We start from the raw sequence: 57,671 nt of genomic DNA, 5'->3' as shown, positions 1-57,671 counted from the left end.
TGGTGGACCTCCGGCGGCGAAGCGCAGGCGGTCGAAGTGCTCAAATCGGAGTGGATCGCCAAAGGCAACCAGTGGAATGACTTCGCGGTACAGGGCGGTGGCGGCAAGAGCGCCATGACGGTGCTGAAAAGCCGGGCGCTGGCCGCCAACCCGCCGGAGGCGGCCCATCTCAAGGGGTATGAGCTCAAGGAGTGGGCCGGGCTCGGTTTTTTGCGCGACCTCACCCCCATGGCGGAGCACCTCGGCTGGTACAGCCAGATGCCGCCTATGGTGCGGGCCACCCTCAGCCAGAACGGCGCCCTGATGGCGGTGCCTACCGGTATCCACCGGGTCAACTGGTTATGGCTCAACCGCAAGGTGTTCGAGCAACAGAAACTCACCCCTCCCACCGACTGGGCCCAGTTCGTGACGGTCGCCGACCAGCTTAAAAAACGAGGCATTACTCCGCTCGCCATCGGCAACGAGCCCTGGCAGCTGGCCGTCCTGTTTGAAACGGTGGCACTCGGTGAAGGGGGCAAGCAGTTCTATCGCAAAGCCTTTGTGGAACAGGACAGCGCCACCCTGACCGGCCCCGACATGGTGCGGGTTCTTACCCGCTTCCAGCAGCTGCGCGCCTACGTGCCACAAAAGTACGCCGGACTGAAATGGCATCAGGCCACCAATCTGCTGGAGAGCGGCGGCGCCGCCATGCAGGTGATGGGTGACTGGGTGAAGGGGGAGCTGCTCGCCGGCAACTACCGGCCGGGCGAAGATATCGAATGCCTGCCAAGCCCCGGCAGCACCGGGCTGTTCAGCTACAACCTCGACTCCATCGCCATGTTCAAACAGCGGGATCCGGCCCAGCTGCAGGCGCAGGGGGAGCTGGCCCAGCTGCTGATGACGCCGAAGTTTCAGGAGGAGTTCAACCGGGTGAAGGGGTCGATCCCGGCGCTGACCAAACCCAACATGAGCAAGTTTGATCGCTGCGCCATCCGCTCCTATCAGGATTTCCTCCACGCCGAGCAGCAGGACAATCTGCTGCCCAGCATGGCAGAGGGGATGGCCACTCCCACCAATATGCGTCAGGCAATTCTGGATGTGCTGAGCAACTTCTTCAACGACCCCAAAGCCAATCCACAGCAGACGGCGCTGCATCTGGAGCGGGCGATGCGCTCGACCCGCTGATCCGGGCTACTGGCCAATCGACAGAAATGACAAAGGCGGATTGCTCCGCCTTTGTTGTTGAATCGTCATCAAGTCAGGATTGATCGTTTTCGTCCTCATCCTCGTCATAGTAATCGCTGAGCTCGATCCAGAGCCCCAGCCCGACCATCACCATGGAACCGAACCAGGTACCGGTATTCCCGATCGGGCTGCCCATCACTATCATTGCGAAGGACAAGAACCCCATGCCTGCATAGGCCTGCAATCTGCCGTAGGAGACCTGCATATTCACCTCCTTGTTGAATATGGTTCAATTTTTATATTACTCGTCCGGCAGGCGCTGGATAGTCCGCAATAACATTTTGGTTACATATGCTGTTAGACAGGCCAATGGTTTGCTTATTTTTTAGCCCTGAGTATCATTGGCAGCCGAATAGGTTGAAGGTTGATGATAGATGAGTGATTTATTCTGCGATGCAACTCACGAGTTGGACGCAATCGGGCTTCGTTGCCCGGAGCCTGTGATGATGGTGCGTAAAAAAGTGCGGCTGATGGCTGACGGGGAGACCCTGCTGGTCAGTGCCGACGACCCCTCAACCACCCGCGACATCCCCAGTTTCTGCCGCTTTATGGATCACACTCTGGTCGCCAGCGAGACAGAGCAGGCCCCCTACCGTTATCTGATCCGCAAGGGTCAATAATTCCCCGTTTCCGGAGCACGCCATGACAACCATTACCCGAATCGGCACCACCCAGCGTTGGTCTGACGTCGTCATTCACAACGGCACCCTCTATGTGGTGGAAGTCCCCGTCAGCGAAGAGGCCGACATCCACCAGCAGACCCGCGAAGTGCTGACCAGCCTGCAACGCCTGCTGGAAGCCAACGGCTCCGGCGTCGACAAAATCCTGATGGCCAACATTTATCTGAAAGATATTGGCGATATCGCCGCTTTCAACGAGCAGTGGGATGCCTGGATCCCTGCCGGCACCGCACCGGTACGCGCCTGTGTACAGGCCCGTCTGGCCCACGAAGGCTACAAGGTGGAAGTGCAGCTGACTGCGGCTGTCTAAGAGGCGGTTCTTCCCCTCATCCCCGGCCCTTCTCCCACAAGGGGAACAGGGAGCAAAGAACAAGGAGCCATTGCTCGCAACGGCTCCAATAGAAAGGCCCCGCCATCACTGGCGGGGCCTTTTCGTTACCGAAACCTGAACGACTTAGGCAGTCGGGGTCAGGGTAATGGTGACGCGGCGGTTCTGGGCTTTGCCGGCTGCAGTACTGTTGGTGGCAATCGGCTGATCCGGGCCAACACCTGTGGTAGCGATACGGCTGCCTGCAACGCCCTGACCGATCAGCTGGGCGGCAACGGCGTCGGCGCGCTCGCGGGAGAGCTTCATGTTCAGATCGCGGGAACCAGTGCTGTCGGTGTGACCGACTACGTTCAGGCGAGTCTTGTCGAACTCGGCAACCACCATGGCCACGCCGGACAGGGTGTTGGCGCCGGCCGCTTTCAGCTGGGAGCTGGAGCTGTCGAAGGTGACGTTGTTCGGCATGTTGAGGATCAGATCGTTGCCATTACGGGTAACGCTGACGCCAGTGCCCTGCAGCTTCTCGCGCAGCTTGGCTTCCTGCACATCCATGTAGTAACCGATACCGCCACCCAGCGCGGCACCGGCGGCCACACCAGTCAGGATACCCTTCTTGCGGTCACCCTTGCTGGAGGAGAGCGCGCCTACTGCGGCACCGGCAGCGGCACCGGCCAGCGCGCCCCAGGCGCCCTTGGAGGTCTGGGATTCACCAGTGTAGGGATTGGTGGTACAGCCGCTCAGGGCAACGGCGAGTGCAACAGCGGGAACCAGAGTCTTGAAATGCATGAAAAAACCTCAAAGAAACAACTCGATAAACTGAAGGGCGGCATTCTACCCCAGAGGTGTGCCAAGGTGTGACGTCAGCAGAAAGAGAGTGACACCGGGCAGAAAAGGGCAGTATCGGTCATTGAACTTGCTCTTCCCTGAACCAGAGGGGAAAACCTGACGAAGAGAGTGGATATGTGATTAAAGGCAGGCCGTTGGGTGGCTCCATTGACTACTATTGAAGGTACTGTCAATAGGGCATCCGAGGGTTCCATGTCTTCACTGCTTCGCAATATATCGATCCGGCGCCTGCTGCTGGGAGCAAGCCTCATCATCTTGCTGACCATGATTTTGAGCAACATCTGGCGCAGCACATTGACCAGCCAGCTCGGCCTGCTACCGGGCGAAGTGATCAAGATCACCAACGTCCAGATAGCGCTGCAGGAGCTGCGTTACCACACCACCCAGGTACAACAATTCCTCACCGATGCCGCCGTATCGGGGGAGCAGGACTCTATCGGCGAGGCAGAGCAGCATGCTCAGGCGGCTCGTCAGCTACTCGACACCCTGCCCCGGTTGCAGAGTGCTCTGACCCCCCTGCTGACCCGTCAGCTGGATGTGGGCAAGCGGATGGTCGATGCCTATCTCAAAGAGGGACGTGAGGCGGGCAACCGCCTGATGAAGGAGCCGGATCAGGGCTTCGATGCGCTGACCGATAGCATCGCCAGTGCCGTCGAACAGGCGCTCGAACAGCAGCGGCAGCAACTGCAGCAGCAGGAGCGGGCCATTGAAAATCAGAACCAGACCCTGCAGAGCCAGGATATGATCCTGCTATTCGTCAGCCTGGCCGTTATCATGCTGATGCTGCTGCTGATCCACCTCAAGACCGTGCAGCCCCTGCAGCAACTGATGGCCCAGCTGGTCGAGCTGGCCAATCGCAGCCACAATCTCACCTTCCGGCTGCGCATTCAGGGGCAGGACGAATTCGCCTATCTGGCCAAGGTGTTCAACCGCTTCCTCGACAATATCGACAGCCTGATCGGCTCGGTGCAGCAGGTTTCCCACAAAACCCATGACAAGATGGCACTGCTGATGAACCACTCCGGCAGCACCTTCAACAGCATGCAGCAGGCTCAGCAAAACACCGACATGCTGGCGGCCGCCATCAACGAGATGACTGCCACCGTCCACAACATCGAGCACAACACCGAGCAGGCCAGTCAGGATACCCTGCTCACCCAGCAGCAGGCCCACGATGGCCAGCAGCAGGTAAGCCAGACCATAGCCCTGATCCGTCAGGTCGCCGACCATATCGAGCAATCCGCCGGGGAAGTGACCCAGCTGGATCAGGAGAGCACCCAGATCGGCAACATCTTGCAGGTGATCCGCACCATCTCGGAACAGACCAACCTGCTGGCCCTCAACGCCGCCATCGAGGCGGCCCGGGCCGGCGAACAGGGGCGCGGCTTTGCGGTGGTGGCCGACGAGGTGCGCCAGCTGGCTATTCGTACCCAGGCGGCTACCGTCGATATCCAGCAGCGGATCGAGGCGCTGCAGAACAACACCCGCCATGCGGTCAACACCATGCACACCACCCGCAATGTCAGCGAGCAGGCGGTCAATCAGGCGGCCGGCACCGGCGAAACTCTAAACTCTATCGTCGAGGCGATCACCCGGGTTGCCGACATGAACGGCCAGATCGCCACCGCCGCTGAGCAGCAGGCCAAGGTGACCGAAGAGACCAACCGCAACGTCATGCTGGTCGCCAACATCGCCCGCGAATGTCTGGACCTTTCGCGCGAGAGCCGCACCCATACCCGGGATCTCAATCAGGCCAATGAGGAGATCCGTCTGGTCAGCGATCAGTTCGAGGTCAACTCAAACCCCCACAATGGTAACGAGCAAGACCTGCTGCACTGGAACGAATCCTTTATGGTCAACGTGCCGAGCGTGGACCGCCAGCATCAGGGGTTGTTCGAGGCGATGAACCGCTTCTACCACGCAGTCCGTGACAACAGCTCGCCCCAGCAGCGCAAACAGCGGCTGGACGAGCTGCTCAAGCTGGCGACCCAGCACTTTGCCGATGAAGAGAAGAGCATGGAGCAGGCCTGCTACCCCGACCTGCAACGCCACAAGCAGGAGCACGTCAAGCTGCTGGCCGAACTGGGCGCCCTGATCCGCCGCGAAGGGGGCGACGAGCAGGAGCGCAATATGGAGATGATCATCTTCCTCAAGAATTGGCTGCTCAACCACATCTTCCGGGTGGACAAGCAGTACAGCGACTGCATGATCAAGGCGGGGGTGAAGTAGCCACCTCCCTCACCTTGCCAAAAACAACAATGCCAGTCAGTCATGACTGGCGTTTTTGTTTGCGGGGCTACTTCGGCAGGGCTATGTACGGGCGGGGCGGGCTGCCTGCTGGCATTCGGCATGGCAGGGGCAGCTGACCAGATGATCGTTCACCATCCCCACCGCCTGCATAAAGGCGTAGCAAATAGTGCTGCCGACGAAGGTAAAACCGCGTTTCTTGAGCGCTTTCGACATGGCATCCGACTCCGGCGAGGTCGCCGGAATATCGCCGTTGCCCTGGCGCTGGTGGACGATGGGGGCGCCGCCGACAAAGCTCCACAGATAATCGACAAAGTCGATGCCTTCGGCCTCCAGCGCCAGATAGGCGCGGGCGTTTTTGATGATCGACTGCACCTTGAGCCGGTTGCGGATAATGCCGCTGTCCTGCATCAGCCGCTCCACATCCTGCTCGTCGAACTGCACGATACGCTGCGGATCAAAGTCGGCATAGGCGCGGTAATAGCTCTCGGTGCGCTTGAGGATGGTGATCCACGACAGTCCCGCCTGCTGGCCGTCGAGGCAGAGCTTGGCAAACAGCTCGCGGGCGTCATAGACCGGCCTGCCCCACTGTTTGTCATGGTATTCAATGTATTCCGGGTCTTTGGTCACCCAGGCGCAGCGCAGTTCCATTTCCTCTCCCTCGTTATTTCAGCGGTTTCCCCGACCCTGCCCACTCCGCAGGCGGCACTGCTCACATCATATACCGGACAGCCCGCCCGACCAGCCAGAGCGCAGCACCATCCCGCGAATCCGCTGCAATTTCGCCTATTATCCGACCATGCCAGACGGTATACTCCCTCGGTTCACATTCAGCAAATCTTGCTCTGATTTTCATTTCGCGCGAAAAAAATTATGCAAAAATTCGATGTCAAAACCTTTCAGGGCCTGATCCTGCAGCTGCAGGACTATTGGTCCCGCCAGGGCTGTACCATCATTCAGCCGCTGGATATGGAAGTGGGTGCCGGTACTTCCCACCCCATGACCTGTCTGCGTGCCCTGGGCCCGGAGCCCATCGCCTGCGCTTACGTGCAACCGTCCCGCCGTCCGACTGACGGCCGCTACGGTGAAAACCCGAACCGCCTGCAGCACTACTACCAGTTCCAGGTGATCATCAAGCCTTCCCCCGACAACATTCAGGAACTCTATCTGGGCTCCCTGAAAGAGCTGGGCATGGATCCCGAGATCCACGACATCCGCTTCGTGGAAGACAACTGGGAAAACCCTACTCTGGGTGCCTGGGGTCTGGGTTGGGAAGTGTGGCTGAACGGCATGGAAGTGACCCAGTTCACCTACTTCCAGCAAGTTGGCGGCCTCGAATGCAAGCCGGTCACCGGCGAGATCACCTACGGTCTCGAGCGTCTGGCCATGTACATTCAGGGCGTGGACAGCGTCTACGATCTGGTCTGGTCTGACGGCCCGCTGGGCAAGACCACCTACGGCGACGTGTTCCACCAGAACGAAGTGGAGCAATCCACCTACAACTTCGAACACGCCGATGTGGATTTCCTGTTCCACTGCTTCGAGCAGTACGAGAAGGAAGCCCAGAACCTGCTGGCACTGGAAAAACCACTGCCGCTGCCTGCCTACGAGCGCATCCTCAAAGCCGCTCACTCCTTCAACCTGCTGGATGCCCGCAAGGCCATCTCGGTCACCGAGCGTCAGCGCTACATCCTGCGCATTCGCACCCTGACCAAGGCCGTGGCAGAGGCATACTACGCCTCCCGCGAAGCGCTGGGCTTCCCTATGTGTCAGCGCAGTGAGAACAAGCAAGGTTAAGGAACGGACATGGCACAACATACATTTCTGGTAGAGATCGGTACTGCTGAGCTGCCGCCCAAAGCCCTGCGCTCCCTGGCCGAAGCCTTTGCCGACAACTTCAAAGCCGAACTGACCAAGGCCGATCTGGCCTTCGGCGACGTCGAGTGGTTTGCCTCACCGCGCCGTCTGGCGCTGAAGGTGAGCGAGCTGGCTGGCGAACAGCCGAGCAAGAGCGTCGAGAAGCGCGGCCCGGCCGTGGCTCAGGCGTTCGATGCCGAAGGCAAGCCGACCAAGGCTGCCGAAGGCTGGGCTCGTGGCAACGGCATCACCGTTGAACAGGCCGAGCGTCTGGTCACCGACAAGGGCGAGTGGCTGGTTCACACCGCCAAGGTCGAAGGCCGTCCGGCCGTCGATCTGCTGGGCGAGCTGGTTGCTTCTGCATTGGCCAAGCTGCCGATCCCGAAAATGATGCGCTGGGGCGACAAGACCATCCAGTTCGTGCGTCCGGTCTTCACCGTGACCCTGCTGCTGGATGGCGAGCTGGTTCCCGCCCACATTCTGGGTATCGACTCTGCCCGCACCCTTCGCGGCCACCGCTTTATGGGCGAAAGCGAGTTCACCATCGACAACGCCAGCCAGTATCCGCAGATCCTGCAGGAGCGCGGCATGGTGATTGCCGACTTTATGGCGCGCAAGGCCAAGATCAAGGCTGACGTCGAAGCGGCCGCTGCCGCCTTCGGTGGCGTAGCCGATCTGGACGACGCCCTGCTGGAAGAAGTGACCGCACTGGTCGAATGGCCGGTGGTGCTGACCGCCAACTTCGAAGAGAAGTTCCTGGCCGTTCCGGCTGAAGCGCTGGTTCACACCATGAAGGGTGACCAGAAGTACTTCCCGGTCTACGACAAGAACGGCAAGCTGCTGCCGAAGTTCATCTTCGTCACCAACATCGAGTCCAAAGACCCGAGCCAGATCATCAGCGGCAACGAGAAGGTGGTTCGCCCCCGCCTCTCCGACGCCGAGTTCTTCTTCAAGACCGACCTCAAACAGACCCTGGCCTCCCGCCTGCCGCGCCTTGAAACCGTGCTGTTCCAGCAACAGCTGGGCACCGTCAAGGCCAAGGTCGAGCGCATCGAGACCGTTGCCGGCTTTATCGCCGAGCGTATCGGTGCCGACGTGGCTCAGGCCAAGCGTGCCGGTCTGCTCTCCAAGTGTGATCTGATGACCAACATGGTCGGCGAGTTCACCGACACCCAGGGTGTCATGGGGATGCACTACGCCCGTCACGATGGCGAAGACGAAGCGGTGGCCGTGGCCCTCAACGAGCAGTACATGCCGCGCTTTGCCGGTGATGCCCTGCCGTCCGGTCTGGTTGCCTGCGCCGTCGCGCTGGCCGACAAGTTCGACACCCTGGCCGGTATCTTCGGCATCGGCATGCTGCCGAAGGGTGACAAGGACCCGTTCGCCCTGCGTCGCGCCGCCATCGGTGCCCTGCGCATCATGACCGAGAAGCAGCTGGATCTGGATCTGGTTGAACTGGTTGAAGAAGCGGTACGCGTCTACGGCGACAAGCTGACCAACAAAACCGTCGTTACCGACGTGGTCGACTTTATGCTGGGCCGCTTCCGCGCCGCCTATCAGGACGAAGGCATCGGTGCCGACGTGGTGCTGGCCGTACTGGCCCGCCGCCCGACCCGTCCGCTCGACTTCGATCGTCGCGTCAAGGCCGTCAGCCACTTCCGCACCCTGGATGCCGCACTGGCACTGGCTGCCGCCAACAAGCGCGTGAGCAACATTCTGGCCAAGGTCGAAGGCGAACTGCCGACTGCCGTCAAACCGGAACTGCTGGTCGATGCCGCCGAGAAGGCGCTGGCCACCCAGGTTGCCGAACTGCAAGCCGAACTGGCCCCGCTGTTCGCCGCCGGTGACTATCAGGCTGCCCTCACCCGTCTGGCCGCCCTGCGCGAGCCGGTCGATACCTTCTTCAACGAAGTCATGGTGATGGCCGACGACGAGGCCCTCAAGGCCAACCGTCTGGCGCTGCTGAACAACCTGCGCAACCTGTTCCTGCAAGTCGCGGATATCTCCCTGCTGCAGTGATGTTGGTTGGGTTGAGTGATATTAAAAACGGCGCCGTAAGGCGCCGTTTTATTTATCAGCGGAAAATTTATTTTGAAATTAAACGTGCATCAAAAATCACTATATTTGGTTGCCTTACCTCTACTAAGAGATATTGGATATTTAATTTCGTTTTTATCAATTTTATCCATAGCGACAGAAACTATATCCACACCTAACTTATTTGACAGCATCATTAGGTATAAAAATACATCAGCAATTTCTTCTTTAACTTCCACAAACTTTTTTTCGTCATGCTTTAAATATGACTCCTGTTCTGACAGCCATTGAAAATGAGATATCAACTCTCCAACTTCGCCAGAAAGAGCCATTGCTAGATTCTTGGGTGAGTGAAATTTATCCCAATCTCTCTCAGCTACAAAATTTTTTATTCTTTCATTTAAAAAATCAAGATTTGAATTTTGCATTGTTATAAATTCCTTTTAACTCATCAACAGTTAACCATTGTTTTTTACGATGAATCATTCTATGACAGTTAGCACAGAGGATAATAAGATCTTCTAACTTGGTTTCTTCCTCACCGTCACGAAATGCAAGAGGATTTACATGATGACATTCAGCAAATCCTTTACCATGCTCACCATAAATAGCGTGGAAATCAGCATCACAAACTTCACACTCGAGTTTATTTTTTTCTTCTAACACTGAGCGCTTTTTCTCTTCTACTATTTTTGAGCTTCGCTCATATGTTTTATGTAAACGATATATTTCCTGTCCTTCGACAACAGAATATTTTGCTGAATCTTCAAAAACAAACGGTTTTTCTATTTCCTCAATGGACTTATATTCCATTACAACTTTAGAGACTGCACCTTGATGACAAGCAGAATATCGAACGGCCTCAACAATACTTGCATCATAAAATTCAGTACCAAAAAAAACGTTGTCTTTATGTTCCTGAATAACTTCAAAATTAAATCTATTCGGATAGGATGCATCAGGCCAAATAGTTTCTTCAGACTCATAAAATGAGTTTGTTACCCGACCAAATACAATTCGCTTCACTAACCCTTTAAAGTCAGAAGTTTTTTTCACCCGAGAAAAACCATCCGGCATAGGTCCATTCGCTTTTAACCAAGAAATGGCATGCACAAACATTACCATTTCATCTTTTTTCACATTTTGAATTGTACTCTTTTTACTATCATGTACGCCCCATACTCCCGCCTTCATCCCAATTTCAAAATTTCTTTTTGAATCCGGCTTGTTAGAAACGTATACAACCCACATATGGAAAACACCCCTAATATTTTTTAGATGAACCAATATATTTTTATATTCTCATATGAGCAATAAAAACCATTATTATCCCGTAGGCTCGATTAGCAGCAGGCGTAATCGGACATGCATGTAAATAGATTCTCCCACCATCACGGCCAGCCGAATTCTCCCCTTCGACTGGCCGCCTCTGTTGCACCGCAACAACCAAAGCCTCTCGTTCGTCCGATTACGCTGCGCTAATCGAACCTACAGGACATTGGCTGGCGCTCTATGCCGGTTGATCAAGATCGGCCATTGCCCCTTGCGGGCAGTGAGCGGGCCAAACTGCGGCATCAGAGCAAGCTGCAAGCTTGCATAAGTAAAAATTGGGTCATTATCCGAAAACCCATAAATTCTGTTTATACCAACTACCTTGGCGGAGTTGGCGGCCACCAGCGGCGATAACGGGTGCCTGCGGGGCATCGCCCGATCTCTGGCAAACAAGCGAGGCCATCCGCGCCCGCCCTTGCCGCATATCTTGCAGAAAACGGGGTAACGTTTGGTGCCTCAAGGGGAGTGGCTGCGTATTACCGGGAAATTACCGTGCTGGTGGAGCCGAGCTGTTATCATTTGAGACAGTCCCCAGCGCCGCCACGCCACGAGAGGAGAGTCATGGATATACCTGCCGCCCCGTCCCCCGCCATCTGCCAGCTGTGTCAGGAGAAAGCAGATCTCGACTTCGACTTCACCATGGCCTTTCAGCCCATCGTCGATTGCAGCAAGCGCACCATCTTCGGCTACGAGGCGCTGGTGCGGGGGCTCAACAACGAGCCGGCGCAGAGCGTGATTGCCCGGGTCAACGATGGCAATCGCTACCGCTTCGATCAGTTGTGCCGGATCAAGGCCATCGCACTGGCCGCCCGGCTCGATATGCGGGGCATGCTGAGCATCAACTTTCTGCCCAATGCGGTCTACCGCCCGGAGCGCTGCATCCGCACCACCCTGCAGGCGGCCCGCGAGCATCTCTTTCCCATCGAGCAGATCATGTTCGAGTTCACCGAGGTGGAGCAGGTGCTGGATAACCGCCATATTCGCGGCATCGTCGATCACTATCAGGCGCTCGGCTTCAAGACGGCGATCGATGACTTTGGTGCCGGTTACTCGGGCCTCAGCCTGCTGGCCGATTTTCGCCCCGACATCGTCAAGCTCGACATGCACCTGCTGCGCGGCATCGACCATGACCCGACCCGGCAAGCCATAGTGCGCCACTCTCTGGCCCTGCTTGCCGAGTTGCAGATTACCCCGCTGGCGGAGGGGGTCGAGACCCGCGAAGAGATGGCCTGCCTGCGGGAGATGGGCGTCAGCCTGATGCAGGGCTATCTGTTTGCCCGCCCCGGCTTTGAAACCCTGCCCGAGGTAGATTTCGCCAGCCTGTAAGCGGCTGCCGCTATTCCTGCTTTGCTATCAATGAATCGAGGCGCCATGGGCGCCTCGATTCGTTTGGTTGCGTTGGGCCAGCGGCGGGATCAGTGGATCCCGGCGGCGTTGAGCTCGGTGACGTACTGCTTGTCGACCCGGAAGATATGATCGATCAGCCAGCTCTTGAGGAACATGACGATATTGAGGTCGGCATCGGGTTCGCCGCGGGCAAAGCTGCCGAGGTGGCGCTCCAGATCCTGCAGCAGTTTGACATGAACCCCCTTGTGGGGAGTGAGCTGGCTGTAACCGGCCCGCTCCATCAGCTTCTCTTCGTCCAGCAAGTGCTGCTTGGCCAGCCCCACCAGCCGGTCGAGCCGCTGTTTTACCTGATCGCTGCCGCTGCCATCCTGAATGGCGCGGTAGAGCTGGTTCATGGCATCGAACAGGCCGATATGCTGGCGATCTATCTCGGCCACCTGCACGCTGAAGGCCTCGCTCCAGTGGACGATATCCTCGTTATTGGCGTGCTCGGTGCGGTGGCTGACCTGGAACTGGCTGCCGAGCAGGCGGATCTCTTCGCTGCCAAAGCCCACCTCCTTGGTGCTGCGGGAACTTTGCAGGGTGAGCGCCAACGTCTGGTGGGCGATATCGGCAACCTGTACCACGCTGCGGTTGGTCTCTTCGGCCACCTGTGACTGCTGCTCGGCGGCAGTGGCAATCTGGGTGTTGAGCCCGGTGATGCGCTCGACCGCCGAGACGATGGCGTGCAGGGTCTGCCCCGCTTCGCCCGCCTGCACCACCGCCTGTTCGCTCTGACGGGTGGTCTCGTGCATGGTGCTGACCGCTTCACTGGTGCGCCGCTGCAGCTGCTCAATCTTCTGCTGGATCTCGACGGTGGCGTTTTGGGTACGGCTCGCCAGGGTGCGCACCTCGTCGGCCACCACCGCAAAGCCGCGCCCCTGTTCGCCCGCGCGGGCCGCTTCGATGGCGGCGTTGAGGGCCAACAGGTTGGTCTGCTCGGAGATGGCACGGATGGCGTTGACGATCTCGCCGATCTGGTTGCTCTCCTGCTCCAGCCGGTTGATGGTGCCAGCCGCCTGCTCCATGCCGCTGGCGACCTTGTGGATCATCTCCATCGCCTCTTCGACCCGGCCCTGCCCGGTCAGCGCCTCGCGCTGGGTCTGCTCGGTCTCCAGCCGCGCCTCTTCGGTGTTGCGGGCGATCTCCTGCACCGTGCTGGCCATCTCGTTGATGGCGGTGGCCAGCATATCGGTATTGGTCTGCACCTGAACCATCCCCTGTCGGGTGCGATCGGTCTGCTCTTTCAGGCCACCAATCTTGCGGTTGTTCTGCTCCGCCACCCCTTGCACCGTAGCGATGATGTGGTCCACATCGCCGATAAAGTGGTTGAACGTTACCGCCAGCTTGGCAAATTCATCCCGCCCGATCACCGGCAGACGAAAGGTGAGGTTCTTGCTGCCGTGAGCCAGGTTCTCGAGGTTGCGATCCAGCTGCTTGAGCGGCACCAGTACCTTGAGCAGCAGAACGCCCAGAATGGCGAGCACCAGCAGGCAGGTGAGCAGACGCAGTGCCACCATCTGGGTCTCGAAACTATCTTGCAGCGCGAGGTTGGAGGCACGGTCGGCTGCCAGCTCCTGCCCGTGGCGCTGCAACGCCCCGCCAACCTGATCGGCAATGGCAGCGGAGATCACGTCAAACCCGCTCCCCTCTGCTTTCATCACCCGGTTGCCCGCCTCGGCCCCCTGCTGCTGATAGGCGGTGACCATCTGCTGGCCCACCGCCATCTGCTGTTGTAGCAGTTGCTGCAGGTCCAGCTTCTCTTCCGCCAGACCGGGCAACAGAGCCTGCGCAGCGTCAGAGTGGCTGCGTGCCTCGGACATTGAGCCGGCATCGCCGGTCAGGGAGGCATCGGTCAGAAACTGCTGGATCTGGGTGGTGTGGTAGCGCAGCTCCTGCAACAGATTCTGGGTGCTATTGAGGTGGGCGGTCTCTTCATCCATGGCGGCCAACTGTCGGCTCAAGCGCTGATCCAGCACGCTGGTCGCAAACAGGGTGAGCACTATCAGGGCAACGCACCACAGGGTGAAGGTTCGAAGGGAGTAGAGGGCAAGCCAGCGATACAGCATACAACGTCCTCGTCAGATTGAGTCCATATTCGGTGTCAGTCTTAAGTTTAGAGGGTGAATGTCCCATTTTTCCTCTTCACCTCATCTTAGCGGCCAAACGACCTCTTTGCGGATCGACCTGTATCAGGAGCACGGCCCTGATCACATCTCCGTTTGCCTCCATGGGATAGCTGGCCGCATAAAGATCGCGCCCCGTTGGCCATAAACGACCACACTTGGTGATGCTACCGGGTCATAACGCTGCATCTGGTAAGCTGCCGGCGTAAAACCGCAGACTTTGTTGATTAAAGAGTTAATAAACAGGGAGTTGAGAGATGAAGAGATCCATAATGGCTGCCTTGCTGACTCTGGCCATGGCAACCGGTGCTCAGGCGGCCGACAAGGTGACGACCGTGCCGGTGCAGTTCGCCAAGGGAGCCCACAGTGCCGAGGTCAAGGGCACCTTCGCAGGCTATGACACCATCAACTACACGCTGGTCGCCAAAGCGGGCCAGACCATGACGGTCGGTATCTCCGGCAGCAGCAATGCCAACTTCAACGTCTTTGCCCCCGGCGCGGTGCCCGGTCAGGCCGAAGCGCTCAGCTCGGGCGCAGTCGGCGAACAGTGGCAGGGCAAGCTGCCTGCCTCCGGCAAGTATCTGATCCAGGTCTATCAGATGCGCGCCACAGCCCGCCGTGGCGAGAAGGTGCCCCATACCCTGTCGGTCTCCATCCAGTAATTCTTTCCGGCCCACTGCCAGCCTGACGCCAAAACAAAACGGACACCCGAGGGTGTCCGTTGGCATAAGTTCTCGCGCAATCAGGCTGCCAGCACGAAGAGCGCGTCTACCGGCTGCTGACTGGGTGATCCCGCAATAAAACAGAGCTGACACGCCCTTGCCTTGCTGGCTCGTAAAAACAGAAACCCCCTCGCGATGGAGGGGGTTTCTCGTTGCAAACAGGCCAGGATCAGCGCAGTGGCTTGACCGAGCGACGGACGATCAGCTCCGGCTGTACCGTCATCGACTCCACTTCCAGCTCCTTGTTGCGGATCCGGCTGACCAGATGCTTCACCGCCAGCTGGCCCAGTTCGGCCTTCGGGTGGCGGATGGTGGTCAGCGGCGGGCTGGAGAAGCGCGCCATCTCCACATCGTCGTAACCGATGATGGAGATATCGTCCGGCACCTTGATCCCGGCTTCCCAGGCAGCGCAGATGGCACCGATCGCCATGGGATCGTCGAAGGCAAACACCGCAGTCGGGCGAGGCTGCAGGGTCAGGATGCACTGCATGGCATCGAAACCGCTCTGGCTCTCATAATCCCCTTCAAAGATCTGCTCCTCTTTCAGGGTCAGACCGTGTTCGCCCAGCGCATCGCGCACCCCGTCCAGTCGCTGCTGGGTGGTCGGCTTGGAGAGCTGGCCCGTGATGCAGACGATGTCGCGGTGGCCCTGTTCCATCAGATAGCGCATGGCCATGCGCGCACCGGTGCGGGCGTTGTCATTGATAACGTTGGCGAAATCGCACTCGGTTCCCCAGTCCAGCACCACTTGAGGCACGTTCTTGTGGATGCGCAGCATGTCGCGCAGCTGAGCATCGATATCGGTACCAAGCACCAGCAGGCCGTCCACCCGCTTCTCCATCAGCATGCGCAGATAGTGCTGCTGACGGGGCGGCTGGTTTTCGGTGTTGCAGAGGATCAGGCTGTAGCCCTGCTCGAAGCAGTAGGCTTCCACCCCTTGCACCACTTCCGCAAAGAAGGGGTTCACGCTGGTGGTGACCAGCATGCCGATGGTTTTGGTCGAATTTATTTTAAGACTGCGCGCTACCGAGTTGGGCGCGTAGTTGAGTTCTGCCACCGCCTCAATCACTTTCTGGGTCGCGTCTTCGCTGACCCGGCGAGTGTGGTTGAGCACATGTGAGACGGTGGAGATGGATACGCCTGCACGGGAGGCGACATCCTTGATTGTTGCCATCTCTGTCTCCTGACTTTCAAAGGCGGAACATTAGCAGATTTCCCGAATAAAGGCTTGGTTTTAACGAGCTCTGCCACGGAATTGTCAATGCTGGCTAATTTAGGCGCTCATTTTTGTTTGCGCAAACGGATTGTGGTCAAAATGGGAGCAGCATCAGGGTAAAATATCGTCAGATTAATCCTCTGGCGTTTATCCAGACCGCCTCTGGTTATCGAGATGTTAACACCAACTTTCAAAATTAAACTCTAAATGCCATTTTAAAACAGGTCATTTGTTTCAAAATACCCGCTCGCAACCCCCTCTGGTTAGTATCTTTAACATCTTGTTATTGCCCCGCGAGGAATGATAGAACCTTATCTACTGCCGGACATGCAGGACCTGGATCCGGAAAGGCACACGGGAATGAAACAATCCACTGATTAAAGGATGAATCAATGAATAATTTTGGAAGAATGGCAGTAAAGGCAGCGGTTTCTTTGGCTCTGTTTGGATCAGTTTCCATGGCCCATGCCGCCGATACCATCAAGATCGGCATCGCCGGTCCGGTCACCGGTCCGGTCGCCCAGTACGGTGACATGCAGTTCACCGGCGGCAAGATGGCGGTCGAGCAGATCAACAAGGCAGGCGGCATCAAGGGCAAGCAGATCGAAGCGATCGTCTATGACGATGCCTGCGATCCCAAACAAGCAGTGGCAGTAGCCAACAAGGTAGTGAACGACGGCGTCAAATTCGTGGTCGGCCACCTCTGCTCCGACAACACCCTGCCCGCCTCCGACATCTATGAAGACGAGGGGATCCTGATGATCACCCCCGCCTCCACCAACCCCAAGATCACCGAGCGCGGCTACCAGCTGACCCTGCGCACCATAGGTCTGGATAGCGATCAGGGCCCGACTGCCGCCAAATACATCATCGAGCAGGTCAAACCCAAGCGCGTTGCCGTTATCCACGACAAGAAGCAGTATGGCGAAGGCATCGCCTCCAGCGTGAAAGCGGCACTGGACAAGGCTGGCGTCAAGGTCGTCGCGTTTGAAGGCATCACTGCCGGTGACAAGGACTTCTCCGCCCTGATCGCCAAGCTGCAGAAAGAGAACGTCGATTTCGTCTACTACGGCGGCTATCACCCGGAGCTGGGTCTGATCCTGCGTCAGGCTGGCGAGAAGGGTCTGAAGGCCAAGTTCATGGGCCCGGAAGGGGTGGGCAACAAGGACATCTCCGCCATCGGTGGCCCGGCTTCCGAAGGCCTGCTGGTAACCCTGCCGAACAAGTATGATCTGGTGCCGGCCAACGCCCCGCTGGTTGCGGCATTCAAGACCAAGGGTCAGGACTCCTCCGGCCCGTTCGTCTGGACTACCTATGCCGCGGTGCAAACCCTGGCGGCCGGTATCGCCAAGGCGGGTGACGAGGATCCGGCTGCCGTTGCTGCCGCCATCAAGGCTGCGCCGGTCGATACTGTGATGGGCCAGCTCAACTGGGCACCGAACGGCGACCTGAAAGGCTTCGAATTCGGTGTGTTCCAGTGGCACGCTGACGGTACCTCTACCCAACTCAAATAATCTGCCGATCGGGGGCGAGCCGACTCGCCCCCTCCTCTCTTTGCGGGCAAGTACAGGGAACGCAGTATGTCCGAACACCTCCTTTATCTCGTTCAGCAGTTGCTGAACGGGTTAACCATAGGCAGCACCTATGCGTTGATCGCCATCGGCTACACCATGGTCTATGGCATCATCGGCATGATCAACTTCGCCCACGGCGAGGTTTACATGATCGGCTCCTATGTCGCTTTCATGGTGATGGCGGGGCTCATGATGATGGGCATCGACAGCACCGTTTTGCTGCTGGGCGGCGCTTTTCTGGTCAGCATTGTCATCACCGGCACCTATGGCTGAACCATAGAGCGGGTCGCCTACCGGCCGCTACGCGGTGGCAACCGGCTGATCCCCCTCATCTCCGCCATCGGCATGTCGATCTTCCTGCAGAACATGATGCGAATGGCGCAGGGCTCGCGGGATATCGCCATGCCCAGCCTCATCTCCGGCGGCTGGACTCTGGGCGAGGCTGACGGCTTTCAGGCCAGCCTCTCCTATATGCAGCTCATCATCTTCGTCATCACCTTCGTCACCATGCTGGCGCTGACCCAGTTCATCGGCCGCTCCCGCATGGGCCGCGCCTGCCGCGCCTGCTCGGAAGATATCAAGATGGCCAACCTGTTAGGGATAGACACCCACGTGGTCATCTCCATCACCTTCGTGCTGGGGGCCGCACTGGCCGCCGTTGCCGGGGTGCTGCTCGGCATGTACTACGGCGTCATCAACCCCTATCTCGGCTTTATGGCCGGGCTGAAAGCCTTTACTGCCGCGGTACTGGGCGGCATCGGCAGCATTCCCGGCGCCGTGCTGGGCGGCCTGCTGCTCGGCGTGGTGGAGGCGCTCACTGCCGGCTACCTCAGCACCGAATACAAGGATGTGATGGCGTTCGCCCTGCTCATCTTTGTGCTGCTCTTTATGCCGACCGGCATTCTGGGCCGCCCGGAAGTGGAGAAAGTATGATGAAACGCCAATTCATCCACGCCTGCATCGCCAGCCTGGTGCTGCTGGTGCTCTCCTTCTGGCTGCTCGGCTTCAAGCTGGAGACCGATGGCTCCCGTCTGCTGGTGGTGAGTCGCCTCGATGTGTCGCTGGCCTGGCTGCTGGGCGGCGCCACCCTGGTGTTCTGGTTCCAGCTGCTGCGCGGCCAGATTGCCAAGCTGTTCCAGGCCTCCATCAGTGGCTTCTCGGTCGGCTTCGGCAAGCTGGTGCTGCCGAGCCAGGAAGAGGCGCCACGCCTCTACAACACCACCGCCATTCTGGTGTTGCTGTTTGCGGTGAGCTGGCCCTTCATGGCATCGCGCGGAGCCATCGATCTGGCCACTCTCACCCTGATTTACATCATGTTGGGGCTGGGTCTGAACGTGGTGGTCGGCCTCGCCGGCCTGCTCGATCTCGGCTATGTCGGCTTCTATGCGGTCGGCGCCTACAGCTACGCCCTGCTCAACAACTACTTCGGGCTGAGTTTCTGGGAGTGTCTGCCCATCGCCGGTGGTCTGGCGGCCCTGTTCGGCTTCCTGCTCGGCTTCCCGGTGCTGCGGCTGCGGGGGGACTATCTGGCAATCGTCACCCTCGGCTTTGGCGAGATCATCCGCATTCTGCTCAACAACATGACCAGCCTGACCGGCGGCCCCAACGGTATCTCCGGCATTCCCAAACCGACCCTGGGCGGTCTGGAGTTCAACCGCACCGTCAAAGATGGCGGCTTCGAGACCTTCCACGAGTTCTTCGGCATCGCCTACAACGCCAACCACAAGGTGATCTTCCTCTACCTGATGGCGCTGGTGCTGGTGATCGCCACCCTGTTCGTCATCAACCGCCTGCTGCGCATGCCACTGGGCCGCGCCTGGGAAGCGCTGCGGGAAGACGAGATCGCCTGCAAATCGCTGGGGCTCAACCCCACCATCATCAAGCTGACCGCCTTCACCATAGGCGCCACCTTTGCCGGTTTTGCAGGCAGCTTTTTCGCCTCACGGCAGGGCTTTATCAGCCCGGAATCCTTCGTCTTTATTGAGTCGGCCATCGTGCTCGCCATTGTGGTGCTGGGGGGCATGGGCTCACAGATCGGGGTGGTGCTGGCCGCCATCGTGATGACTGTGCTGCCGGAGCTAGCCCGCGAGTTCAACGAGTATCGCATGCTGATGTTCGGCCTCTTGATGGTGTTCATGATGATCTGGCGGCCACAAGGATTGCTGCCGATGACCCGTCCGCATCTGGAGTTGAAGAAATGAGTACTCATCAGAAGTTAATGGAAGTCTCTGATCTGTCGATGCGCTTCGGAGGGTTGCTGGCAGTCAACGGGGTCAAGCTGGATATCGACAAGGGCGAGGTGATCTCCATCATCGGCCCCAACGGCGCAGGCAAGACCACCATCTTCAACTGCCTGACCGGCTTCTACCGCCCGAGCGGCGGCACCATCCGCTACAAGGGTGAGGAGATTCAGGGGCTACCCGGTCACCTCATCGCCCGCAAGGGCATAGTGCGCACCTTCCAGCACGTCCGGCTGTTCAAGGAGATGACGGCAGTGGAGAACTTGCTGGTTGCCCAGCACAGGCATCTCAACACCGGCTTTCTGGCCGGACTGTTCAAGACCCCCTCGTTCCGCCGTGCCGAAGAAGAGGGGCTGGAGCAGGCCGCCTTCTGGCTGGATAAAGTGGGCCTCAAGGATCTCGCCAACCGCGCCGCCGGCAATCTGGCCTACGGGCAGCAGCGCCGCCTCGAGATCGCCCGCTGCATGGCGACCCGTCCCGAGCTGCTGATGCTGGATGAACCGGCCGCCGGTCTCAACCCGAAGGAGACCGACGAACTGGACGAACTGATCATGAGCCTGCGGGACGAATTCGGGGTCTCGGTGCTGCTTATCGAGCACGATATGAAGCTGGTGATGGGCATATCCAACCGCATCTTCGTGGTCAGCCAGGGCACGCCGCTGGCCCACGGCAAGCCGGATGAGATCCGTAACAATCCGGCAGTGATCAAGGCCTATCTGGGCGAATCGTAGGACCCAAGGAGTCACGATGTTAGAACTTCGCAACGTATCGACCCACTACGGCAAAATTCAGGCACTGCACGATGTCAGCGTCGAGGTGAAAGAGGGAGAGATCGTCACCCTGATCGGTGCCAACGGCGCGGGCAAGACTACCCTGCTGATGACCCTCTGCGGTGAACCCAAGCCCAGCAGCGGATCCATCTGGTTTGAGGGGGAACAGATCAGCTCCCTCTCCACCGCCCGTATCATGCGCAAGGATATCGCCGTGGTGCCGGAGGGACGCCGCATCTTCGCCCGCCTGACGGTGGAGGAGAACCTGCTGATGGGGGCCTTCTTCGTCGACAAGGCCGAACAGCACGGCCTGCTGGATCAGGTGTTTACCCTGTTCCCGCGGCTGCATGAACGGCTGGAACAGCGGGCGGGCACCATGTCCGGCGGCGAGCAGCAGATGCTGGCCATTGGCCGTGCCCTGATGAGCAAACCGCGCCTGCTGCTGCTGGATGAGCCCTCGCTGGGGCTGGCTCCCATCGTCATCCAGCAGATCTTCGACACCATAGAGCAGCTGCGCCAGAAGGGAATGACCATCTTCCTGGTGGAGCAGAACGCCAACCAGGCGCTCAAACTGGCCGACCGCGGCTATGTGCTGGAGAATGGCCACGTGGTGCTGCAAGACACAGGGGCCGCCCTGCTGGCCAACCCGGCGGTGCGGCAGGCCTATCTTGGTGGTTAAGCCATTGACCAGAATGCCATATCGACAAGGGAGCCACAGGCTCCCTTATCTTTTGTGGGGTTAGTTTGCGCCCCTGCTTGCGGTACACTGGCCCGTAATCAACCTATTCGCAGGACATCCCGATGGACCAGTTTGCCCATATCAGTGCCCATGATGCCCACCAGAAACTGAACGCGGGTGAAGCCCGTCTGGTGGATATTCGCGACCCGCAATCATTTGCAGCGGCCCACGCGGTCGGTGCCTTCCACCTCACCAACGGCACCTTGGTGCGCTTTATGAACGAAGTGGATTTCGATACCCCGGTCATCGTGATGTGCTATCACGGCAACAGCAGTCAGGGGGCGGCCCAATACCTGCTGCAACAGGGTTATGACGAGGTCTACAGTCTGGATGGCGGCTTCGAGGCGTGGCGCCGGGAGTTTCCCATCGAGGCAAGCGAAGCATGATCCAGCTGCTGGTGCTCGACAACGCCCGCATGGCGCAGGCGCTGGTGGACTATCTGGCGACGCTGGGCATCTCCTGCGAGCTGACCCAATCCGAGCTGGGAGTCACCATCTGGCTGGCTGACGAGCCGCGCCTCGCTCAGGCCCAGCTGGAGGTGAAGCGCTTCCTCGCCGAGCCGAACCACCCTCGCTATATGGAGGCCTCCTGGCAGTCCGGCCGGGCCGATGCCCGCATCGACTACAGCAAGGGGATGACGGATCCCGTCACCGATTTCCTCCATCAAGCGGGGCCACTGACGCTGGTGGTCATCATCGCCTGTCTCGCCATCTACGGCATCGATGCCATCGGCCTGCCCATCTACGACGAACTGGCCTTCCACCCGACACTGGCCCAGTTCACCGACTGGCAGGCATGGCGCTACTTTACCCCGGCCTTCATCCACTTCTCGGTGCTCCATCTGGTGTTCAACTTGCTCTGGTGGTGGTATCTCGGTGGTCAGATCGAGCAGCGTCTTGGCAGCGGCAAGCTGCTGATCCTGCTGCTGGTGGGTGCCGCCCTCCCCAACATCGCCGAGTTCTTCGCCAGCGGCCCGCTGTTTGGCGGCCTCTCCGGCGTGGTTTATGCCCTGCTAGGCTACTGCTGGCTGCGAGCCAAACTGCAACCGGCCTGCGGCCTCACCCTGCCACCGGCGCTGATGGGCTTTATGCTGTTCTGGATGGTGCTCGGCTTCTTCGACATGCTCGGCACCAGCACCGCCAATATCGCCCACCTGACCGGTCTGCTGGTCGGCCTGCTGCAAGGCTGGCTGGATCGCAACCACCAGCCGGGCTGATTTTCAGCTATCGCAGAAACAACAACGCCGCCCCGAAGGGCGGCATTTTTTTATGGTCTGCGCAATTACTGCTTGAGCAGGGTATTGTCGGTCACCTGCACAGCCGCGCCACCGCTCATAAAGAAGCTGGCAAACTCGGTCTGCATCTCGCTGGTCACCAGCGCGTTGCTGTCATTGCCATCAGGCGCCAACAGCGAGCTGTGACCACCGGCCACAAAGCGGGCTGCATGGTGGCTGGCAGGGATCACACCCGGCCCGCCTTGCAACGCCTGCAAACCCAACACCTTGAACAGCGGCTCGGTGCCACCAAGCGGTGCAGAGGCAATGCGGTTCGGGATCACCTGATCCGGCAGATTGAGTGCACCATTGCCCACGATTTCGGTAGCAAACAGCGGGAAGTTGCTCTTGATGCCGCGACCCAGGTTGATCGGGTCGGCAGAGTCGAGCACTGTCTGGGCAGCAAAGCTGTAGCTCTGCAGCGTCGTGGCTGCGGCCGCCTGAGTGGTCGCATTCAGACTGGGCAGGAATTCGTTGACGAAGCAGGTTGCCTTGACTGTCTTGCAGTTGGGCTCATAGGCCGCAAAGCCCGCTTTCAACTCGGGGCTGCCTGCTGTCAGCACGCTCATCTTGATGGTCGGCCCGAAGCTGGGGGAGTCGAGCAGCAGCGGGGCGATACCGCCGCCCGGCATCGCCAGACCACCGGTATCAAACTTGAACAGAGCATCAGCCAGGACACTGCCTGTGGTCTGGTTGGCAACCGCCAGCAAATTGGCCCCGGTAATGGCGCCAAGGGAATGACCGAGGAAGTGCACCTTGATATTGCCGGCACTGCCGATCACGTTGCCGCTGTTGGCCAGGCCCACCGCCAGACGCAGACCCAGCAGGTCGGCCACGCTCTGTTTCAGGTTGTCCCGTGCCACCGTCAGATAACCCAGATTCAGGTAGGGAGTCGGGTTTGCCGAGGTGGTCACCGTCGCCATACTGCCGCTAAGAGCGAAGCCACGTTCACCATGCAGCGGATGATCGATCACCACTACAGCTACCTTTTTACCAGCCCCCATACCTGCGCCAATTTGGCTCAGCGCCAGCGCATAGGCGTTCTCCTTGATGGAGGTAACCCCGTGCTGATAGATGATCACATCGGTGATGGTATTAAGAGCATCTTTGGCAAAGATTCGCATCGGCACGGATTGTACTTCGGTCAATGCCGGCAGGGGATTGAAGCGGCCGATATTGCGCTCGGCATCCAGCGGCTTGCCACCGGAGGTGAGGGTCACCCCGATCAGTTTGCTCGCCTCGGTCAGCAGATCGCTCTGGCGGGTCGGGTCAGCGATCAGTGTTGCCAGCAGAGTCGGATCCACTCCGGCACTAACCAGTCCGCCAATCACTTCACTATCACCCGCCTTCAGAGCATTGGCGATGGCATAGAGGCTGGGGATGGCACCATGCCAAGACTGGGTCTTGGCCTTGTCCCATGACCCGGCTACTGACGGTGTAGAGAGGAAATAAGGGAGCTTGACGGTTCCGGTATATACCGTTGTCAGATTGGCAATGTTTGTGAGCTGTGTGCTGTTGGCAATGGTGGTAGCCAGTAGATTTTTCTGATCCGACGGCAGGAACTGCTCATTAGCCATCTGGGTCAGGAAAGCACCGCTACCTGTCACTGCCATGGTATAAGTGCCCGGCAGGCTGGTATTGCCCTTGGCATCCTGTTTCCATACCTTGGCGGCGTCCAGACCGTTCTGCGCCACCTTGGCTGCAGCCCCTTTCACCGCCAGCAGCACATCGGCGCCGGACTGGGTGGCAAACCAGTCGGAGAAGATAACCCGATCACTGGTAATGCCGGTGGCAGATTTGAACAGCCCCTCTTGTAGCGCAACCAGATTGCTGATGCTCTGCTCCTGAGCCGTGGTGCCACTGTTTGCCTTGTAGGTGCTGTAATCACTGCCAGCCTTGAGCGGTGTTCCGCGACTGTCTTTGAGCGAATCGGTGGCGACAATCATGTAATAGGAGGAGGGATTCAGCGGCTTGAGCGGTACCAGATTGAGAGTGCTACCGGCAGCACGAACAACAAAATCCGTACCATAGACCAGCGGCTGGTTATTCTTCACGCCATTTGGCTGCAGAGTCGTCGGATCCAGTGTCAGCTCCAGCAGATAGATGGGTGCGACAGAGGCGGCAAAGTCTGCGTCAGCAGGAGCAGGAACCGACACGCCACTCACGGTGGCCGGGTTCAGCTGAATGGGTTGGGTAGTAGACCAGCCATCCAGCGTGGAGAGAGCGGATACCGGGTTGGAGAGATCCTGAGTCTCGGTCGAAAATTTCAGGGTGCCATCGCTGGCACGGGGCGCCAGTACGCTGGGGCGCGCACCACTCATCCCACTCAGGGCGTAATCGAGGGTACTGGTGGTATCCCCCATCTTGTCATTCTCACCACCACATCCGGCCAGCAAGGCACTGATGACGGCTGCATAAATTAGCTTCTTCTTCATTTTTTGTTCTCTTTATCAGGTTGTTATCCATCACAAACCAACGAAGCGCTGATCACTTCGACCGCACAAACTTAACATGAAAACAACAACACTCAGACTCACACTGGTCATATTCCAATCAGGTTTGTGCTCTGCATCATGGTTTCAGGTCAACAAGGGGGCGCAAGGGTAGCAGCAGTTGGCACATCACCAGACCCGACCAGCAATAACGGGCAGCGCGGTGTAAAAAGCTGCCGCGATCTCGGCAAAATGAGGGAATTGTCGGTAGAATGTCCACCAACGCTTAAGGAGGACATCATGATCGACCCGAAGAAACTGGAAGAGATCGCCAAACAGGTACACAACTCCCTGCCGCCCGGCATCCGCAGCATGGGCGAAGAGGCCGAGAAGAAGATCCGTCAGGTGTTGCAGGCACAGCTCAACAAGCTGGATCTGGTAAGCCGTGAAGAGTTCGACGTGCAGACCAAGGTTCTGCTGCGTACCCGGGAAAAACTGGCCGCCCTCGAAAGCAAGCTGGCTCAACTCGAAGAGCAGCTCGGCGCCAAAGGCGAATAACGGAAACCCCAGCATGGCTGGGGTTTCTGCTTTACGGGGTTCGGGTTGTCATCACACCCGCAGCAAGTGCCAGGCCCGTTTGCCACGCGCCTTCGCCTCGTACATGGCCTGATCGGCCACCTCCAGCGCCTGCCGAAACGACAGCGATGCCCCCTCCCACAAAGCGATGCCGATACTGAGCCCGACCCGTTGCGAACAACCGGGTCTGGGCACATAGCTTTGCATCCGGCCAATCAGGGCATCGGCCAGCTCGGCCAGGGTATGGCTCGAAACCCCCCGGCTGAGGTGCACCACAAATTCGTCGCCACCGTAGCGACCGCACAGGGCCGAGCCCGGCATGATGAGACGCAGCCATTCCGCCATCTGCTGCAAAACCTGATCGCCACAGGCATGACCAAGCTGGTCATTGATCCCCTTGAAATCGTCCAGATCGATAAAGAGCAGCGCTCCTGCTCCGTCATGTTGCTGCTGAGCAAACGCCTTGCCAAAGCCCTGCCGGTTGAGCAGGCCGGTCAGGGCATCACTGTTGGCCTTCTCAGCCAGCCTCTGCTCATAAGCTTTGCGCTGGGTGATATCGATATGGGAACCCATGATCCGCAGTGGCTTGCCATCGGCGTCGCGATCGACCACCCGACCCCGATCCCAGAGCCAGGTGACCTCGCCTTGCGGGTTGATAGTGCGGTATTCAACTTCGTAGAAGGGGGTTTTCCCCTCGAGATGATCGAAATAGCTGCCCATGGCGTGGGCGCGATCGTCGGGGTGGAGCTTGGCGCTCCATTGGTCGAAGTGGGGGGCCATGTCACCGGCCTGAAAGTTCTGCAGGTTGAATACCCGCAGTTCTCCAGTCGGAATAATCCCCTGCCAGAGGCAGATGCCGGTACCATCGAGGGCGGCATTGAGCTTCTCCTGCAGCAGGCTGTTTTCATGCTTCAGGGCGGCAATTTCTGCCTGCAGCCGGGCCAGTTCACCAATACGGGAGGAGGAGATCAGGGTCGCCGCCGGCTCCGCGGAGCCCTGCTCTCCCCTTGCATCTTCTGTCGATGATCTTCCCTCTTCGCTCAACACAGCGCCTCCTCGCCCCATCCCGGGATATCCTTATCCTGCCGCCGACAATCACGCACAAAGATGCCACCAGCTGCAGGGAATTAGTAGCCATTCATACCTGAAATTGCGAAAAAAACTGGACTTGAATGACGAACTCCACAATATCCCGATCTGGTCGCGCCACCATAGCAAAACCCCCGGCTTGACCGGGGGTTTTGGCAGCACAAAAGGCTTGTCAGATGAACTCGTAGGCGTCGCCGAAGATGCGTTCCGGCTCGGCGCCGAGGATCTTGAACTCCTCGCGAGCCGCCCCCGCCATCTCGAAGCGACCGGCGACATAGATGTCGTACTCATGGAGGCTGACGAAGTCATCCATGATCGCCTTGTGCACCAGACCGGTACGGCCACTCCAGTCGCTCTCCGGCTCCTGTACCACCGGGATGAAGGTGAGCGGCGCGTAGTCGCGCTCCCACTGCTGCATCTGCTCCAGCTCGTAGAGCCAGTGCGCCTGACGCACCCCCCAGTAGAAGAAGACCGGACGCTTGCTGCCGCTGTCGATCAGGTACTCCAGAATCGATTTGGCATAGGAGAAACCGGTGCCGCCGGCCATCAGGATCAGCGGGCGGGGGGATTCGTTGCGCAGGAACGCCTTGCCGGCGGGCAGCTCGACCTCGATCTCCCCCTGTTCGCGCATGCGGGCCAGCACCTGACCGGCATAGGCGTTCTCGGGAGTCGCACCAATCTGCAGCTCCAGCACGCCCGGGCGGGTCGGCGAGTTGGCGATGGAGAAGGGACGCTTGTCCGAATCGCTCATCACCACCAGCAGATACTGGCCCGGCTTGAAGCTGATCTCTTGCTGCGGCGTCAGGGCCACATGCCAGATGGTGTCGACATATTCGCGCAGTTCCTCTACGCGGCATTTGATACGTTGCATTCTTGTCCTTGTGGCGGGTTCGCTCGACCCGCTTCGCTCATTGTTTCACTGTCAGGTGATGACCAGCACTGCTGGCCCCATTCGTCGAGGATACCCAAATCGCTGCGGATCTCATCCATTTTTGCAGCAAACGGGCCATTTTCGCCTCAACCGAGGATATTCAACTCATCCCAGATGGCATCGATCTTCTGCTTCACCGTCTCATCCTGCACGATGGGCTGACCCCACTCGCGGTTGGTCTCCCCCGGCCACTTGTTGGTGGCATCCAGCCCCATCTTGGAGCCCAGGCCCGAGATGGGCGAGGCGAAGTCCAGATAGTCGATCGGGGTGTGTTCGATCAGGGTGGTATCACGGGCCGGGTGCATCCGGGTGGTAATGGCCCAGATCACATCCTTCCAGTCGCGGGCATTGACGTCGTCATCACACACCACCACGAACTTGGTATACATGAACTGGCGCAGGAAAGACCAGACCCCCAGCATCACCCGCTTGGCGTGGCCCGGATAACGCTTCTTGATGGTGACCACCGCCATCCGGTAGGAGCACCCCTCCGGCGGCAGATAGAAGTCGACGATCTCGGGGAACTGCTTCTGCAGCAGCGGCACGAACACCTCGTTCAGCGCCAGCCCCAGCACCGCCGGCTCATCGGGCGGACGGCCGGTGTAGGTGCTGTGATAGATGGCATCCTTGCGCATCGTCATGTGGGTGATGGTAAAGACCGGGAACTCGTCCACCTCGTTGTAGTAGCCGGTGTGGTCGCCATAAGGGCCTTCCGGCGCCATCTCGCCCGGCTCCAGATAGCCTTCCAGCACAATCTCTGCGCTGGCCGGTACCTCCAGGTCACAGCTGATGGCTTTTACTACCTCGGTACGGCTACCACGTAGCAGACCGGCAAAGGCGTATTCGGAGAGGGTATCCGGCACCGGCGTAACAGCACCGAGAATGGTCGCCGGATCGGCACCAAGCGCCACCACCACCGGGAAGCGCTCGCCCGGATGGGCCTCCTGCCACTCGCGAAAATCGATGGCTCCGCCGCGATGATCCAGCCAGCGCATGATCAGCTTGTTCTTGGCGATCTTCTGCTGGCGGTAGATACCGAGGTTCTGCCGCTTCTTGTAGGGGCCGCGGGTGATGGTAAGACCCCAGGTAACTAGCGGCGCCACATCACCCGGCCAGCAGTGCTGGATCGGGATCTGGTCGAGATCGACCGCATCCCCCTCCTGCACCACCTGCTGGCAAGGGGCGGAAGAGAGGCGCTTGGTCGGCATATTGAGTACCTGCTTGAAGATCGGCAGCTTCTCCATCAGCTCCTTGAAGCCACGAGGCGGTTCCGGCTCCTTCAGATAGGAGAGCCATACCCCGACCTGACGCAAGGCGCTCACATCGGGCTGGCCCATCCCCATGGCGACCCGATCCGGGGTACCAAACAGGTTGGTCAACACCGGCATGGTGTAGCCTTTGGGATTTTCAAACAGCAGGGCCGGGCCGCCCGCACGCAGGGTGCGGTCGCTGATTTCGGTCATCTCCAGATAGGGGTCTATCTCGCGGGTAATCCGCTTGAGTTGTCCGTTTTGTTCCAGCTGCGCGACGAAATCACGCAAGTCCTTGTATTTCATGCAGGTTCCCAACCAGATTCAGGAGGTGAGGCATTATAACCCTGGCCGCCTCTTCGTTGTACCCGAATCGGGGAAGAGAGCCGGAGCCACAGGGTTCTTGTCGTGCTGACCAAGCCGTTTGGCCAGTGCCGACAGCAGCAATGGCTCATCCACTTCCATCAGCAGATCGGCTACCAGAGATCCATACTGCCGGTTGGCCAGCTCACCGAGCAGGTAGCTTCGCGCCTGCTGCGGCAGAGGAGAGAGCGCGGTCAGCTGGCGCAGGGCCGGCTCTTTCAGATGAGGATTGCTGCTCGCAGCGATCAGCAGCTCGCTGGCCTCATTACCCTGATGAAAGCGTTTGATGGTGGCCAGCGCCGCCAGAGCGTCCTGATCCACCGGCTGGCGCCAGAGGCGGCTGTAGAGTGCCGGCTCGCCGGTACGCTGCAACAGGTAGCGCAATAGATGGTTGTCAGGCAGGTAAATATTCTGGGCTGCCAGCTCGCGACTCTCGCGCTGCAGCAGGGCGACAGGCAGCTGATCGAGGGCCTGCAGCAGCGCCTGTTGCTGACGGGCCAGTTCGGGGTTGCCGCGGTAATAGATCGACTTGAAGCAGAAGGAGCCCTGCTCCAGTTTCTGGCGATAATCCGCCTGCCACGCCAGTTGCTGCCACTGACCCAACAGCAGCCGGGCCTGAGCGGAAAAATCGTAGGCCGGTTGCTGAACCAGAAAGCCATCCACCCGCTGCTCGACCAGCCACCGGGGGGCCTTGTCTGCCTGGGCTGCCACCCAGGCGTGCAGTTCGGGTGACGCCGGCCGGGTCACGTTGATATTGCGCAACAGTTGCAGCAGCAGATACTCGCGCTGCTCGCGGCTCTGGGTAGCCAGCAGGGAATCGACAGCGGCAAACTGCCCCTGTTGCAGGCAATTCGACAGATAGCGCAAATCAGTGCCCAGCTCGGCAGCCGCCACTGAAGGAGGCTCTGGCACGCTCTGCGCAAAGGCCGGGATACCGAACAGCAATCCCGGCAGTAACCAGTAAACGGGTTTCATGACGTCTCTATCCTTGTGACATCGAAGCTTCATACTACCCAGTCGGCCGAAATTTAGATAAACAAAAACCGCGACCCTGGCCGCGGTTTTGTCATTTTCTGACCTGACTTATTTCTGCTGGCGCCGCATGGCGTCGAAGAACTCGTCGTTGGTCTTGGTCATCGCCAGTTTGTCGATGAGGAATTCGATACCGTCGATCTCGCCCATCGGGTGGACAATCTTGCGCAGGATCCACATCTTCTGCAGCTCGTCACCGGAAGTGAGCAGCTCTTCCTTACGGGTGCCTGAGCGGGTGATGTCGATAGCCGGATAGACGCGCTTCTCGGCAATCTTGCGCGAGAGGTGCAGTTCCATGTTGCCGGTACCCTTGAACTCTTCGTAGATAACCTCGTCCATCTTGGAACCGGTATCGATCAGCGCGGTCGCGATGATGGTCAGGCTGCCGCCCTCTTCAACATTACGCGCGGCGCCGAAGAAGCGCTTGGGACGGTGCAGGGCGTTGGCGTCCACACCACCGGTCAGTACCTTGCCGGATGACGGGATAACGGTGTTGTAGGCACGAGCCAAACGAGTGATGGAGTCCAGCAGGATCACCACGTCTTTCTTGTGCTCGACCAGACGCTTGGCCTTCTCGATCACCATTTCGGCAACCTGAACGTGACGGGATGCCGGCTCGTCGAAGGTGGAAGCGATCACTTCACCTTTAACCATGCGCTGCATCTCGGTCACTTCTTCCGGACGCTCGTCGATCAGCAGAACGATCAGTTCACAGTCGGGATGGTTGTAGGCGATGCTCTGGGCGATGTTCTGCAGCAGCATGGTCTTACCGGCCTTGGGCGGTGCGACGATGAGGCCACGCTGACCTTTACCGATCGGGGAGGCCAGATCCAGAACGCGAGCAGTGATGTCTTCAGTAGAACCGTTGCCCCGCTCCATGCGCAGACGCTCGTTGGCGTGCAGCGGAGTGAGGTTTTCAAACAGGATCTTGTTGCGGGAGTTTTCCGGACGGTCGTAGTTGACCTCGTTGACCTTGAGCAGCGCGAAGTAGCGTTCGCCCTCTTTCGGCGGCCGGATCTTGCCGGAGATGGTATCGCCGGTACGCAGGTTGAAGCGGCGGATCTGGCTCGGGGAGACGTAGATATCGTCAGGGCCTGCCAGGTAAGAACCGTCAGCACTGCGCAGGAACCCGAAACCGTCGGTCAGGATTTCCAGCACACCGTCGCCAAAGATATCCTCGCCACCCTTGGCGTGCGCCTTGAGGATCGCGAAAATAATGTCTTTCTTGTGCGCCCGAGCCAGATTTTCCAACCCCATGGATTCGCCGAGCTTGACCAGCTCAGACACAGGAGTGTTCTTTAATTCAGTCAGATTCATAGTGGTGAAAGTCTGTAAGCAAGGATTGAAATGAGGAGACAGTCTGCTGGATTGATGCTGATCGGATTTGACTTGCCAGGCTAGCAATGGAGTCAGGCAAAAAGGTTAGCAAACGAGCGATAAACTAGCACCAATCGGGATGAGCGTCTAGGTGATAAAACAGAAGGAGCGCATTATTGCAATGCGCTCCTCTTCGATTATTACAGGTTGCCGTCCAGGAACTCTTTCAGCTGAGTCTTGGACAGTGCACCGACCTTGGTCGCTGCCACTTCGCCATTCTTGAACAGCAAGAGGGTCGGGATACCACGAATGCCGTACTTGGGCGGAGTATCAGAGTTATGGTCGATGTTCAGTTTGGCTACGGTCACGCGACCTTCGTACTCTTGGGCAACTTCTTCCAGGATCGGGGCAATCATCTTGCACGGACCACACCACTCGGCCCAGAAGTCGACCAGAACGGCGCCATCGGCTTTGATTACATCTGCCTCGAAGCTGGCATCGCTCAGCTGAACAATCTTGTCACTCATCTCCAACTCCAGTCAGTAAATAAGGCTTTATTGACACGTCAATAAAGGCAATAGTTGCCCTATTTGAAATGATCCTGTTTATTATTGCAAGCCTAACCTGATAACCTACCGCCATGAGCAAAACACACTTAACGACCGAAAAATTCGCCCAAATGGGCCTCGAACCCGAAGTTCTGGCTGGTCTGGAAGCAAAGGGATTTCACTATTGTACGCCCATCCAGGCACTGTCCCTGCCACTGCTGGTAGAGGGCCATGACCTCGCCGGGCAAGCACAGACAGGCACCGGCAAAACCATCGCCTTTCTGGCCGCCACCTTCAACTATCTTCTTACCCACCCGCTGACCAAACCCCGTCTGGTAAATCAACCCAGAGCCATCATCATGGCACCCACCCGGGAGCTGGCAGTACAGATCTACAACGATGCCGACAGCATCGCCGCATCTACCGGCCTGAAACTCGGCCTCGCCTACGGTGGCGAAGGTTACGACAAGCAGCTGGCCGTACTGGAGCAGGGCGTCGACATCCTGATCGGCACCACTGGCCGCATCATCGACTACTTCAAGTCCAAGGTGATCGATCTGAGCAACATTCAGGTCGTGGTACTGGACGAAGCGGATCGCATGTTCGATCTGGGCTTCATCAAGGACATCCGCTTCCTGTTCCGCCGCATGCCGCCCGCCACCGAGCGACTGAGTATGCTGTTCTCCGCCACCCTCTCCCTGCGCGTGCAGGAGCTGGCCTACGAACATATGAACCACCCGGAACATGTGCAGGTAGAGCCGGAGCAGATGACCGGCGTGCGGATCAAGGAGGAGCTGTTCTACCCCTCCAACGAAGACAAGATGTTGCTGCTGCTCTCCCTGATGGAAGAGGAGTGGCCGGAGAAAGCCATCGTCTTCGCCAACACCAAGCATGTCTGTGAAGACGTTCATGCCTGGCTGGAGAACGACGGCCACCGCGTTGGTCTGCTGACCGGCGACGTGCCGCAGAAGAAGCGGATGAAGATCCTGGAAGAGTTCACCAAGGGTTCGCTGGACATCCTGGTCGCCACCGACGTCGCTGCCCGTGGTCTGCACATCCCCGACGTGACTCACGTCTTCAACTATGACCTGCCCGACGACGCCGAAGACTATGTACACCGTATCGGTCGTACCGGCCGTGCCGGCAAGAGCGGTCACTCCATCAGCTTGGCCTGTGAAGACTATGCCTTCAACCTGCCGGCCATCGAGGAGTACATCCACCACCCGATCCCGGTCAGCAAATATGATCGCGAAGCACTGCTGGATGATGTCACCGCGCCGAAACGGGTGTTCCGCAACCGCCAGCCGGTGAACCGCAACATGCGGGATCGCCAGGGTGGCAACAGCAACAACCGCCGTCGTCCGCCGCGCAAAAGCTAAAGGATAGGCCCGTTGCACAACTCGCCTCTCTATGCCGCCATCGACCTCGGCTCCAACAGCTTTCACATGCTGGTGGTGCGCGAGGTCGCCGGTGCCCTGCGCACCGTTGCCAAGGTCAAACGCAAGGTTCGCCTCGCCGCCGGGCTTGATGCCGACTTCCGTCTCAGCCGTACCGCCATGGAGCGGGGCTGGGACTGTCTGCGCCTGTTCGCCGAACAGCTGCAGGACATTCCGGCCGACAACATCCGGGTAGTGGGTACCGCCACCCTGCGGCTTGCCACCAACGTCGACGAGTTCATCAGCGAAGCGGAGCGGGTGCTCAACCACAGCATCGAGATCATCTCGGGCGAGGAAGAGGCCAAGACCATCTATGAAGGGGTCTCCTGGACCTCTGCCGGTGAAGGCAACCGACTGGTTATCGACATCGGCGGTGCCAGTACCGAACTGGTGATCGGCGAGCATAGCGAAGCGAAACTGCTCAATAGCCTGCACATGGGCTGCGTCACCTGGCTCAACAATCACTTCGGTGATGGCGAGCTCTCCGAAGCCCGTTTCGAGCAGGCGATTGCCGCCGCCAAAGCGGTGCTGGAGAAGGTGGCGGATGATTACCGTGCCCTTGGCTGGCGCACCTGCGTCGGTGCTTCCGGTACGGTACAGGCGCTGCAGGAGATCATGCTGGCGCAGGGGAAGAGCGAGCGGGTCACCCTGCCGAAACTGCAGGAGCTGATGGGTCAGGCCATCGCCTGCGGCAAGCTCGACCAGCTGCAACTGGAAGGGCTGGCAGCCGAACGGCTGACCGTGTTCCCCTCCGGCCTCGCCATCCTGATCGCCATCTTTGAAACCCTGAACATCGAGAGCATGACGCTGGCGGGTGGTGCCCTGCGCGAGGGATTGATCTACGGCCTGCTCGGCAACAATCACGACTGCGATGCCCGTGACCGCACTGCCGACAGCCTGATCAACCGCTACCAGCTGGACAAGGAGCACGCCGAACGGGTGCGTGACACCGCCATCGAGGCGTTCACCCAGTTGCAGCCGGCCTGGCGCCTCTCCAAGCGCTATGGTCGCCCGATCCTGCGCTACGCAGCACTGCTGCACGAAATCGGTCTCTGTATCGAGTACAAGAAGGCGCCGCAACACGCCGCCTACATCATCGACAACATCGATATGCCGGGCTTTACCCCTGCGCAGAAGAAGCTGTTGTCAGCCCTGCTGTTCAACCAGCGGGATGAATTCAAGCTGGAGCCGCTGGAGAAGCAGGGGGCGGTAACCGCTCGTCAGGCGATCCGGCTGGCCCGCATCCTGCGCATCGCCCTGATCCTCTGCATGCGCCGCACCCAGGGAACCGTGCCCGGCTTCACGCTGGAAGCGGACGAGGATGCGCTCACCCTGACCCTGCCCAAAGGGTGGCTAGAAGAGCACTACCTGCGCGCCAGCGAATTGCGCTTTGAAGTGGATCGCCAGCAGAAGATGGGCTGGCCGACCCGTTTGCAGGAAGCCTGATCCCTCTGCCTTCTCAAGGAGCAGACCATGCCGGATTACCAACCTATCAGCTGTGACCTCTACGACTGGCTGGAGATTGCTGCCAGCTGGCAGTTGCCGGTCGCGCTGACCAGTCGGGATAGACGTGAGTGGGCGGATCGGATCCGCACCATAGAGGCCCGCGATGGGGTGGAGTATCTCCAGCTGCACAGCGGCAAGCAGCTCAGTCTGGCAGATCTGGCGACCATGAGATTCAGCTGGCAGGGAGAGGAGAAGCTGATCCGCTACGCCCCACCAGCCCAGTCAGACAGCCAATAAATAGCAAGAGGGCCAACCCGATCGGGTTGGCCCTCTTTTTTGTTTGGTCGCCCGGACGATATGCCAGTCGCCGCTTAACTCGCCAGTGCCGCCATTACGTAGACATCGAAGCGGTTGCTCTTGGTTTCGATGGCCATGCTCGGCTTCTGTTCGTTGAGCCAGCCAGCGTAGTCGGGGCGCTTCACCACCACCCGCTTCTCTGCCATCTGGAGCGCTGCTGGCAGCAGGGCATCCGCATCGAGATCCGGCCCCACCAGAGACTGGAATACCCGCATCTCTTTTTTCACCAGCGCCGACTTCTGCTTGTGCGGGAACATGGGGTCGAGGTAGATCACCTCGGGCCGTTCGGTCAGCCCCAGCAGGGTATCCACCGCAGGGCCGTGCAGCAGCTGCATCCGCTCGCGTACCCATGGGCCGATCTCGGAGTCTTCTGCGGCGCGTGCCAGACCATCCTGCAGCAGGGCTGCTACCACGGGGCTGCGCTCAATCATGGTCACCCGGCAACCGAGAGAGGCCAGCACAAAGGCATCGCGCCCCAGCCCGGCCGTGGCATCGACCACGGTCGGAGTCGCCCCCGACTTGAGCCCCACCGCCTTGGCAATGGACTGACCGCGACCGCCGCCAAACTTGCGGCGATGGGCGACTGCCCCTTCGACGAAATCCACGTAGACGGCCCCCAGCTTGGGCTCATCCAGCTTGCGCAGCTCCAGCCGCTCCGGGGTAAATACCAGAGCAAACTGGGGAAGGTCTATCTGGGCAAGCTGGCTGGCCAGCGCGTCTGCCAGCGCGGCCTTGGCGGGGTCTTCGAGGAGGATTTGCATGGTCTCTGGATGCGTTCTAAGTTCAGTGAACCGAGTGTACCACAGCCCCTTCGCGTCGCTGTAGGGAGGAAACCCCATGAACCTGCTCATCGCCTTGCTGCTCGCCGCCCAGAGCAGCCCCCATCTCAAGGTCTGTGGCGTGGACTGGCCCCCCTTCTCCTATGCCGAACAGGGCAACCTGAAAGAGGGGATATCGGTCGAGATCCATCAGGAGGTGGCACATCGCCTCGGCATGAGCCTCACCCTGCTCGAACTGCCATGGGGACGCTGCGAACAGTACGTCAACACCGAGCTGGCGGACGGTATTCTCGACAATGCCCCCCTGCCCGGCTGCTACCACTCTGACCTTGCTACTGCTTTCTACCCGCTGGCTGCCTATGTACGCACCGACAGCCCGCTGCAGACTTTCTCATGGGAGATGGCCAAGGGATTGAAAGTGGGGATGGTCAGGGGCTATGACTACACGGACAAGATCAAGAACTTCACCGGCTGGGAACCCATCAAGGCCCACTCCGACAAACAGTTGCTGCTGATGCTGGAGAAGAGCCGGGTCGACATGATAGTGCTGGATTACTTCTCGGCCCCCATCCTCTCCAAGGAGCAGGACGTCAAGATCCGCGCCCTCACCCCCTTTATCGATTCAACCCCGCTCTATCTCTGCTTTGGCAAACAGAGAGCAGAGCTGCTGCCCGCCTACAACAAGGCGCTGCAGCAGATGCTGGACGAGGGCGTGCTGGATCGCATCTATATGCGCTATCTCGGGGAGGATTACCGGACGCTGCGGGGCAAGCAGGAGAAATTGAAACCGGCGCAGTGACGGTCAGCTGGAACGAGCCTGCAAAAACATGTTCTTGTCGTTGAGCTGCAGATATTCGGTGAGATCGTCGTAGGCGAGCGGACGACTGAGCAGATAACCCTGGGTAAAGGCACACCCCTTCTGGCAGAGGAAGTTGAGCTGCTCGCGAGTCTCCACCCCTTCGATCACCACCTGCATCCCGAGGTTGTGCACTATGTTGATGATGCCGTCCAGCAGCATCCGATCCTGCTCGTTGAAGGGAATATGGCGCACGAAAGATCGGTCGATTTTGACCAGATCGACCGGGAATGTGCGCAGATAGTTGAGCGCCGAGTAGCCGGTGCCAAAGTCATCGATGGCCAGCTTGCAGCCCGCCTCGCGCAGGGCATCGATCCGCACCCTGTGCTGATCGCTGCTCTCCATCAGCAGAGATTCGGTAATTTCGATGACGATGTCGGCAGGATCGAGCTCAAAATGGTGGATCACCTTGAGCCACTCGCTCGCTTCCGGATCTATGGTCTGGAACTCCATGGTGGAGCGGTTGATCGACATCTGCAGCTCCGGAAAACCGGAGCGCTGCAAACGCGCCAGATCCCGACACGACTGCCACAGCACCAATGACCCCAGCCCCTGGATCAGCCCCGCCTCCTCCGCCAGTGGAATGAACTCGGCCGGTGAAACCTGTCCCCACTGGGGATGATACCAGCGAACCAGCGCCTCCAGCTTGGCCACCCTCCCGCTGCGGTTGTCCCAGATGGGCTGGTAGGCCATGGTCAGCTGCTCCTGCTTGATCGCCTCCGCCAGATCCTGCTGCATCTGGTGACGCTGGCGCACCTCTTCGCGCATGGAGGAGCAGTAGGTGCCGATCAGCCGTCCCTGCCGTTTGGCAGCAAACAGCGCCTGCTCGGCGTTGCGCAGCAGCTCGTCGCTCTCGCTGCCATCGATGGGGCAGAGGGTCATCCCCACCGTCGCCGTCACGTAGAGGTGCTGGTTGGCCAGCATGAAGGGGCGGGCAAAGCTGCCGATCACCTGCTTGGCAAACACCTCTGCCTGACGGCGGGTCACTATGCCCGGCACCAGAAAGGCAAACTCGTCACCACCGATGCGGGCCACCAGATCCTCGGTGCGCACCCGGCTCACCAGCCGATCCGACACCTCCCGCAGCAGGGCGTCACCGGCATGGTGATCCATGCTGTTGTTGACCGCCTTGAAGTTGTTGAGGTCGAGCACCATCAGGGCGAAGCGTTCGCCCCGCTCGCAGAAACGACCGAGACAGCGGCCAAACAGCCAGCGGTTGGGCAGGCTGGTCAGGTTGTCATAGTTGGCCTGTGCCGCGATCTTCTGTTCGGCGAGCTTGGTCTGGGAAAGATCGCTGAAAATGGCGATATATTGCTGAATCTTGCCCCCTTCGCGCAGGGTGCTGATCATCAGCTGCTGCGGGTAGAGCTTGCCGTTCTTGCGCTTGTTCCACACCTCGCCGCGCCATACCCCCACCCGCTCCAGCGCGTGGTACATGTCGGCATAGAAGGTCTGATCGTGCAGGCCGGACTTGAGGATGCTGGGGCGCTGGCCACACACCTCCTCGCTGCTGTAGCCGGTGATCTGCTCGAACGCCGGGTTGACCGAGATGATGCGGCTGTCGTCATCACACACCAGGATCGCCTCGGAGAGGTTGTCATAGACCCGGTGGGAGAGCTTGAGCTGCTCGGCGTGGCGCTTGAGGGGATCGATATTCTCCAGCAGCACCATCAGATAATCCGGCTGCTGTAGCGCATCGCGAATAAGGGTTACCGTCACCCGCCCCCACAGCACTTCCCCGCCCTTACAGAAGTAGCGCTTCTCCTGAGTGAAGCTGCTGCGCTCGCCACGATAGAGCTGCTCGTAGTATTCGGCGCTGCGCATCCAGTCTTCGGGATGGTTGATGTCGGAGATGGTGCGATGGAGCAGCTCGTCGAGCGGGTATCCCAGCATCTTTTCGATGGCCGGGTTGGCCCACAGGATTCGCCCGGCAAGATCCAGCTTGCCGATCCCGACCGGCGCATGGGAGAGCATGCTCTGCAGCATATGGGGCGAATCGGGCAGCGGCTGCTGCGCGCGCTGCAGCAGGAGGGCCAGCTCGCGGCCAGCCAGCGGCCCCAGCAGCTTGAGCAACCCCATCACCTTGCCCATGTTGGCCTGCGGCTGGCGATAGAGCAGGCTGCAGATACCGATGGGCTCGCCATCGGCATTCTTGAGCACAATGCCGGCATAGGCCTGTGGCTGCCACTCCTGCGCAAGGGGCACATAGGGGAAGAGCTGGAGCAGACGGTCGCTGAACCAGGCTTCTCCCTCATGCCAGGTGATGGCATCGGGCGAGCCGGTTAGCGGCAGTTGCAGGGATTCGGGTTCAAGACAGGAGGGATAAGCGGCCTGCGCCCTGAACTGGGCAGCGTTTGGTTCCCATGTTGCGATCAGGACGACATCAGCCATCACAACCGCGGCGATTTCACTCACAAAGGTATCGAAATATCCCTGACCACTCGAATGAGCCAGACTGGAGATGATTTGATAGACGGAATCGAGTGCTCGCCTCATGGCAAGGGGCTTTCTCTCCTTGAAGATGTAGAACACGACTCTACTTAAGAGGCGCGGGCAGTGCAAACATGCATTCAGCAAGATATTAAAAAGGCATGAAAAAAGGACCAAAAGGTCCCTTTTTATGGCAAAAATCACGCCTTGATCCCACTATGCCGCAAAAGCGTATCTGCTTGAAGCTCACCGCTACGGCGGGGATAAAGGTTATGCCGCAATCCCGCTATGGCGCAGCAGCGCATCGACCTTTGGCTCCCGGCCACGGAAAGCACGGAACAGCTCCATCGGCTCCTTCGAGCCCCCTTTCTCCAGAATGTTCTGCAGGAAGGATTGGCCGGTCGCCGGGTTGAAGATCCCCTCCTCCTCGAAACGGGAGAAGGCATCGGCAGAGAGCACTTCCGCCCACTTGTAGCTGTAGTAGCCCGCCGCATAACCGCCGGCAAAGATGTGGGAGAAGCTGTGTTGGAAGCGATTGAACGCAGGCGGCGTCATCACCGCCACCTGGCTGCGCACCTCTCCCAGCAGCGCCGGGATCTGATCCGGTTTGGCCGGGTCAAACTCCTGATGGAGGCGGAAGTCGAACAGAGCGAACTCCAGCTGACGCAGCATCTGCATGGCGGCCTGGAAGTTGCGGGCAGTCAGCATCTTCTCCAGCAGATCGGCAGGCAGCGGCTCGCCGGTCTCGTAATGGCCGGAGATAAAGGCCAGCGCCTCCGACTCCCAGCACCAGTTCTCGAGGAACTGGCTAGGCAGCTCCACCGCATCCCAGGCCACGCCGTTGATACCGGCCACGCCAGCCACGTCGATCCGGGTCAGCATATGGTGAATGCCGTGACCGAATTCGTGGAACAGAGTGACCACTTCGTCATGGGTAAAGAGCGCAGGCTTGCCATCCACCGGGCCGTTGAAGTTGCAGGTCAGGTAGGCGACCGGCTTTTGCAGCGACCCATCCTGACGGTAGCGACGACCCAGGCAGACATCCATCCAGGCACCGCCCCGCTTGTGCTCGCGAGCATAGAGGTCGAGATAGAAGCTGCCGCGCAGCTCATCCTCGCTATCGAAGATGTCGTAGAAGCGCACATCCGGATGCCAGGTGTCGATGCCGAGGCGCTCGCGCACCTTCATGCCGAACACCCGCTTGACCACTTCGAACAACCCTTTCACCACCTTGTTGGCGGGGAAGTAGGGGCGCAGTTGCTCGTCGGAGATGGAGAATTTGTGCTGCTTGAGCTTCTCGGCGTAGTAGGCAATATCCCAAGCCGCCAGCTCGCTCTGGCCATGTTGTTCGGCGGCGAAGGCGCGGATCTCTTCCAGCTCGGCTTTGCCTTGCGGCAGGGATTTGGCCGCCAGATCGGTGAGGAAATCCACCACCTGACTGGTCTTGTCGGCCATCTTGGTCGCCAGCGACAGCTCGGCATAGTTGGCAAAGCCCAGCAACCTGGCGAGCTCGCTGCGCAGGGTGAGCAGCTCGGTCATGATGGCGGAGTTGTCCCACTTGCCAGCATTGGGCCCCTGATCGGAGGCGCGCGTGGTGAAGGCCTCATACATCTCGGCGCGCAGTTCGCGGTTGTCGGCATACATCATCACCGGCAGGTAGGAGGGAATATCCAGCGTGAACAGCCAGCCCTCTTTACCCTTGAACTCGGCCATCTGACGAGCCGCCGCCAGCACGCTCTCCGGCAGACCGGCCAGCTCGGCTTCATCGGCCACCAGCTTGTGCCAGCCTTGGGTCGCATCCAGCACGTTGTTGCTGAAGCGGGAAGCCAGCTCGGAGAGGCGGGCCTGAATTTCGCCGTAGCGCTGCTGCGCCTCGGCGGGCAGACCGATACCGGAGAGACGGAAATCGCGCAGGGTGTTCTGGATCTCCTTGCGCTGGGCGCCGCCAAGCCGCGGGAAATCATCGCTCTCGGAGAGCGCCAGATAGGCTTGATAGAGCCCTTCATGTTGACCGACATAGGTCTGGAATTCGGAGAGCAGCGGCAGACAGGCATCGTGGGCCGCGCGCAGTGGTTCGCTGTTGAGCACGGAGTTGAGGTGGCTGACCGGTGACCAGATCCGCGCCAGACGGTCGTTGACCTCTTCCAGCGGGGCGATCAGGCTGTCCCAGGTGTGGGGCTCGGTGTGCGCCAGCACATCCTTGATCTTCTGTTTGCAATCGGCGATGGCCTGCGTCACGGCGGGCTGTACATGATCAGGCTGGATCTGGCTGAAAGGTGGCAGCGAATCCATTGACAGCAAAGGGTTATTCATCCCGGTTACCTCTTGTTTGGTCTTGAACAGACCGCTTTAGCAGCTCTTCATGGTTCTCTAACATGTGGCCAAGTCACGCAATAATCAAGCTTCAATCCGCCTGTCAGCACTGTTTTCCCCTCTTTGTGAGCTCAAACACCTCTCTGCCAGATACTGGATGGCAACAGCATGAATAATCGGTACTTTTTTGCTCTTTTTGCGGCTTTTTCAACTCTCGAAGCGCAAGGCGGCAGACCAAATCCAATCGACAAATGAGTAGGTCACAGCGGCCTATCACCGGCTCTTTCCATGCTTGGAAAATAACTAACCAACAAGTTAATAACCAAAACAAATCATACACATACATTGATTAATTTGTTTTTAAGTGCATATCATAAGCAGCCTGTTACTCAGGTCACTTGATTCTCTGTGCCGCACGGAGAACGGGTGAAAAAGGCAAAGTGACCCGAAAGGGCACGACGCAAAGCCACCGGTCTAAGGGAGATTTCCTATGACAGCGGGGCTGCCCCCGGGAGCGTTCGGCCATAGCTGGACGCTCCGTTTGTACTGTATGGAGATATCAAGATGAACAAATTGAAGTTATCCCTGCTGGGCTGTCTGCTCGGCATGGGCGCCCCCATGGCGCAGGCCGCCTCGGCCGGCCAGGCCATGGTCAATCCCCAGTCCGGTGTCGTGGTGGGTTACTGGCACAACTGGTGCGGTGGCTCTGGCTATCAGGGCGGTACCGCCCCCTGCGTCAAGCTCGACCAGGTCAATCCGCAATACAACGTGGTCGATGTCTCCTTCATGAAGGTGTACGGCAGCGATCCCATCCCCACCTTCAAGCTCGACCCGGCCACCGGCATGAGCGAGAGCCAGTTTATCGAGCAGATTGCCCTGCTGAACAGCCAGGGCCGCTCCGTGCTGCTGGCGCTGGGCGGTGCCGATGCCCATATCGAGCTGCGTACCGGTCAGGAGCAGGCCTTCGCCGACGAGATCATCCGTCTGGTGGAGACCTATGGCTTCGACGGTCTGGACATCGATCTGGAGCAGTCCGCCATCACTGCCGCCAACAACCAGACCGTGATCCCGGCAGCCCTGCGGCTGGTCAAGGATCACTACCGCGCACAGGGGAAAAACTTCCTCATCACCATGGCGCCCGAGTTCCCCTACCTGACCGCCAGCGGTCTCTATACCCCCTATCTGCGGGCGCTGGAAGGCTACTACGACTGGATCAATCCCCAGTTCTACAACCAGGGTGGCGACGGCATCTGGATCGACGGGGTAGGCTGGATCGCCCAGAACAACGATGCCCTGAAAGAAGAGTTCATCTACTACATGGCGGACTCGCTGATCAACGGCAGCCGCGGCTACTACAAGATCCCCCACGACAAGCTGGTATTCGGCATTCCGACCAATATCGATGCGGCCGCCACCGGTTACGTCAAGAATCCGCAGGATCTGTTCGATGCTTTCAACAAGCTGAAGAGCCAGGGTCAGCCCCTGCGCGGCGTGATGACCTGGTCCATCAACTGGGACATGGGTCGTAACGCGGCCGGTCAGGCCTACAACGAAGCCTTCATCAAGAGCTACGGCCCCTTCATCCACGATCAGAACATCACCCCGCCGGACGAGAACGGCAAGCCGGTGTTCAGCGGCCTGAGCGATGCCCGCGTCAAGCACGGCACCCGCTTTGACCCGCTGGCCGGCGTCAGCGCCAATGACAAGGAAGATGGCGATCTGACCGGCCAGATCCAGGTAGAAGGGAGCGTCGATACCCAGCGCATCGGTCTCTATCCCCTCACCTACAAGGTGAGCGACAGCGACAACCAGACTACCGAGCAGGTTCGCACCGTCGAGGTCTACAGCATGAAGCCGGTCTTTACCGGTATTGCGGACACCACTATCGAGCTCGGCACGCCGTTCAACGTCATGACCGGCGTCAGCGCCCACGATGAGGAAGATGGCGATCTGACCGCCAACATTCAGGTCAGCGGCAACGTCGACAGCAGCAAGGTCGGCCGCTACACCCTCACCTATCTGGTGAGCGATAGCGCAGGCCAGCGTGTCACCCAGCAGCGCAACGTGACCGTCAGGGAGCAGGGCGCCATCTGTCAGAACAGCTGGGATGCCAAAAAGACCTACGTCGGCGGCGACATCGTCAGCCATAACGGCAAGAGCTGGCGCGCCGAGTGGTGCACCCAGAACGACGAGCCGGGTACGACCGGTGAGTGGGGCGTCTGGCGTCTGCAGGGAGACAGCGACTGCGATGGTGGCGAGAAGCCGCCGGTGATCGGCAGCAGCGACTTCACTGTCAGCGCCATGGGTTCCGACTACACCATAGTCAACGGTCAGGTCTCCATCCGCTTCAATGTCACCACCGCCAACCCGGTACAGATCTCTGCCACGCTGGAGCAGAACGGTCGCAGCTATGGCAACACCACCAGCCTGGTGAACGGCACCAGCGCACTGGTTTTGCAGGGCAGCAATGTGACCGATGGCAGCTACGAAGTGGTGATCAACGGTCTGGCAGATAGCCAGCAACCGGTGGTACAGCGCTTCCCGGTTGCGCTGACCGAGCAGAGCAGCGGCGGTGGCGAGGGTGACTACCCGGCCTACGCCCCCAACACCAGCTATCAGGCCGGTGATCGGGTCAGCAATGCCGGTGGCAACTACGAGTGCAAACCCTGGCCCTACAGCGGCTGGTGTGGCGGCTCGACCAGCCACTATGCGCCGGGTACCGGCAGTGCCTGGAGCGATGCCTGGATTAAAATCTGATTTTACAGATGATATAAGCGGGGGGAGGCGTGCCTCTCCCCTGCATAAAATAACAAGATAATCTGTTCATCATACGCAGATGATACTTATAAAAATAAAAGCTACTGATTTATATCAGATGGCTTAGCGTTGTTAACCCCATCAGGACATATTACGCCAAGGATATATCGGATGAATAAAATAAAATTATTGGGTTTGTTAACCTGTTTGCCTCATATTGGTATTGCACAGCCACTTCTGGCCCCCATACCAAATGAAGCACCACATATCTGGGATAAAGAAAACCAATACACTGTTGCCAATAACCAACCCTCCTCCACTGGTGACATTCTTTTAAACGTCTACGACGTTGAAAAAGATCCGGTCTTCATTAAAAGCTATTCGCCGCAAACTCGCACTGGTCACGGCCAAATTGAACATCGTGGAGATGGTATTTTTTTATATACCCCTGACAGCAGCGGTTATGTTGGCAGCGACAGTTTCACCGTAGAAATTTCGGATGGTATCAACAGCGTCACCAGCACGGTGACGCTGGATGTGGTATCCGGCAATAGCATGACAGTACCAACCCAGTTCAATCTGGTCGACCGGCTACCTCTCGGCAAAGCCATGCGTACTGCCGTTGCCAGTACCGATGTTGATGGCGATGGCATAAAGGATCTGGTGGTCAGCAGAGCCGATCGCACTGGCGAGCTCAAGTGGTACCGCTTTGACAACAATGAACAGACCTGGCAAGAAGCCGGCTTGCTGCTCAATACCGGCAACATCAACCATACTGCCGTGCGTTTCCATGACATCAACCAGGATGGTATTGACGATCTGCTGACCCTCAATTTTGACAATAACAAGCAGGGCGTACATGTCTATTATGGTGCTCGCAACTCAGGTACCAACCATCTGGAATATCTGGAAAAGCCGATCAGAGTCGTTGATTTATCCGGCAATCCTTTCATCCCTGAAAATATAAGCGCTGGCCACCCCAATTTTTCTCTGGTCGATTATGACCAGAATGGCAGCATCGACTTCATTATCAACAACAATCAGGTCTATACAGATCAGCTTGTTTATTTGAACTCGGCGGCACGTGGGCAGCTCCCGATCCTCTCCGGGGAAAACAAGGCAGTCCTATACAATAGTAGTGGCTATCACTCATCCACCTATTATTTTGACAGTCAGGATATTGCAACAGGCAGAATTACAGGCTGCAACTGGTGCAAGATCGATTACAGCAAGGATGGTTATAAATCCGCGATTCCATTAATTGATGAGAATGGTCAGAATCTGGACCTGCACAAAATGACCAATGGTCCGGTATTTGAAAGTCTGGATATCAACGGTGATGGTATTTATGACCTGGTACTGGGCGGTGCAAGCAATACTGAACTGCTGATCTCTTATGGCAAAGCGCTGGATATCGATGCGGCGATCACCACCATCCGCAACGAGCTTGCCAATGCCGAGCCGGACTTCGTCAACGTCATCAACCCGCTCTCCAACCAATTTGCCCTACATGGCAAGATCAGCAGCCAGCATGAGCGCGATCGGCTCTATCAGGCTATCACGGAGCTGGTTGCCAGCACGCCCGATCTGGCGATGGACAAACCGCAGCGATACAACTTTGCCAGCTACTCAACACAACTGGCGATTATTCTGGATCACTTAAAACCGAAGACCAGAGCGAGCCGGGCAAGCATTACCGGATTGTTTAAGATCGGCGGAGTGAAAAAGGATATTTTCGTCAAATACGGGCTGCTGGTCGGTGATAACCAAAAAGCCAGTCAGGGCCAGTTAGTGGCGATGCTGGAGTTTTTTGACAATCACCCGATGGGGCTGATGTTCCCCGATACGCTGGTATCGCTGGATCGTTTTTTCAATAGTGGCAATGATGCCTTCGTGCATCGCTACACCTCAAGCAAGAATACTTTTGGTATGAGTATTACTCGCCACCTGCGAGAATGGCGTGCCGACCTGCAAAAGCCGATCGTGGCGCAGCTGGGCACAGGAGCGGACTACGGCAACTACTTTACCTTCGTGCTGGCTCATGAGGTCACCCACTCGCTGAACCAGTACATCAGCAGACCAGAGTACAACCAGGGCAGATATGATTACGTCCGCCGCTGGGATCAGATGCTGAAGCTGGCCGCTGACTGCTCACCGGATATCAAGGACTGCAATAACCTCTCCTTTATGCGCGGCGGAATCGAAGCGTTTATGGGAGCCCGCCAAGAAACCCTCGCGACCCAAGCTAATCAACATTGGGCTAATTCCGAAGCCCGCATAGTGGGTGCTATCGACCGTTGGCATCGCAATGGTGAAACGGGCGTCTTCAATATGACTGCCAACATCACCGAGGTGCTGACCTTCCTCGATTTTCTGTCGGTCGGCAAAAACAAGATCCCCATGTTCCACACCTCCTACAACAAGGAGAACGACAAGGTCGATTTTGGTGTTGAATACGCGCTGCTGACGCGCAACGAGCAGGGCTATATCGACAGCGTGCGGATGACCAAGAGCGGCAACTACTACAAGTTTGTGGTGAATGAGTTGGGTGTCGTCACCGAGATCGTCGATACCAGCCTGCCGGAGCATGACTTCATCTTCCCGGACGGCCTTGGCCAATACCGGGACGGCACCAGAGTGCTGTTTGACGGCTTGGGGGTCTACCAGTGCTTTGGCCCCTGGGCCGCTCACTGCAACAATCAGGCATATGCTCCCGGCGTAGCCGTAGATCCCAACTGGATTAACCAGCAATGGCGACAGGCTGACTAACAACCGGCCATATTCTCGTTAAGAAAAAAGCCCTTTGCGACAGCAAAGGGCTTTTTGTTGGTCACGGCAAAACCGCTTCTTGCGATTATCTGGCATCTTCCTTCAGCCACTGCGCCACGCGCTTGGCGAAGTAGGTGAGGATGCCGTCGGCCCCGGCCCGCTTGAAGCAGAGCAGGGACTCCATGATGCACTCCTTCTCTTTCAGCCAGCCGTTCTGGATCGCCGCCATGTGCATGGCGTACTCACCACTCACCTGATAGGCAAAGGTCGGCACGCCGAACTGATCCTTCACCTGACGGATCACGTCCAGATAAGGCATGCCCGGCTTGACCATCACGCTGTCGGCCCCTTCCTGAATATCCAGCGCCACTTCGTGCAGGGCTTCGTTGCTGTTGGCCGGATCCATCTGATAAGTGGCCTTGTTGCTCTTGCCGAGGTTGCCGGCAGAACCGACCGCATCGCGGAACGGGCCGTAGTAGCAGGAGGCGTACTTGGCGGAGTAGGCCATGATCTGGGTGTTGATGAAGCCGTTCTCTTCCAGCGCGGCGCGGATGGCACCGATGCGGCCATCCATCATGTCGGACGGCGCGACTATATCGACCCCGGCCTCGGCGTGGGAGAGCGCCTGCTTGATCAGGATCTCGGTGGTGATGTCGTTCAGCACATAGCCTTCGTCATCGATGATGCCATCCTGACCGTGGGTGGTGAACGGATCGAGCGCTACGTCGGTGATCACCCCCAGCTCCGGGAAGCGGGCCTTGAGGGCACGCACGGTGCGCTGGGCCAGCCCGTTCGGGTTGTAGGCCTCTTCCGCCATCAGGCTCTTGCTCTCCAGCGGGGTCACCGGGAACAGGGCAATGGCAGGCACGCCCAGCGCAACCAGCTCGGCAGCTTCCTCCAGCAGCAGATCGATGGAGAGACGCTCCACCCCCGGCATGGAGGGAACGGCTTCCCGGCGGTTCTCCCCCTCCAGCACGAACACCGGATAGATGAGATCGTTGACGGTCAGTACGTTCTCGCGCACCAGACGACGGCTGAAATCATGTTTGCGCAGACGGCGCAGGCGGCGGCCCGGAAAGGCGCCCGGAAGAGTTGTAGCCATGAATCACTCCTGGAGAGGAAGTTGGAAGAACGCGGCGGAGGTGGCCCGGGTGTGGGCCAGCAAGGCCTCGGGCGCTTCACCACGACAGGCCGCCACCACCTGGGCGATGTGCGGCAAAAAAGCGGGTTCGTTGCGTTTCGGGCGCGGTTTCAGATCCCGCGGCACCAGATAGGGGGCATCGGTCTCGATCATCAGGCGGCCAGCCGGAATGCGGGCCACCTGCTCGCGCAGCAGCTGGCCGCGGCGCTCGTCGCAGAGCCAGCCGGTCACCCCGATATGCAGTCCCAGCGCCAGACACTCGTCCAGCTCCTCGTCGGAACCTGTGAAGCAGTGCAGCACGGCTCCCGGTAGTCTGGGCAACCAGGGACGGAGGATCTCGATGAAACGGGCGTGGGCATCGCGGCAGTGGAGAAACACCGGCATCCCGAGCTCGGCGGCCAGCGCCAGCTGGGCGTCGAATACCGCATCCTGCACCGGACGGGGGGAGAAATCGCGGTTGTAGTCGAGACCGCACTCGCCGATGGCCACCACCTGCGGCAAGGCTGCCAGCTCGCGCAGGGCGGACAGGGTCGCCTCATCAACACTCTTGGCGTCGTGGGGATGGACCCCGGCGGTGGAGAAGCAGTAGCCCGGCCAACAGGCGGCCAACCCGGCGCTCTCGCGGCTGCCAGCCAGATCGGTACCGGTCAGGATCAGCGCTTCCACTCCGGCGGCACGGGCACGGGCCACCAGCTCTGCCTGCTCGCCGGCAAACTGGCTGCTGGTCAGGTTTAAACCGATATCGATCATGGGATGAGGAGTTCCAGACAAAAGGAATACATATCAGGTATTTGAAAACCATCTACCGAATGGGGCCTTACCATACGCCTCGAACGGGAGCATGAAAAGAGGAAGGGAGCCTTAGCTCCCCTCTTCAGTCTGTTCCTGCTTCTCTTCGCTCTCTTCTTTCACGTAGAAACGGGCGAAGAAGAGACCCAGCTCCCACAAGCCCCACATGGGGATCGCGAGCAGCGTCTGGGAGAAGACATCGGGCGGCGTCAGCAACATGCCGACCACAAACACCCCGACGATAACGTAGGGACGCTTCTCCCGCAGGCTCTTGGGACTGGTTACCCCGGTCCAGCAGAGCAGGATGGTGGCCACCGGAATTTCGAACGCCACCCCGAACGCGAAGAACAGGGTCAGTACAAAGTCCAGATAGCTGGCGATGTCGGTCGCCACCGTCACCCCGGCGGGGGCGGTACTGGTGAAGAAGCCGAATACCAGCGGGAACACCACGTAGTAGGCAAACGCCATCCCCGCGTAGAACAGCAGGGCACTGGAGACCACCAGCGGCATGATCAGGCGCCGCTCATGCTGGTACAGACCGGGGGCGATAAAGGCCCAGGCCTGATAGAGCAGATAGGGGATCGCCACGAAGAAGGAGACCACCAGCGTCAGCTTGATCGGCGTCAGGAAGGGTGTCGCCACATCCGTCGCTATCATGCTGGTGCCAGCCGGCAGCTGGCTCAGCAGCGGCTGCGCCACGAAGTCGTAGATGTTGTTGGAGAAGTAGATCAGTGCCAGAAAGACCAGCAGGATGGCCGTCACCGACCGCAACAGGCGGGTTCTCAGCTCCACCAGATGGCTGATCAGGGGTTGTTCTGCCTGACTCATGGCTTGACCTCCCCTTTGCTGAGCGGCTCGTTCACGACTTCATGCTCCTGCTGGCTGTTGACCGGCGGCACCTCGTCATTCACCTGGGCAACCTGAGCCACTGGCTCGACGGGGGCCACAGGCTCTGCGACGGGGGGACGGATCTCGTTCTCGACCTGATAGGGGCGGTTGACCGACTGGGCCGCCGCCTTGAGCTGTTCGATGGACTCCTGCAGCTCGGGGCTCAGGTTGTTCATCTGCAGCTGTTCAGCCTTCTTCAGGTCGTTGTGCAGCTCTTGCAGCTTAAGCTCCTGCTCCAGCTCGGCCTTGACCGAGTTGGCGGTGGAGCGAATGAGGCGGATCCAGTGCGTCGTCGTGCGGATAGCGCTGGGCAGCCGTTCCGGCCCCAGCACCACCAACGCTACAACGGCGATAACCACCAGCTCCCAAAAACCGATATCGAACATGGCTTAGGCCTGATCTTTGTCTTTCTGCTTGGCGGTTTCGGCGTTCTGGTTAGCCGTTTCGTTCAGCTGCTTCGGCGGAAACTCGGCATCGTTCTGCTGCTTGGTATCGTTTGGTTCATCGGCCAGCGCCTTTTTGAACCCCTTGACCGCCGCACCCAGATCGCCGCCGATCCCGCGCAGTTTCTTGGTACCGAACAGCAGCACGACGATGACTGCGATGATCAACAATTGCCAAATACTGATACCACCCATGACTTTCTCTCCAGAGCAGGCGCCTGATGGCGCGGTTTTTGTTTAATGGGAACGGGTTCGCAGCCAGCCAAGCAGCCAGCAGATCCCGGCACCGGTGAGGCTGATTTGTCCCCACTCGATGTGTTGTTTTTGGTTCAGCAAGAATACACCCGCCAATAGCAGGCTGGCTCCCACCCCTAAGAGGTAGCGTGCCTGCCCCTGGCGACGGCTGTGGCGCCGAAACTCGGCAAACATCTGGTCGAAGTGATGCTGCTGATGGCGGGTCTGGCGCAGGGTCTCGTAGACCAGCTCGGGCAGTTCCGGCAGCTTCTCCGCCCAGAATGGCGCCTTCTCCTTGATGGCATTCAATACCGACTTGGGCCCCACCTGCTCGTGCATCCAGTTTTCGAGGAACGGCTTGGCGGTCTGCCACAAGTCCAGCTGGGGATAGAGCTGACGGCCCAGTCCCTCAACATAGAGCAGGGTCTTCTGCAGCAGCACCAGCTGCGGCTGCACCGCCATATGGAAGCGGCGCGCAGTGTTGAACAGGTTGAGCAGCACGTGACCGAACGAGATCTCGGAGAGTGGCTTCTCGAAAATGGGTTCCAGCACGGTGCGGATGGCGAACTCGAACTCGTCCACCTTGGTATCTGCCGGCACCCAGCCCGACTCCACGTGCAGCTCCGCCACCCGGCGATAGTCGCGGTTGAAGAAGGCGAGGAAGTTCTCCGCCAGATAGCGCTTGTCCTCCCGGTTGAGGGTACCGACGATGCCGCAGTCGATACCGATCCAGAGCGGGTTCTCCGGGTGTTCATAGGAGACGAAGATGTTGCCCGGATGCATATCGGCGTGGAAGAAGCTGTCGCGGAACACCTGGGTGAAGAATACCTCCACCCCGCGCTCGGCCAGCAGCTTCATGTTGGTGCCGTTGGCTTCCAGCGCCGCAATGTCGGAGACCGGAATGCCGTAGATGCGCTCCATCACCAGCACCTGCTCGCGGCAGAGATCGGTGATGATTTCAGGCACATAGAGCGCCTCTGAGCCGGTGAAGTTGCGCCGCAGCTGGATGGCGTTGGCCGCCTCCCGCATCAGGTTAAGCTCGTCGAGGATGGTCTTGCGATACTCCTCCACTACCTCGATAGGGCGCAGTCGCGCGCTCTGGGGCACAAAGCGCGCCACCATACGGGCCAGCGCCCGCATCAGGCGCAGATCGGCGTCGATGACCGGCTCGATGTCGGGGCGGATCACCTTGATGACGATCTCGCGGCCACTCTCCTTCAGCCGGGCGGTATGCACCTGGGCGATGGAGGCAGAGGCCAGCGGCGTCTCGTCGAAGTCGTCGAACAGGGTCTCGATAGGGCAACCCAGGCTGCGCTCAATCTGCTGACGCGCCGCCTGACCGCAGAAGGGGGGCACCCTGTCCTGCAGCAGGGCCAGCTCCTCGGCGATGTCCGGCGGCAGCAAGTCACGCCGGGTCGAGAGCATCTGACCAAACTTGATGAAGATGGGGCCGAGCGCCTCAAAGGCGAGGCGGATACGGGCACCGCGGCTGAGATCGGGTTGCCTGTTCTTGAGCCAGAACAGGGAGCGACGAGCCAGACGACCCGGCCAGGGTTGATAGCGAGCGGGCACCAACTCGTCGATGCCCCGCTCCAGCAGGATGGTGATGATGCGATAGAGGCGTTTGAACTCTTTCGGGGTCATCAGGCCACCTGCTGTTCGAGTCGAGCCAGCCGCAGTTCAACGGCCTTGAGCTGCTGGGCCAGCACCTCGACATCATCGTTGAAGCTCGCCACTTCCAGCGGGCCGGGGGCGAGGCGGATCTCTTCGGTCAGATATTCCGCCAGCTGACGCTGGCTGCGGCACAGTTCGCGGCCGACCAGACGACGCGCCTGACGGGCACCACTGAACAGGGTGTGCGCCACGACATCGCCGGTATAGCGGGAGAGCTCCTCTTCCCAGTCGATATCCAGCTCGCCCAGCAGCACGCTGAACGCCTGCACCAGCTGGGGGTCACCGCTCAGATCCAGCTTCTCCTCGCGGATATAGCGGGTCAGGGCGGAGGGTTCCTTGAGCAGACCGAGCGCGGTCAGGGAGAGGCTCAGCACTGCATCCGCCTCACCTTCATAGCTGGCCAGCACATCCAGCCGGCGCTCGGAGAAGACAAACCAGAGTGGCTTGAGTTCGCGCAGCTCCAGCTTGAGTACCTTACCTGCCAGCTTGCGCAGCCGCTCCGGGCTCTCTTTGTCCAGCCCCAGCAACTGGTTGAGGCTGGTTTCGATCACGGCGGTGACCATGGCATCCATCGGCATAGGCAACCTTAAAACTTGTAACCGCGGTGCAGGGCAACCACGCCCTGGGTCAGGTTGAAGTACTCAACCTGTTCGAAACCGACATTCTCCATCATGCCGGCCAGGGTCTGCTGATCCGGGTGCATGCGAATAGATTCAGCCAGATACTGGTAGCTTTCGCCGTCATTCGCGACGATTTCGCCCATTTTCGGCAGCAGTTTGAAGGAGTAGAGATCGTACAGCTTGGCGATCACTTCGCTGACCGGCTTGGAGAACTCCAGCACCAGCAGACGACCGCCCGGCTTGAGCACCCGGAACATGGAGGCGAGTGCCTTGTCCTTGTCGGTGACGTTGCGCAGGCCAAAGCCGATGGTGATGATGTCGAAGTGGTTATCCGGGAACGGGAGCGCCTCGGCGTTGGCCTGGACGTAGGAGACGTTGTTGGCGACCCCCAGATTACGCAGCTTGTCGCGGCCAACCTTGAGCATGGAATCGTTGATATCCGCCAGCACCACCTGACCGGTGTCGCCAACGATGCGGGAGAACTTGGCGGTCAGATCGCCGGTACCACCGGCCAGATCCAGCACCTTCTGTCCCTTGCGCACGCCGGAGCAGTCGATGGTGAAGCGCTTCCACAGGCGGTGGATGCCGAACGACATCAGATCGTTCATCAGATCATACTTGGCTGCCACCGAATGGAAGACGCCTGCCACCAGAGTCTCTTTCTCGGTCGCGGCCACGGTTTTAAAGCCGAAATGCGTTGTCGTAGCTTGTTCTGACATCCCTTAAACACCCATAGAACAAAGAATGGCCGCCAGTTTACCAGAGCCAATGGCGTGCGGACACCTTAAACCCGGCTCGCAACCATCTGCATGCCGAGCATGACCATGGCCAGACAAAGGCACAGATTGAGACCGATATTGAGCTGCGCCTTCAGATCGGCACCGTGTCGGGCCAGCACCACTGGTATCGAGGGAAAAGGAGGAGAAGCTGGTCAAGACGCCGAAGCGCCCCCAATCGCAACATAGAACCAGGCTTGCATGGCATCACTCCCTCAGGCTAAGGCCGCCATTATGTCGCAATGGCGGCCCTTGTGCCCAGCGAGGGAACTAATCGCCATCCGGCCTGATTGAAAACTCAGCGGCGAAAATCGATGGGCTCAGGCTGACCCAAAACGATCTCAGTCTGGGCTGGCCGGGTCTGGGCAATCACCTTGCCGTGGCGGATCGAGTAACGTACGGACACCTGACGGCGCACCGCATCGAAGCCGTTCTCGGCGGGCAGGATCAACAGGTTGGCCGGTTTGCCCACCTCGATACCATAGCGATCCTGCACATTCAGGGTGCGGGCGCTGTGACTGCTGATCAACTTCAACCCGTCGTTGATCTGCTCGTAACCCATGATTTGGCAGACATGCAGCCCCATGTGCAGCACCTGCAACATGTTGGCGGTGCCCATGGGATACCAGGGATCGAACACGTCGTCGTGACCGAAGCAGACGTTGATGTTCGCCTCCAGCATCTCCTTCACCCGGGTAATGCCGCGGCGTTTGGGATAGGTATCGAACCGTCCCTGCAGGTGAATGTTCACCAGCGGATTCGCCACGAAGTTGATATCCGCCATCTTGAGCAGCCGGAACAGGCGGGACGCATAAGCGCCGTTGTAGGAGTGCATGGCGGTAGTGTGGCTGGCGGTGACTCTATGTCCGATACCCCGCTCGTAGGCCAGAGTTGCCAGCGTCTCGATGAAACGGGATTGCTCGTCATCGATTTCGTCACAGTGCACATCGACCAGAACCTGATACTTCTCGGCAAGATCGAAGATGTAGTGCAGACTTTCGACCCCATATTCCCGGGTAAACTCGAAATGGGGAATAGCACCGATCACATCGGCCCCCAGCTTGAGCGCCTCCTCCAGCAATGCCTTGCCATTGGGGTAGGAGAGGATCCCCTCCTGCGGGAAGGCGACGATCTGCAGCTCCACCCACTCCTTCATCTCCTCCCGCACTTCCAGCATCGCCTTGAGCGCAACCAGATTGGGATCGGAGACATCGACGTGAGTACGGACAAACTGGATGCCGTTGGCGATCTGCCACTTCAGCGTCTGGATGGCACGCTGTTTCACATCCTCATGGGTCAGCAGCGCCTTGCGCTCGGCCCAGCGCTCGATCCCCTCGAACAGGGTGCCGGAGAGGTTCCAGCTCGGCTCGCCCGCCGTCTGGGTGGTATCGAGGTGAATGTGGGGCTCGATAAAGGGGGCGATGGCCAGACCGCCCTCCCCGTCCAGCACCCGACAGGCGACGGCATGCTCGTCATGGGGCTCAATGGCGGTGATGACCCCATCCTGACAGCGGATCTGCCACAATCCTTCCCGATCGGCCAAACGAATATGTTGAATCAGCATTTGCTAGCTTCCTGTACCAGAACCGGCCGCTGGGTGAGGCGAACCAGAATGAAATAGGTGAAGGCGGCGCCCAATACCGCGTTGAGTGGCACTATGCCCGGCAGCCACTTGCCGACAGCCACCCCGACTGCCGTGGCGACCAGCGCCTGCCAGCGCACCGTCTCGAACTGCTGCTCGGCAAACTGACGGTAACGCTCACGATTGAGCAGGAAATCCATGATGATAATGCCACCAATCGGCGGGATTGCCGTACTCAAAAAGGCCAGCCAGCCGACAAAGTTGTTGTAGAGCCAGAGGGCACAGGCGGTACCGACGAGGCCGTTGATCACGCTGAGCGGCTTGCTCTTGAGACCGGTAATGTTGGCAAAACCGAGGCCAGAGGCGTAGAGGGCGTTGTCGTTGGTGGTCCAGATATTGAGGCCCAGCACGAGAATGGCGGGGATCAACAGCCCCTGCATCAGCATCACTTCCGAGATATCGGCCTGCCCTGTCACGGCCGCGCCGGCTGCACCGAAGACGAACATCAGAGTGTTGCCCAAAAAAAACGCCACCATGGTAATCATGACGGCGCCCCAGGGTTTGCGACCAAAGCGAACAAAGTCGGCAGTCAGGGTTCCTGCACTAATGAAGGAACCGACCACCATGGTCAGCGCCGTGGTGAACTCGATGGGATTGCTTGGTTGCACCTGCTGCAACGCAGCCATGCCACCGGTCGAGGTCACCGCCAGCCAGACCGAGTAGCCGCCAAGCAGTGCAATGGCCGGTACTGCCACAAAGCTCAGCACCATCAGAGCTGAAATACCGAAGTAGACGGTCACCGTCATCAAAATGCCCGAAATGGCGATGAGCCAGCTCACATCGATGCCGGTCGCCTTCTGCACCGGCAGGGCAAACATCGCCACGCCAACGCCAAACCAGCCGACCTGAGTACCACCCAGCAGCAGGGATGGCAGCCAGGAACCTTTCACCCCAAACGAGTAACGCGCCAGCAGATGGGTAGAGAGACCGGTTGAGGCACCGATATAGCCGAGACAGGCGGTGTAGATACCCAGCAGCAAGTTGCCGAGCAGTACCGCCTTGATGAAATCATCGAACACCAAGCCGGTGCCCAGCGCACCGCCGGTCCACATGCTGGCAGAGAAGAAGGTCAGGCCGAGCATCACCAGCATCAGCGACAGCACACCTTTGCGCCCTTTGGCGGGAACCGCCCCCAAACAGTATTCGTTATCCTGCGCCATGCTCTTTCTCCACGTAATAGGCAAAACGCGCCGGATTTTACATGTAAAACGTTTTACGTCAATCAATCATGGTTAAATATCTGGATAAAACCATCAATAGCAGTCAAATGAGTAACACCTTGGGACTCAGATCAGCATAAAAACAGGGCAGGCCACAAACAGAGGAAAACATTGAAGATAAGGAATATGAGGGGATTTTTTGGAAAGCAACAGATGCAAAAAAGCCTCCCTTTTCAGGGAGGCTTTCTCTTTAATGGTGCTGATACCCAGAATCGAACTGGGGACCTCATCCTTACCAAGGATGCGCTCTACCGACTGAGCCATATCAGCACACTAACCGGTAAAGACCACGCTATCCGCGTAATCTAAAATTGGGTGCCTGGCAGTGTCCTACTCTCGCATGGCGAATGCCACACTACCATCGGCGCTACCGCGTTTCACTTCTGAGTTCGGCATGGGATCAGGTGGTTCCACGGCGCTATTGCCGCCAGGCAAATTCTTCAATCTGAGAAAGCTGACGTAAGTAATTCGTTCGTATTTGCTACAAGCCTTAGAACACTTCTTGGGTGTTGTATGGTTAAGCCTCACGGGTAATTAGTACGGGTTAGCTCAATGCATCGCTGCACTTACACACCCCGCCTATCAACGTTGTGGTCTCCAACGGCCCTTTAGGACCCTCAAGGGGTCAGGGATGACTCATCTCAGGGCTCGCTTCCCGCTTAGATGCTTTCAGCGGTTATCGATTCCGAACTTAGCTACCGGGCAGTGCCACTGGCGTGACAACCCGAACACCAGAGGTTCGTTCACTCCGGTCCTCTCGTACTAGGAGCAACTCCCTTCAATCATCCAACGCCCACGGCAGATAGGGACCGAACTGTCTCACGACGTTCTGAACCCAGCTCGCGTACCACTTTAAATGGCGAACAGCCATACCCTTGGGACCGACTTCAGCCCCAGGATGTGATGAGCCGACATCGAGGTGCCAAACACCGCCGTCGATATGAACTCTTGGGCGGTATCAGCCTGTTA

General features: G+C 58.9%; 48 protein-coding genes, 1 tRNA gene, 2 rRNA genes, 1 pseudogene and 1 riboswitch (2 of these 53 cut by a window edge). Of the genes and pseudogenes, 22 read left to right on the top strand and 30 right to left on the bottom strand.

Translation table 11 applies throughout. From position 1 onward, the window contains the following. On the top strand, nt 1–1,164 hold the 3' portion of the coding sequence (locus WE862_RS04540; protein WP_042032772.1) for an ABC transporter substrate-binding protein. The gene continues 75 nt to the left of window position 1, outside the view; the window shows 1,164 of its 1,239 coding nt (coding positions 76–1,239); its start codon lies beyond the left edge, outside the window; its stop codon occupies nt 1,162–1,164. Between the two features lie 73 nt (nt 1,165–1,237). On the opposite strand, the gene WE862_RS04535 is transcribed toward WE862_RS04540, so the two are convergent. Next, entirely contained in the window at nt 1,238–1,429 is a 192-nt protein-coding gene (locus WE862_RS04535; RefSeq protein WP_005339471.1) for a hypothetical protein, read from the bottom strand. A gap of 169 nt (nt 1,430–1,598) precedes the next feature. Here WE862_RS04535 and tusA point away from each other — a divergent pair, with 169 nt between their 5' ends. Further along, nucleotides 1,599–1,844 (top strand): sulfurtransferase TusA, encoded by a 246-nt coding sequence (gene tusA / locus WE862_RS04530; RefSeq protein ID WP_005342448.1) that lies wholly within the window; start codon nt 1,599–1,601, stop codon nt 1,842–1,844. 22 nt (nt 1,845–1,866) lie between these two features. Beyond that, nucleotides 1,867–2,214, top strand: a complete 348-nt coding sequence (locus WE862_RS04525; RefSeq protein ID WP_033112855.1) for a RidA family protein — start codon at nt 1,867–1,869, stop codon at nt 2,212–2,214. A 144-nt stretch (nt 2,215–2,358) separates the two neighbouring features. Here WE862_RS04525 and WE862_RS04520 read toward each other — a convergent pair whose 3' ends face one another. Then, nucleotides 2,359–3,015 (bottom strand): OmpA family lipoprotein, encoded by a 657-nt coding sequence (locus WE862_RS04520; protein ID WP_042032770.1) that lies wholly within the window; start codon nt 3,013–3,015, stop codon nt 2,359–2,361. Between the two features lie 252 nt (nt 3,016–3,267). Between WE862_RS04520 and WE862_RS04515 the strand changes: the two genes are divergently transcribed. After that, a complete protein-coding gene (locus WE862_RS04515; RefSeq protein WP_042032769.1) occupies nt 3,268–5,304 on the top strand; it encodes a bacteriohemerythrin in 2,037 nt (678 codons plus the stop codon). 81 nt (nt 5,305–5,385) lie between these two features. Here WE862_RS04515 and WE862_RS04510 read toward each other — a convergent pair whose 3' ends face one another. Further along, nucleotides 5,386–5,973: a DNA-3-methyladenine glycosylase I gene (locus tag WE862_RS04510; RefSeq protein WP_042032768.1), complete on the bottom strand. Its 588-nt coding sequence runs from the start codon at nt 5,971–5,973 to the stop codon at nt 5,386–5,388. 222 nt (nt 5,974–6,195) lie between these two features. Here WE862_RS04510 and glyQ point away from each other — a divergent pair, with 222 nt between their 5' ends. Continuing rightward, nucleotides 6,196–7,119: a glycine--tRNA ligase subunit alpha gene (gene glyQ, locus WE862_RS04505; RefSeq protein ID WP_042032767.1), complete on the top strand. Its 924-nt coding sequence runs from the start codon at nt 6,196–6,198 to the stop codon at nt 7,117–7,119. Nucleotides 7,120–7,128: 9 nt separating this feature from the next. After that, nucleotides 7,129–9,198: a glycine--tRNA ligase subunit beta gene (glyS, locus tag WE862_RS04500; RefSeq protein WP_042032766.1), complete on the top strand. Its 2,070-nt coding sequence runs from the start codon at nt 7,129–7,131 to the stop codon at nt 9,196–9,198. 89 nt (nt 9,199–9,287) lie between these two features. Here the strand turns inward: glyS and WE862_RS04495 are convergent, their stop codons facing one another. Further along, complete coding sequence (locus tag WE862_RS04495; RefSeq protein ID WP_042032764.1) at nt 9,288–9,644, bottom strand: nucleotide pyrophosphohydrolase; 357 nt, start codon at nt 9,642–9,644, stop codon at nt 9,288–9,290. Further along, nucleotides 9,625–10,467 (bottom strand): HNH endonuclease, encoded by an 843-nt coding sequence (locus WE862_RS04490; protein ID WP_082035512.1) that lies wholly within the window; start codon nt 10,465–10,467, stop codon nt 9,625–9,627. Before WE862_RS04490 ends, WE862_RS04495 begins: the two co-directional genes overlap by 20 nt. 642 nt (nt 10,468–11,109) lie before the next feature. Between WE862_RS04490 and WE862_RS04485 the strand changes: the two genes are divergently transcribed. Beyond that, on the top strand, nt 11,110–11,874 hold the full coding sequence (locus WE862_RS04485; protein WP_042032763.1) for an EAL domain-containing protein: 765 nt from the start codon (nt 11,110–11,112) through the stop codon (nt 11,872–11,874). Nucleotides 11,875–11,963: 89 nt separating this feature from the next. Here WE862_RS04485 and WE862_RS04480 read toward each other — a convergent pair whose 3' ends face one another. Continuing rightward, on the bottom strand, nt 11,964–14,003 hold the full coding sequence (locus tag WE862_RS04480) for a bacteriohemerythrin (RefSeq protein ID WP_042032762.1): 2,040 nt from the start codon (nt 14,001–14,003) through the stop codon (nt 11,964–11,966). Between the two features lie 314 nt (nt 14,004–14,317). Between WE862_RS04480 and WE862_RS04475 the strand changes: the two genes are divergently transcribed. Next, entirely contained in the window at nt 14,318–14,722 is a 405-nt protein-coding gene (locus WE862_RS04475; RefSeq protein WP_042032761.1) for a hypothetical protein, read from the top strand. Nucleotides 14,723–14,951: 229 nt separating this feature from the next. Here the strand turns inward: WE862_RS04475 and WE862_RS04470 are convergent, their stop codons facing one another. After that, nucleotides 14,952–15,956, bottom strand: a complete 1,005-nt coding sequence (locus WE862_RS04470) for a substrate-binding domain-containing protein (protein ID WP_042032760.1) — start codon at nt 15,954–15,956, stop codon at nt 14,952–14,954. A 434-nt stretch (nt 15,957–16,390) separates the two neighbouring features. On the opposite strand from WE862_RS04470, the gene WE862_RS04465 reads away from it, so the two are divergent. From WE862_RS04465 to glpG, 7 genes and pseudogenes are all read left to right on the top strand, one after another. Continuing rightward, nucleotides 16,391–17,512 carry a branched-chain amino acid ABC transporter substrate-binding protein gene (locus WE862_RS04465; RefSeq protein ID WP_042032759.1) on the top strand — a complete coding sequence of 374 codons (1,122 nt, stop codon included), beginning with the start codon at nt 16,391–16,393 and terminating at the stop codon, nt 17,510–17,512. A 66-nt stretch (nt 17,513–17,578) separates the two neighbouring features. After that, nucleotides 17,579–18,505: pseudogene (livH, locus tag WE862_RS04460) on the top strand (high-affinity branched-chain amino acid ABC transporter permease LivH). Next, nucleotides 18,505–19,773 carry a high-affinity branched-chain amino acid ABC transporter permease LivM gene (locus WE862_RS04455; protein WP_033112866.1) on the top strand — a complete coding sequence of 423 codons (1,269 nt, stop codon included), beginning with the start codon at nt 18,505–18,507 and terminating at the stop codon, nt 19,771–19,773. Before livH ends, WE862_RS04455 begins: the two are co-directional and overlap by 1 nt. Beyond that, the gene (gene livG, locus WE862_RS04450) at nt 19,770–20,543 is read left to right on the top strand and encodes a high-affinity branched-chain amino acid ABC transporter ATP-binding protein LivG (protein ID WP_042032757.1); all 774 of its coding nucleotides are present in this window, start codon (nt 19,770–19,772) and stop codon (nt 20,541–20,543) included. The genes WE862_RS04455 and livG overlap by 4 nt, the downstream gene beginning before the upstream one ends. Before the next feature lie 16 nt (nt 20,544–20,559). Further along, on the top strand, nt 20,560–21,261 hold the full coding sequence (locus WE862_RS04445; protein ID WP_042032756.1) for an ABC transporter ATP-binding protein: 702 nt from the start codon (nt 20,560–20,562) through the stop codon (nt 21,259–21,261). A gap of 122 nt (nt 21,262–21,383) precedes the next feature. Continuing rightward, a complete protein-coding gene (gene glpE / locus WE862_RS04440) occupies nt 21,384–21,707 on the top strand; it encodes a thiosulfate sulfurtransferase GlpE (RefSeq protein ID WP_042032755.1) in 324 nt (107 codons plus the stop codon). Next, nucleotides 21,704–22,537 (top strand): rhomboid family intramembrane serine protease GlpG, encoded by an 834-nt coding sequence (gene glpG / locus WE862_RS04435; RefSeq protein ID WP_042032753.1) that lies wholly within the window; start codon nt 21,704–21,706, stop codon nt 22,535–22,537. The genes glpE and glpG overlap by 4 nt, the downstream gene beginning before the upstream one ends. A 65-nt stretch (nt 22,538–22,602) precedes the next feature. On the opposite strand, the gene WE862_RS04430 is transcribed toward glpG, so the two are convergent. Continuing rightward, on the bottom strand, nt 22,603–25,029 hold the full coding sequence (locus tag WE862_RS04430; RefSeq protein WP_042032752.1) for a VolA/Pla-1 family phospholipase: 2,427 nt from the start codon (nt 25,027–25,029) through the stop codon (nt 22,603–22,605). A 297-nt stretch (nt 25,030–25,326) separates the two neighbouring features. Here WE862_RS04430 and ubiK point away from each other — a divergent pair, with 297 nt between their 5' ends. Next, nucleotides 25,327–25,584 carry a ubiquinone biosynthesis accessory factor UbiK gene (gene ubiK, locus WE862_RS04425; RefSeq protein WP_033112871.1) on the top strand — a complete coding sequence of 86 codons (258 nt, stop codon included), beginning with the start codon at nt 25,327–25,329 and terminating at the stop codon, nt 25,582–25,584. Nucleotides 25,585–25,635: 51 nt separating this feature from the next. On the opposite strand, the gene WE862_RS04420 is transcribed toward ubiK, so the two are convergent. The 6 genes from WE862_RS04420 to trxA all read right to left on the bottom strand — a co-directional run bounded on the left by WE862_RS04420 (nt 25,636) and on the right by trxA (nt 32,111). Then, on the bottom strand, nt 25,636–26,649 hold the full coding sequence (locus tag WE862_RS04420) for a GGDEF domain-containing protein (RefSeq protein ID WP_052448140.1): 1,014 nt from the start codon (nt 26,647–26,649) through the stop codon (nt 25,636–25,638). Between the two features lie 214 nt (nt 26,650–26,863). Next, complete coding sequence (gene fre, locus WE862_RS04415) at nt 26,864–27,562, bottom strand: NAD(P)H-flavin reductase (protein ID WP_042032751.1); 699 nt, start codon at nt 27,560–27,562, stop codon at nt 26,864–26,866. Between the two features lie 146 nt (nt 27,563–27,708). Continuing rightward, complete coding sequence (gene ubiD, locus WE862_RS04410; RefSeq protein WP_339058705.1) at nt 27,709–29,178, bottom strand: 4-hydroxy-3-polyprenylbenzoate decarboxylase; 1,470 nt, start codon at nt 29,176–29,178, stop codon at nt 27,709–27,711. A gap of 33 nt (nt 29,179–29,211) precedes the next feature. Continuing rightward, complete coding sequence (locus WE862_RS04405) at nt 29,212–30,210, bottom strand: hypothetical protein (RefSeq protein WP_042032748.1); 999 nt, start codon at nt 30,208–30,210, stop codon at nt 29,212–29,214. 108 nt (nt 30,211–30,318) lie between these two features. Continuing rightward, nucleotides 30,319–31,584 (bottom strand): transcription termination factor Rho, encoded by a 1,266-nt coding sequence (gene rho, locus WE862_RS04400; protein ID WP_005339417.1) that lies wholly within the window; start codon nt 31,582–31,584, stop codon nt 30,319–30,321. Nucleotides 31,585–31,784: 200 nt separating this feature from the next. Beyond that, a complete protein-coding gene (trxA, locus tag WE862_RS04395) occupies nt 31,785–32,111 on the bottom strand; it encodes a thioredoxin TrxA (RefSeq protein ID WP_005339416.1) in 327 nt (108 codons plus the stop codon). Nucleotides 32,112–32,224: 113 nt separating this feature from the next. Here trxA and rhlB point away from each other — a divergent pair, with 113 nt between their 5' ends. From rhlB to WE862_RS04380, 3 genes are read left to right on the top strand one after another with little or no spacing between them, the layout of a single operon-like run. Beyond that, entirely contained in the window at nt 32,225–33,511 is a 1,287-nt protein-coding gene (rhlB, locus tag WE862_RS04390) for an ATP-dependent RNA helicase RhlB (protein ID WP_042032746.1), read from the top strand. A 12-nt stretch (nt 33,512–33,523) separates the two neighbouring features. Continuing rightward, nucleotides 33,524–35,014, top strand: a complete 1,491-nt coding sequence (gene gppA, locus WE862_RS04385) for a guanosine-5'-triphosphate,3'-diphosphate diphosphatase (RefSeq protein WP_042032744.1) — start codon at nt 33,524–33,526, stop codon at nt 35,012–35,014. Between the two features lie 27 nt (nt 35,015–35,041). After that, on the top strand, nt 35,042–35,311 hold the full coding sequence (locus WE862_RS04380; protein ID WP_042032742.1) for a Rho-binding antiterminator: 270 nt from the start codon (nt 35,042–35,044) through the stop codon (nt 35,309–35,311). Nucleotides 35,312–35,385: 74 nt separating this feature from the next. Here the strand turns inward: WE862_RS04380 and WE862_RS04375 are convergent, their stop codons facing one another. Then, nucleotides 35,386–36,132 (bottom strand): class I SAM-dependent methyltransferase, encoded by a 747-nt coding sequence (locus WE862_RS04375; protein WP_042032741.1) that lies wholly within the window; start codon nt 36,130–36,132, stop codon nt 35,386–35,388. A gap of 76 nt (nt 36,133–36,208) precedes the next feature. Between WE862_RS04375 and WE862_RS04370 the strand changes: the two genes are divergently transcribed. Further along, nucleotides 36,209–36,949 (top strand): substrate-binding periplasmic protein, encoded by a 741-nt coding sequence (locus tag WE862_RS04370; protein WP_042032740.1) that lies wholly within the window; start codon nt 36,209–36,211, stop codon nt 36,947–36,949. A 3-nt stretch (nt 36,950–36,952) separates the two neighbouring features. Here the strand turns inward: WE862_RS04370 and WE862_RS04365 are convergent, their stop codons facing one another. Continuing rightward, entirely contained in the window at nt 36,953–39,502 is a 2,550-nt protein-coding gene (locus WE862_RS04365; RefSeq protein WP_042032739.1) for a putative bifunctional diguanylate cyclase/phosphodiesterase, read from the bottom strand. Nucleotides 39,503–39,706: 204 nt separating this feature from the next. Next, nucleotides 39,707–41,749: an oligopeptidase A gene (gene prlC, locus WE862_RS04360; protein ID WP_042032737.1), complete on the bottom strand. Its 2,043-nt coding sequence runs from the start codon at nt 41,747–41,749 to the stop codon at nt 39,707–39,709. A 424-nt stretch (nt 41,750–42,173) separates the two neighbouring features. Continuing rightward, a riboswitch (cyclic di-GMP riboswitch) is annotated at nt 42,174–42,259 on the top strand. Between the two features lie 54 nt (nt 42,260–42,313). Here prlC and WE862_RS04355 point away from each other — a divergent pair. Then, nucleotides 42,314–44,506: an immunoglobulin-like domain-containing protein gene (locus WE862_RS04355; RefSeq protein WP_339058704.1), complete on the top strand. Its 2,193-nt coding sequence runs from the start codon at nt 42,314–42,316 to the stop codon at nt 44,504–44,506. Nucleotides 44,507–44,677: 171 nt separating this feature from the next. Next, complete coding sequence (locus WE862_RS04350; protein ID WP_082035511.1) at nt 44,678–47,275, top strand: FG-GAP-like repeat-containing protein; 2,598 nt, start codon at nt 44,678–44,680, stop codon at nt 47,273–47,275. 85 nt (nt 47,276–47,360) lie between these two features. Here WE862_RS04350 and hemB read toward each other — a convergent pair whose 3' ends face one another. From hemB to WE862_RS04285, 13 genes are all read right to left on the bottom strand, one after another. Beyond that, the gene (gene hemB, locus WE862_RS04345; protein WP_005342403.1) at nt 47,361–48,377 is read right to left on the bottom strand and encodes a porphobilinogen synthase; all 1,017 of its coding nucleotides are present in this window, start codon (nt 48,375–48,377) and stop codon (nt 47,361–47,363) included. Between the two features lie 3 nt (nt 48,378–48,380). Then, nucleotides 48,381–49,166 (bottom strand): TatD family hydrolase, encoded by a 786-nt coding sequence (locus WE862_RS04340; RefSeq protein ID WP_042032734.1) that lies wholly within the window; start codon nt 49,164–49,166, stop codon nt 48,381–48,383. Between the two features lie 111 nt (nt 49,167–49,277). Beyond that, nucleotides 49,278–50,033, bottom strand: coding sequence for a twin-arginine translocase subunit TatC (gene tatC / locus WE862_RS04335; RefSeq protein WP_033112884.1), 756 nt, complete (start codon nt 50,031–50,033; stop codon nt 49,278–49,280). After that, nucleotides 50,030–50,479: a Sec-independent protein translocase protein TatB gene (tatB, locus tag WE862_RS04330; RefSeq protein WP_042032732.1), complete on the bottom strand. Its 450-nt coding sequence runs from the start codon at nt 50,477–50,479 to the stop codon at nt 50,030–50,032. The genes tatC and tatB overlap by 4 nt, the downstream gene beginning before the upstream one ends. 3 nt (nt 50,480–50,482) lie before the next feature. Further along, nucleotides 50,483–50,731, bottom strand: a complete 249-nt coding sequence (gene tatA, locus WE862_RS04325) for a Sec-independent protein translocase subunit TatA (protein ID WP_041210572.1) — start codon at nt 50,729–50,731, stop codon at nt 50,483–50,485. A gap of 42 nt (nt 50,732–50,773) precedes the next feature. Continuing rightward, nucleotides 50,774–52,414 (bottom strand): ubiquinone biosynthesis regulatory protein kinase UbiB, encoded by a 1,641-nt coding sequence (gene ubiB, locus WE862_RS04320; protein WP_042032731.1) that lies wholly within the window; start codon nt 52,412–52,414, stop codon nt 50,774–50,776. Further along, nucleotides 52,414–53,022, bottom strand: a complete 609-nt coding sequence (locus WE862_RS04315; protein ID WP_042032730.1) for a ubiquinone biosynthesis accessory factor UbiJ — start codon at nt 53,020–53,022, stop codon at nt 52,414–52,416. The genes ubiB and WE862_RS04315 overlap by 1 nt, the downstream gene beginning before the upstream one ends. Before the next feature lie 8 nt (nt 53,023–53,030). Next, nucleotides 53,031–53,783: a bifunctional demethylmenaquinone methyltransferase/2-methoxy-6-polyprenyl-1,4-benzoquinol methylase UbiE gene (ubiE, locus tag WE862_RS04310; protein ID WP_042032728.1), complete on the bottom strand. Its 753-nt coding sequence runs from the start codon at nt 53,781–53,783 to the stop codon at nt 53,031–53,033. A gap of 355 nt (nt 53,784–54,138) precedes the next feature. After that, nucleotides 54,139–55,404: a cytosine deaminase gene (locus WE862_RS04305; RefSeq protein WP_042032726.1), complete on the bottom strand. Its 1,266-nt coding sequence runs from the start codon at nt 55,402–55,404 to the stop codon at nt 54,139–54,141. Continuing rightward, a complete protein-coding gene (gene codB, locus WE862_RS04300) occupies nt 55,398–56,642 on the bottom strand; it encodes a cytosine permease (protein WP_042032725.1) in 1,245 nt (414 codons plus the stop codon). The genes WE862_RS04305 and codB overlap by 7 nt, the downstream gene beginning before the upstream one ends. A 254-nt stretch (nt 56,643–56,896) precedes the next feature. Then, a tRNA-Thr gene (locus tag WE862_RS04295) sits at nt 56,897–56,972 on the bottom strand. Nucleotides 56,973–57,019: 47 nt separating this feature from the next. Then, a 5S ribosomal RNA gene (gene rrf / locus WE862_RS04290) occupies nt 57,020–57,134 on the bottom strand. A gap of 81 nt (nt 57,135–57,215) precedes the next feature. Further along, nucleotides 57,216–57,671 (bottom strand): 23S ribosomal RNA (locus WE862_RS04285); it runs 2,433 nt beyond the window's last position.

Source organism: Aeromonas jandaei, assembly GCF_037890695.1.
Lineage (GTDB): Bacteria > Pseudomonadota > Gammaproteobacteria > Enterobacterales > Aeromonadaceae > Aeromonas > Aeromonas jandaei.
The sequence above is the reverse complement of the archived record's forward strand: the minus strand, read 5'-3'. Positions and strand labels throughout refer to the sequence as shown.

What these genes read in the sequence shown, in the direction of transcription:
- WE862_RS04305 (WP_042032726.1), bottom strand. Translation starts at nt 55,404, where the DNA reads ATGCTGATTCAACATATTCGTTTGGCCGATCGGGAAGGATTGTGGCAG.
- WE862_RS04495 (WP_042032764.1), bottom strand. Translation starts at nt 9,644, where the DNA reads ATGCAAAATTCAAATCTTGATTTTTTAAATGAAAGAATAAAAAATTTT.
- ubiK (WP_033112871.1), top strand. Translation starts at nt 25,327, where the DNA reads ATGATCGACCCGAAGAAACTGGAAGAGATCGCCAAACAGGTACACAAC.
- rho (WP_005339417.1), bottom strand. Translation starts at nt 31,584, where the DNA reads ATGAATCTGACTGAATTAAAGAACACTCCTGTGTCTGAGCTGGTCAAG.
- WE862_RS04535 (WP_005339471.1), bottom strand. Translation starts at nt 1,429, where the DNA reads ATGCAGGTCTCCTACGGCAGATTGCAGGCCTATGCAGGCATGGGGTTC.
- trxA (WP_005339416.1), bottom strand. Translation starts at nt 32,111, where the DNA reads ATGAGTGACAAGATTGTTCAGCTGAGCGATGCCAGCTTCGAGGCAGAT.
- WE862_RS04490 (WP_082035512.1), bottom strand. Translation starts at nt 10,467, where the DNA reads ATGTGGGTTGTATACGTTTCTAACAAGCCGGATTCAAAAAGAAATTTT.
- tatB (WP_042032732.1), bottom strand. Translation starts at nt 50,479, where the DNA reads ATGTTCGATATCGGTTTTTGGGAGCTGGTGGTTATCGCCGTTGTAGCG.
- WE862_RS04485 (WP_042032763.1), top strand. Translation starts at nt 11,110, where the DNA reads ATGGATATACCTGCCGCCCCGTCCCCCGCCATCTGCCAGCTGTGTCAG.
- ubiD (WP_339058705.1), bottom strand. Translation starts at nt 29,178, where the DNA reads ATGAAATACAAGGACTTGCGTGATTTCGTCGCGCAGCTGGAACAAAAC.
- WE862_RS04430 (WP_042032752.1), bottom strand. Translation starts at nt 25,029, where the DNA reads ATGAAGAAGAAGCTAATTTATGCAGCCGTCATCAGTGCCTTGCTGGCC.
- tatC (WP_033112884.1), bottom strand. Translation starts at nt 50,033, where the DNA reads ATGAGTCAGGCAGAACAACCCCTGATCAGCCATCTGGTGGAGCTGAGA.
- glpG (WP_042032753.1), top strand. Translation starts at nt 21,704, where the DNA reads ATGATCCAGCTGCTGGTGCTCGACAACGCCCGCATGGCGCAGGCGCTG.
- glyS (WP_042032766.1), top strand. Translation starts at nt 7,129, where the DNA reads ATGGCACAACATACATTTCTGGTAGAGATCGGTACTGCTGAGCTGCCG.
- WE862_RS04455 (WP_033112866.1), top strand. Translation starts at nt 18,505, where the DNA reads ATGAAACGCCAATTCATCCACGCCTGCATCGCCAGCCTGGTGCTGCTG.
- prlC (WP_042032737.1), bottom strand. Translation starts at nt 41,749, where the DNA reads ATGAATAACCCTTTGCTGTCAATGGATTCGCTGCCACCTTTCAGCCAG.
- WE862_RS04465 (WP_042032759.1), top strand. Translation starts at nt 16,391, where the DNA reads ATGAATAATTTTGGAAGAATGGCAGTAAAGGCAGCGGTTTCTTTGGCT.
- WE862_RS04375 (WP_042032741.1), bottom strand. Translation starts at nt 36,132, where the DNA reads ATGCAAATCCTCCTCGAAGACCCCGCCAAGGCCGCGCTGGCAGACGCG.
- tatA (WP_041210572.1), bottom strand. Translation starts at nt 50,731, where the DNA reads ATGGGTGGTATCAGTATTTGGCAATTGTTGATCATCGCAGTCATCGTC.
- ubiE (WP_042032728.1), bottom strand. Translation starts at nt 53,783, where the DNA reads ATGTCAGAACAAGCTACGACAACGCATTTCGGCTTTAAAACCGTGGCC.
- WE862_RS04445 (WP_042032756.1), top strand. Translation starts at nt 20,560, where the DNA reads ATGTTAGAACTTCGCAACGTATCGACCCACTACGGCAAAATTCAGGCA.
- WE862_RS04520 (WP_042032770.1), bottom strand. Translation starts at nt 3,015, where the DNA reads ATGCATTTCAAGACTCTGGTTCCCGCTGTTGCACTCGCCGTTGCCCTG.
- WE862_RS04380 (WP_042032742.1), top strand. Translation starts at nt 35,042, where the DNA reads ATGCCGGATTACCAACCTATCAGCTGTGACCTCTACGACTGGCTGGAG.
- WE862_RS04525 (WP_033112855.1), top strand. Translation starts at nt 1,867, where the DNA reads ATGACAACCATTACCCGAATCGGCACCACCCAGCGTTGGTCTGACGTC.
- WE862_RS04365 (WP_042032739.1), bottom strand. Translation starts at nt 39,502, where the DNA reads ATGAGGCGAGCACTCGATTCCGTCTATCAAATCATCTCCAGTCTGGCT.
- livG (WP_042032757.1), top strand. Translation starts at nt 19,770, where the DNA reads ATGAGTACTCATCAGAAGTTAATGGAAGTCTCTGATCTGTCGATGCGC.
- tusA (WP_005342448.1), top strand. Translation starts at nt 1,599, where the DNA reads ATGAGTGATTTATTCTGCGATGCAACTCACGAGTTGGACGCAATCGGG.
- glyQ (WP_042032767.1), top strand. Translation starts at nt 6,196, where the DNA reads ATGCAAAAATTCGATGTCAAAACCTTTCAGGGCCTGATCCTGCAGCTG.
- WE862_RS04475 (WP_042032761.1), top strand. Translation starts at nt 14,318, where the DNA reads ATGAAGAGATCCATAATGGCTGCCTTGCTGACTCTGGCCATGGCAACC.
- ubiB (WP_042032731.1), bottom strand. Translation starts at nt 52,414, where the DNA reads ATGACCCCGAAAGAGTTCAAACGCCTCTATCGCATCATCACCATCCTG.
- WE862_RS04350 (WP_082035511.1), top strand. Translation starts at nt 44,678, where the DNA reads ATGAATAAAATAAAATTATTGGGTTTGTTAACCTGTTTGCCTCATATT.
- glpE (WP_042032755.1), top strand. Translation starts at nt 21,384, where the DNA reads ATGGACCAGTTTGCCCATATCAGTGCCCATGATGCCCACCAGAAACTG.
- rhlB (WP_042032746.1), top strand. Translation starts at nt 32,225, where the DNA reads ATGAGCAAAACACACTTAACGACCGAAAAATTCGCCCAAATGGGCCTC.
- WE862_RS04370 (WP_042032740.1), top strand. Translation starts at nt 36,209, where the DNA reads ATGAACCTGCTCATCGCCTTGCTGCTCGCCGCCCAGAGCAGCCCCCAT.
- WE862_RS04510 (WP_042032768.1), bottom strand. Translation starts at nt 5,973, where the DNA reads ATGGAACTGCGCTGCGCCTGGGTGACCAAAGACCCGGAATACATTGAA.
- WE862_RS04515 (WP_042032769.1), top strand. Translation starts at nt 3,268, where the DNA reads ATGTCTTCACTGCTTCGCAATATATCGATCCGGCGCCTGCTGCTGGGA.
- WE862_RS04315 (WP_042032730.1), bottom strand. Translation starts at nt 53,022, where the DNA reads ATGCCGATGGATGCCATGGTCACCGCCGTGATCGAAACCAGCCTCAAC.
- WE862_RS04355 (WP_339058704.1), top strand. Translation starts at nt 42,314, where the DNA reads ATGAACAAATTGAAGTTATCCCTGCTGGGCTGTCTGCTCGGCATGGGC.
- fre (WP_042032751.1), bottom strand. Translation starts at nt 27,562, where the DNA reads ATGCAACGTATCAAATGCCGCGTAGAGGAACTGCGCGAATATGTCGAC.
- WE862_RS04480 (WP_042032762.1), bottom strand. Translation starts at nt 14,003, where the DNA reads ATGCTGTATCGCTGGCTTGCCCTCTACTCCCTTCGAACCTTCACCCTG.
- WE862_RS04405 (WP_042032748.1), bottom strand. Translation starts at nt 30,210, where the DNA reads ATGAAACCCGTTTACTGGTTACTGCCGGGATTGCTGTTCGGTATCCCG.
- WE862_RS04340 (WP_042032734.1), bottom strand. Translation starts at nt 49,166, where the DNA reads ATGATCGATATCGGTTTAAACCTGACCAGCAGCCAGTTTGCCGGCGAG.
- codB (WP_042032725.1), bottom strand. Translation starts at nt 56,642, where the DNA reads ATGGCGCAGGATAACGAATACTGTTTGGGGGCGGTTCCCGCCAAAGGG.
- hemB (WP_005342403.1), bottom strand. Translation starts at nt 48,377, where the DNA reads ATGGCTACAACTCTTCCGGGCGCCTTTCCGGGCCGCCGCCTGCGCCGT.
- WE862_RS04470 (WP_042032760.1), bottom strand. Translation starts at nt 15,956, where the DNA reads ATGGCAACAATCAAGGATGTCGCCTCCCGTGCAGGCGTATCCATCTCC.